Source organism: Aeromonas sp. FDAARGOS 1402 (assembly GCF_019046925.1).
Taxonomy (GTDB): Bacteria; Pseudomonadota; Gammaproteobacteria; order Enterobacterales; family Aeromonadaceae; genus Aeromonas; species Aeromonas caviae.
In genome coordinates this window covers 3,175,738-3,233,408 of the sequence record NZ_CP077201.1, presented here as the reverse complement: position 1 = coordinate 3,233,408, position 57,671 = coordinate 3,175,738, and the positions used below count along the sequence as shown (strand labels likewise).

General features: G+C 63.2%; 48 protein-coding genes, 3 tRNA genes and 1 other RNA gene (2 of these 52 only partly in view). 28 read left to right on the top strand and 24 right to left on the bottom strand.

From position 1 onward, the window contains the following. The 5 genes from hypF to hypA form a co-directional block, all read left to right on the top strand. On the top strand, window positions 1-2,022 hold the 3' portion of the coding sequence (gene hypF, locus I6L32_RS15465; protein ID WP_216944129.1) for a carbamoyltransferase HypF. It extends 393 nt beyond the left edge of the window; the window shows 2,022 of its 2,415 coding nt (coding positions 394-2,415); its start codon lies off the left edge, out of view; it ends in the stop codon at window positions 2,020-2,022. Window positions 2,023-2,027: 5 nt separating this feature from the next. Further along, on the top strand, window positions 2,028-2,279 hold the full coding sequence (locus I6L32_RS15460) for a HypC/HybG/HupF family hydrogenase formation chaperone (protein WP_042648489.1): 252 nt from the start codon (window positions 2,028-2,030) through the stop codon (window positions 2,277-2,279). Further along, window positions 2,273-3,385, top strand: a complete 1,113-nt coding sequence (gene hypD, locus I6L32_RS15455; RefSeq protein WP_069784826.1) for a hydrogenase formation protein HypD — start codon at window positions 2,273-2,275, stop codon at window positions 3,383-3,385. Before I6L32_RS15460 ends, hypD begins: the two co-directional genes overlap by 7 nt. Next, window positions 3,382-4,386 (top strand): hydrogenase expression/formation protein HypE, encoded by a 1,005-nt coding sequence (hypE, locus tag I6L32_RS15450; protein WP_069784825.1) that lies wholly within the window; start codon window positions 3,382-3,384, stop codon window positions 4,384-4,386. The genes hypD and hypE overlap by 4 nt, the downstream gene beginning before the upstream one ends. 69 nt (window positions 4,387-4,455) lie before the next feature. Beyond that, on the top strand, window positions 4,456-4,797 hold the full coding sequence (hypA, locus tag I6L32_RS15445) for a hydrogenase maturation nickel metallochaperone HypA (protein WP_045526958.1): 342 nt from the start codon (window positions 4,456-4,458) through the stop codon (window positions 4,795-4,797). Here hypA and I6L32_RS23170 read toward each other — a convergent pair. After that, window positions 4,775-5,143, bottom strand: a complete 369-nt coding sequence (locus tag I6L32_RS23170; protein WP_254203841.1) for a hypothetical protein — start codon at window positions 5,141-5,143, stop codon at window positions 4,775-4,777. The two genes, hypA and I6L32_RS23170, sit on opposite strands and share 23 nt — an antisense overlap. Between I6L32_RS23170 and hypB the strand changes: the two genes are divergently transcribed. Further along, a complete protein-coding gene (gene hypB / locus I6L32_RS15440) occupies window positions 5,030-5,872 on the top strand; it encodes a hydrogenase nickel incorporation protein HypB (RefSeq protein ID WP_216945181.1) in 843 nt (280 codons plus the stop codon). The two genes, I6L32_RS23170 and hypB, sit on opposite strands and share 114 nt — an antisense overlap. Before the next feature lie 292 nt (window positions 5,873-6,164). Here the strand turns inward: hypB and I6L32_RS15435 are convergent, their stop codons facing one another. From I6L32_RS15435 to hybO, 11 genes are all read right to left on the bottom strand, one after another. Next, the gene (locus I6L32_RS15435) at window positions 6,165-6,806 is read right to left on the bottom strand and encodes an ATP-binding cassette domain-containing protein (RefSeq protein WP_069784823.1); all 642 of its coding nucleotides are present in this window, start codon (window positions 6,804-6,806) and stop codon (window positions 6,165-6,167) included. After that, window positions 6,806-7,594 (bottom strand): ATP-binding cassette domain-containing protein, encoded by a 789-nt coding sequence (locus I6L32_RS15430; protein ID WP_069784822.1) that lies wholly within the window; start codon window positions 7,592-7,594, stop codon window positions 6,806-6,808. Before I6L32_RS15430 ends, I6L32_RS15435 begins: the two co-directional genes overlap by 1 nt. Next, window positions 7,588-8,403, bottom strand: coding sequence for an ABC transporter permease (locus I6L32_RS15425; RefSeq protein WP_069784821.1), 816 nt, complete (start codon window positions 8,401-8,403; stop codon window positions 7,588-7,590). Before I6L32_RS15425 ends, I6L32_RS15430 begins: the two co-directional genes overlap by 7 nt. Then, window positions 8,393-9,397 (bottom strand): ABC transporter permease, encoded by a 1,005-nt coding sequence (locus tag I6L32_RS15420; protein WP_069784820.1) that lies wholly within the window; start codon window positions 9,395-9,397, stop codon window positions 8,393-8,395. Before I6L32_RS15420 ends, I6L32_RS15425 begins: the two co-directional genes overlap by 11 nt. Continuing rightward, window positions 9,382-11,001 carry an ABC transporter substrate-binding protein gene (locus I6L32_RS15415; RefSeq protein ID WP_216945179.1) on the bottom strand — a complete coding sequence of 540 codons (1,620 nt, stop codon included), beginning with the start codon at window positions 10,999-11,001 and terminating at the stop codon, window positions 9,382-9,384. Before I6L32_RS15415 ends, I6L32_RS15420 begins: the two co-directional genes overlap by 16 nt. 121 nt (window positions 11,002-11,122) lie before the next feature. Further along, window positions 11,123-11,647, bottom strand: coding sequence for a hydrogenase-2 assembly chaperone (hybE, locus tag I6L32_RS15410; RefSeq protein ID WP_069784818.1), 525 nt, complete (start codon window positions 11,645-11,647; stop codon window positions 11,123-11,125). Beyond that, on the bottom strand, window positions 11,629-12,159 hold the full coding sequence (locus I6L32_RS15405; protein WP_069784817.1) for a HyaD/HybD family hydrogenase maturation endopeptidase: 531 nt from the start codon (window positions 12,157-12,159) through the stop codon (window positions 11,629-11,631). The genes hybE and I6L32_RS15405 overlap by 19 nt, the downstream gene beginning before the upstream one ends. Then, window positions 12,159-13,862: a hydrogenase 2 large subunit gene (gene hybC / locus I6L32_RS15400; RefSeq protein WP_069784816.1), complete on the bottom strand. Its 1,704-nt coding sequence runs from the start codon at window positions 13,860-13,862 to the stop codon at window positions 12,159-12,161. Before hybC ends, I6L32_RS15405 begins: the two co-directional genes overlap by 1 nt. Next, window positions 13,859-15,046: a Ni/Fe-hydrogenase cytochrome b subunit gene (gene hybB / locus I6L32_RS15395; protein ID WP_069784815.1), complete on the bottom strand. Its 1,188-nt coding sequence runs from the start codon at window positions 15,044-15,046 to the stop codon at window positions 13,859-13,861. Before hybB ends, hybC begins: the two co-directional genes overlap by 4 nt. Then, window positions 15,039-16,076, bottom strand: a complete 1,038-nt coding sequence (hybA, locus tag I6L32_RS15390; protein ID WP_216944128.1) for a hydrogenase 2 operon protein HybA — start codon at window positions 16,074-16,076, stop codon at window positions 15,039-15,041. The genes hybB and hybA overlap by 8 nt, the downstream gene beginning before the upstream one ends. A 2-nt stretch (window positions 16,077-16,078) precedes the next feature. Continuing rightward, window positions 16,079-17,212, bottom strand: coding sequence for a hydrogenase 2 small subunit (gene hybO, locus I6L32_RS15385; protein WP_216944127.1), 1,134 nt, complete (start codon window positions 17,210-17,212; stop codon window positions 16,079-16,081). A gap of 1,063 nt (window positions 17,213-18,275) precedes the next feature. Here hybO and alr point away from each other — a divergent pair. Then, the gene (gene alr / locus I6L32_RS15380) at window positions 18,276-19,388 is read left to right on the top strand and encodes an alanine racemase (protein ID WP_216944125.1); all 1,113 of its coding nucleotides are present in this window, start codon (window positions 18,276-18,278) and stop codon (window positions 19,386-19,388) included. Between the two features lie 91 nt (window positions 19,389-19,479). Here alr and I6L32_RS15375 read toward each other — a convergent pair. From I6L32_RS15375 to dauA, 3 genes are all read right to left on the bottom strand, one after another. Then, window positions 19,480-19,609, bottom strand: a non-coding RNA gene (locus I6L32_RS15375) — RtT sRNA. A gap of 52 nt (window positions 19,610-19,661) precedes the next feature. Then, a tRNA-Ser gene (locus I6L32_RS15370) sits at window positions 19,662-19,749 on the bottom strand. 270 nt (window positions 19,750-20,019) lie between these two features. Beyond that, window positions 20,020-21,756: a C4-dicarboxylic acid transporter DauA gene (dauA, locus tag I6L32_RS15365; RefSeq protein WP_216944124.1), complete on the bottom strand. Its 1,737-nt coding sequence runs from the start codon at window positions 21,754-21,756 to the stop codon at window positions 20,020-20,022. Window positions 21,757-22,223: 467 nt separating this feature from the next. On the opposite strand from dauA, the gene I6L32_RS15360 reads away from it, so the two are divergent. The 16 genes from I6L32_RS15360 (at window position 22,224) to I6L32_RS15285 (ending at window position 40,289) form a co-directional block, all read left to right on the top strand. Then, window positions 22,224-22,299, top strand: a tRNA-Asn gene (locus I6L32_RS15360). Window positions 22,300-22,301: 2 nt separating this feature from the next. Further along, a tRNA-Asn gene (locus I6L32_RS15355) sits at window positions 22,302-22,377 on the top strand. Window positions 22,378-22,614: 237 nt separating this feature from the next. After that, the gene (locus I6L32_RS15350; RefSeq protein ID WP_216944123.1) at window positions 22,615-24,417 is read left to right on the top strand and encodes a hypothetical protein; all 1,803 of its coding nucleotides are present in this window, start codon (window positions 22,615-22,617) and stop codon (window positions 24,415-24,417) included. A gap of 461 nt (window positions 24,418-24,878) precedes the next feature. Beyond that, the gene (locus tag I6L32_RS15345; RefSeq protein ID WP_216944122.1) at window positions 24,879-26,315 is read left to right on the top strand and encodes a circularly permuted type 2 ATP-grasp protein; all 1,437 of its coding nucleotides are present in this window, start codon (window positions 24,879-24,881) and stop codon (window positions 26,313-26,315) included. Continuing rightward, the gene (locus tag I6L32_RS15340) at window positions 26,309-27,235 is read left to right on the top strand and encodes an alpha-E domain-containing protein (protein ID WP_010674396.1); all 927 of its coding nucleotides are present in this window, start codon (window positions 26,309-26,311) and stop codon (window positions 27,233-27,235) included. Before I6L32_RS15345 ends, I6L32_RS15340 begins: the two co-directional genes overlap by 7 nt. After that, window positions 27,232-28,032 carry a transglutaminase family protein gene (locus I6L32_RS15335; protein ID WP_010674395.1) on the top strand — a complete coding sequence of 267 codons (801 nt, stop codon included), beginning with the start codon at window positions 27,232-27,234 and terminating at the stop codon, window positions 28,030-28,032. The genes I6L32_RS15340 and I6L32_RS15335 overlap by 4 nt, the downstream gene beginning before the upstream one ends. Beyond that, window positions 28,016-28,765, top strand: coding sequence for a peptidase (locus I6L32_RS15330; protein WP_234935924.1), 750 nt, complete (start codon window positions 28,016-28,018; stop codon window positions 28,763-28,765). Before I6L32_RS15335 ends, I6L32_RS15330 begins: the two co-directional genes overlap by 17 nt. A gap of 82 nt (window positions 28,766-28,847) precedes the next feature. Beyond that, complete coding sequence (locus I6L32_RS15325; RefSeq protein WP_010674393.1) at window positions 28,848-29,333, top strand: YqhA family protein; 486 nt, start codon at window positions 28,848-28,850, stop codon at window positions 29,331-29,333. Window positions 29,334-29,451: 118 nt separating this feature from the next. Next, complete coding sequence (locus tag I6L32_RS15320) at window positions 29,452-29,901, top strand: hypothetical protein (RefSeq protein ID WP_216944121.1); 450 nt, start codon at window positions 29,452-29,454, stop codon at window positions 29,899-29,901. 4 nt (window positions 29,902-29,905) lie between these two features. Further along, a complete protein-coding gene (locus I6L32_RS15315; protein WP_216944120.1) occupies window positions 29,906-32,875 on the top strand; it encodes a YncE family protein in 2,970 nt (989 codons plus the stop codon). Beyond that, window positions 32,875-33,714, top strand: a complete 840-nt coding sequence (locus I6L32_RS15310; protein ID WP_216944118.1) for an FTR1 family protein — start codon at window positions 32,875-32,877, stop codon at window positions 33,712-33,714. Before I6L32_RS15315 ends, I6L32_RS15310 begins: the two co-directional genes overlap by 1 nt. Window positions 33,715-33,789: 75 nt before the next feature. Next, complete coding sequence (locus tag I6L32_RS15305) at window positions 33,790-35,214, top strand: NAD(P)/FAD-dependent oxidoreductase (protein WP_216944117.1); 1,425 nt, start codon at window positions 33,790-33,792, stop codon at window positions 35,212-35,214. Window positions 35,215-35,261: 47 nt separating this feature from the next. After that, entirely contained in the window at window positions 35,262-35,822 is a 561-nt protein-coding gene (locus I6L32_RS15300; protein ID WP_216944116.1) for a hypothetical protein, read from the top strand. Between the two features lie 200 nt (window positions 35,823-36,022). Next, a complete protein-coding gene (locus I6L32_RS15295) occupies window positions 36,023-37,282 on the top strand; it encodes a hypothetical protein (RefSeq protein ID WP_216945177.1) in 1,260 nt (419 codons plus the stop codon). A gap of 69 nt (window positions 37,283-37,351) precedes the next feature. Beyond that, window positions 37,352-39,040: a 6-pyruvoyl-tetrahydropterin synthase-related protein gene (locus tag I6L32_RS15290; RefSeq protein WP_216944115.1), complete on the top strand. Its 1,689-nt coding sequence runs from the start codon at window positions 37,352-37,354 to the stop codon at window positions 39,038-39,040. 52 nt (window positions 39,041-39,092) lie between these two features. Then, the gene (locus I6L32_RS15285) at window positions 39,093-40,289 is read left to right on the top strand and encodes a Bcr/CflA family multidrug efflux MFS transporter (protein WP_010674385.1); all 1,197 of its coding nucleotides are present in this window, start codon (window positions 39,093-39,095) and stop codon (window positions 40,287-40,289) included. A gap of 59 nt (window positions 40,290-40,348) precedes the next feature. Here I6L32_RS15285 and I6L32_RS15280 read toward each other — a convergent pair whose 3' ends face one another. The 3 genes from I6L32_RS15280 to I6L32_RS15270 form a co-directional block, all read right to left on the bottom strand. Continuing rightward, window positions 40,349-40,915 (bottom strand): pyridoxamine 5'-phosphate oxidase family protein, encoded by a 567-nt coding sequence (locus I6L32_RS15280; protein ID WP_201900895.1) that lies wholly within the window; start codon window positions 40,913-40,915, stop codon window positions 40,349-40,351. Between the two features lie 33 nt (window positions 40,916-40,948). Beyond that, the gene (gene nhaD / locus I6L32_RS15275) at window positions 40,949-42,373 is read right to left on the bottom strand and encodes a sodium:proton antiporter NhaD (protein ID WP_216944113.1); all 1,425 of its coding nucleotides are present in this window, start codon (window positions 42,371-42,373) and stop codon (window positions 40,949-40,951) included. A gap of 135 nt (window positions 42,374-42,508) precedes the next feature. Next, on the bottom strand, window positions 42,509-42,982 hold the full coding sequence (locus I6L32_RS15270; protein ID WP_010674381.1) for a DUF4357 domain-containing protein: 474 nt from the start codon (window positions 42,980-42,982) through the stop codon (window positions 42,509-42,511). 152 nt (window positions 42,983-43,134) lie between these two features. Between I6L32_RS15270 and I6L32_RS15265 the strand changes: the two genes are divergently transcribed. The 4 genes from I6L32_RS15265 (at window position 43,135) to I6L32_RS15250 (ending at window position 48,753) form a co-directional block, all read left to right on the top strand. After that, entirely contained in the window at window positions 43,135-43,815 is a 681-nt protein-coding gene (locus I6L32_RS15265) for an ABC transporter ATP-binding protein (protein WP_216944112.1), read from the top strand. A gap of 21 nt (window positions 43,816-43,836) precedes the next feature. Continuing rightward, the gene (locus I6L32_RS15260) at window positions 43,837-46,263 is read left to right on the top strand and encodes an FtsX-like permease family protein (RefSeq protein ID WP_216944111.1); all 2,427 of its coding nucleotides are present in this window, start codon (window positions 43,837-43,839) and stop codon (window positions 46,261-46,263) included. 185 nt (window positions 46,264-46,448) lie between these two features. Then, window positions 46,449-47,489 (top strand): lipocalin-like domain-containing protein, encoded by a 1,041-nt coding sequence (locus I6L32_RS15255; RefSeq protein WP_182935572.1) that lies wholly within the window; start codon window positions 46,449-46,451, stop codon window positions 47,487-47,489. A 562-nt stretch (window positions 47,490-48,051) separates the two neighbouring features. Further along, on the top strand, window positions 48,052-48,753 hold the full coding sequence (locus I6L32_RS15250) for a cold shock domain-containing protein (RefSeq protein WP_182935571.1): 702 nt from the start codon (window positions 48,052-48,054) through the stop codon (window positions 48,751-48,753). Window positions 48,754-49,010: 257 nt separating this feature from the next. Here the strand turns inward: I6L32_RS15250 and I6L32_RS15245 are convergent, their stop codons facing one another. The 6 genes from I6L32_RS15245 to I6L32_RS15220 form a co-directional block, all read right to left on the bottom strand. Beyond that, complete coding sequence (locus I6L32_RS15245; RefSeq protein ID WP_182935570.1) at window positions 49,011-49,568, bottom strand: hypothetical protein; 558 nt, start codon at window positions 49,566-49,568, stop codon at window positions 49,011-49,013. Between the two features lie 133 nt (window positions 49,569-49,701). Then, window positions 49,702-52,509 (bottom strand): FAD-binding and (Fe-S)-binding domain-containing protein, encoded by a 2,808-nt coding sequence (locus I6L32_RS15240; protein ID WP_216944109.1) that lies wholly within the window; start codon window positions 52,507-52,509, stop codon window positions 49,702-49,704. Then, on the bottom strand, window positions 52,509-53,153 hold the full coding sequence (locus tag I6L32_RS15235) for an LUD domain-containing protein (protein ID WP_216944107.1): 645 nt from the start codon (window positions 53,151-53,153) through the stop codon (window positions 52,509-52,511). Before I6L32_RS15235 ends, I6L32_RS15240 begins: the two co-directional genes overlap by 1 nt. 1 nt (window position 53,154) lies before the next feature. After that, the gene (locus I6L32_RS15230; protein WP_216944105.1) at window positions 53,155-54,591 is read right to left on the bottom strand and encodes a LutB/LldF family L-lactate oxidation iron-sulfur protein; all 1,437 of its coding nucleotides are present in this window, start codon (window positions 54,589-54,591) and stop codon (window positions 53,155-53,157) included. Beyond that, entirely contained in the window at window positions 54,584-55,405 is an 822-nt protein-coding gene (locus I6L32_RS15225; protein ID WP_216945174.1) for a (Fe-S)-binding protein, read from the bottom strand. The genes I6L32_RS15230 and I6L32_RS15225 overlap by 8 nt, the downstream gene beginning before the upstream one ends. A gap of 12 nt (window positions 55,406-55,417) precedes the next feature. Then, window positions 55,418-57,115, bottom strand: coding sequence for an L-lactate permease (locus I6L32_RS15220; protein ID WP_216944104.1), 1,698 nt, complete (start codon window positions 57,113-57,115; stop codon window positions 55,418-55,420). 63 nt (window positions 57,116-57,178) lie between these two features. On the opposite strand from I6L32_RS15220, the gene I6L32_RS15215 reads away from it, so the two are divergent. Continuing rightward, window positions 57,179-57,671, top strand: partial view of a LysR family transcriptional regulator gene (locus I6L32_RS15215; protein WP_216944103.1) — the 5' portion only. The gene runs 485 nt beyond the window's last position; 493 of the gene's 978 nt are visible here — the first part of the coding sequence; its start codon is at window positions 57,179-57,181; its stop codon lies beyond the right edge, outside the window.

Sequence of the window (57,671 nt, the reverse complement as noted above, 5' to 3'; positions counted from 1 at the left end):
CCTGCGGATCGCCACCATCGCTACCCCTTTACCAACTGCACCCACTGCGGCCCGCGCTACACCATCATCCGCCGCCTCCCCTACGACAGACCCCACACCGCCATGGCCGACTTTGCCATGTGCCCGCGCTGCGCGGCGGCCTATGAAAACCCGCTTGACAGACGCTACCACGCCCAGCCGGTGAGCTGCCCCGAGTGCGGGCCCCATCTCACCTGGCGCAGCGGCAAGGGTGATGCCCTGGCCGAGCGTGAGAATGCCCTGCAAATGGCCGCCAGCGCCCTGCAAGCGGGAGCACTGATCGCAGTCAAGGGGATGGGGGGGTATCACCTGATGTGTGATGCCCGCAATGAACAGAGTGTTGCCAGATTACGAATGCTCAAACGGCGCAAACGCAAGCCGCTGGCGGTGATGATGGGCTCCCTTGCCGAGGCCAAACTGCATGTCACCGGCAGCGAAGACGAGTGGAAGCTGCTCACCTCTCAGGCCAGACCCATCACCTTGCTGCGCAAGCGCACCAAGGATGATCGGCCGTCAGATCTCATGCAACAACAAGCGGCGCCGCTGGCCGAGGGGATCGCCCCCGGCATCCCCTACCTTGGCATCATGCTCCCCTATACCCCGCTGCACCAGTTGCTGCTGGATGCCTGCGCCATGCCGCTGGTAGCCACCAGCGCCAATGGTCGCGGCAGCCCGATCCTTATCGAGTGCGAGGCGGTGGTCAGGGAACTCGGGGGCGAGATTGACGGCATCCTGGATCACAACCGCCCCATCCTGCACCCGTGCGACGACAGTCTGGAGCAGTGGGCGGGCGGGCGGCGCCAGACGTTGCGCCTCGCCCGGGGCTATGCCCCCTGCACTCCCAGCTTGCAAGAGGCGGTCAGGGTGCCGCTTCTTGCAGTCGGGGCGCAGCAGAAGAACCAGCTGGCGCTCGCCTTCGGCCGCCAGCGCATCTACAGCCCCTATATCGGCGATCTGCACAGCCTGCCGATGCAGGAGCACTTCGAGCAGACCCTGGCGACCTTTCGCGAACTCTACGATCTCAACCCCGAACTGCTGGTGTCGGATCGCCACCCCGGCTATCTCAGCCATCAGTGGGCCAAAAGCTATTGCCGCCATCAGGGTGCCACCCACCTCGAGGTGCAGCACCATCACGCCCACCTGCTGGGGGTGATGGCTGAGCACAACATCACGGGCCCTGTACTGGGGGTTGCCTTCGATGGCACCGGCCTTGGTGATGACGGCACCCTCTGGGGCGGCGAGCTGCTGCTGGCAGACGTTAAGGGATTTGAGCGGGTTGCCCACCTCAACCCCTTCAAGCTGATCGGCGGCGAAGCGGCCATTCGCGAGCCGGTGCGCCAGTTGCTGGGGCTGCTGTTCGAATCGCACAGTCCTGAGCAGATCAGCGCCCTCGATACTCCGGCGATCAAGCAACTGCCCGCTGGGCAGATCAACAATCTGCACCAGCTCTGGCGCCTTGGCCGCAACGCCCCTTACACCAGCTCCATCGGTCGGCTGTTCGATGCGGTGGCGGCGCTCTTGGGGGTGATCGATACCCCGGATTACGAAGGCGAAGCGGGACTCCTGCTGGAGGCAGCTGCCTTGCAGTTAGCCCCCGATGAACAGCCCTTCCCCCTCGCCTTTGATCTCAGCCAATCAGCAGAGGGGCCACTGCAGATCGAGTGGGCAGAGCTCATCCATACCCTTGTCAGCGAGCGGCGCCAAGGCACCTCCACCGCCAGCCTGGCCGCCGGTTTTATCCGCGCCATCAGCAATCTGGTCATCGCCCTGGCCGAGCGCTTCCCCGGCTATCCGGTGGTACTGGGGGGAGGCGTCTTTCAAAACCGGGTGCTGATGGACCAGCTGGTGCCCGCACTCGAAGCCGCCGGCCAGCAGGTATTGACCAGCGAAACCCTGCCGCTCAATGACGGTGGCATCGCCGCCGGTCAGCTCTGGTTTGCCATCCACCATCTTGCCACGCACCAGCTTGTCACCACCGGTTGTGCCACCTTGTCGGAGTCCTGAAATTCATGTGTCTATCCATCCCCTCTCAGGTGGTGCAGCTGCACCCCGAAGATAACTGCGTCACCGTCGACACCCTGGGAGTGCAGCGGCGCGTCAGCTGCATGCTGCTCGAAGAGCCTCTCCAGGTGGGCGACTATGTGCTGCTCCATATCGGCTTTGTGATGAGCAAGATTGACGAAGAGGAGGCGCAGGCCAGCCTCGAGAGCTTCCGCCAGATGGTGGCCCTTATCCCTGCGCAGGATATCTTGCCATGCTGACCTTGAATGATCTCTTTCAGGGCTTTCGTGAGCCCCGGGTGATCCGCGCCCTCGCCGCCCAGATCACTGTACTCGCCAAATTACTCCCCGAACCGCTGCGGGTGATGGAGGTATGCGGCGGCCATACCCACACCATCATGAAGTACGGCCTGCACCAGTTGCTGCCGGCCAGCATCGAGTTTGTCCACGGCCCCGGCTGCCCGGTCTGCATCATGCCCAAAGAGCGCATCGATCAGGCCATCGAGCTGGCGAGCCAGCCCAGCGTTATTCTGGTGACGCTGGGGGACATGATCCGGGTGCCGGGCTCCAAAGGCACGCTGGCCCAGCAGCGCGCCAAGGGGAGCGATATCCGCCCGGTCTATGACCCCCTCGACGCCCTGCGCATCGCCCGTGAGAACCCGGAAAAAACCGTGGTCTTCTTCGCCATCGGTTTCGAGACCTCCACCCCGATGACAGCGGCACTCTTGGCTGCTGCGGAAGAGCAAGGGATCGAGAACCTCTTGTTTCATATCAACCATGTGCTGGTGCCCCCCGCCATTCATGCGGTGATGGCCGACGGAGTTGCCAAGGTGAACGCCTTTATCGGCCCCTCCCACGTCAGCGTCATCACCGGCGCCGATATCTACCTGCCCATCGTCGAGCGCTATCAGGTGCCGGTGGTGGTGAGCGGCTTCGAGCCGGTGGATGTGATGGAGGCCCTGCTGATGATGGTGCGCCAGAAGGTGGAGGGTCGCTACGCGCTGGAGGTTCAATACAGCCGCGCCGTCACCGCCAGCGGCAACCGGGCCGCCCAGCGGTTGGTCGACCAATATTTTGAGACCCGCGAGCACTTTCGCTGGCGAGGCCTTGGGGACATCAACGCCTCCGCCCTGCGCCTGCGGGATGCCTTCGCCAGGCGCGATGCGGAGCGCCACTTTCAACTCAGTGAGACCCCCATCGATGACCACAAGGCGTGCCAGTGCGCCGATATCCTGCGCGGCCTGGCCAAACCGAACCAGTGCAACGTCTTTGGCCGGGGCTGCACCCCGACCCAGCCCATGGGCAGCTGCATGGTCAGCTCCGAGGGGGCCTGCAATGCCTACTACCGATATATGGGGATCCAATGAGAGAAATCCAACTTAGCCACGGCGGCGGCGGTGTCGAAATGAATCAGCTGATCAATCAGCTCTTCTTTCGCCACTTTGGCAACGAGATCCTGCTGCGCGGTGAAGATGCCGCCCTGCTGCCGGTAGAGGGCCCCGTTGCCTTCACCACCGACAGCTTTACCGTCTCGCCGCTCTTCTTCGAGGGGGGCGATATCGGCAAGCTGGCTATCGCCGGCACGGTCAACGATCTCGCCATGATGGGGGCCAAACCCGAGTATCTGAGCTGCAGCTTTATCATCGAGGAGGGGTTCCCCTACGCCGATCTGGCCCGCATCGTCGAGTCGATGGCAGCAGAGCTTGCCAAGAGCGGCGCCCGCATCGTCTGCGGCGACACCAAGGTGGTGCCCAAGGGAGCGGCAGACAAGATCTTTATCAACACCAGTGGGGTCGGCACCTTCCCGCTGCCTGAGCAGAGCCGGGGCATCTCGGTACGCAACCTCAAGGCCGGTGACGCCATCCTGGTATCGCGGGATATCGGCAGCCACGGCGCCTGCATCCTGATGGCCCGCGACGCCCTGCAACTGGGATCTGATCTCAAGAGCGACTGCACCACCCTCTGGCCGCAGGTCGAAGCGCTGCTAAAAGCTGGCATTACCCCTCACGCCCTGCGCGATGCCACCCGCGGTGGCCTTGCCGCCGTGCTCAACGAGTGGAGCACGGCCTCCGGCGTTGCCATCGAACTGGAGGAGTCCGCCATTCCGGTGTGCGATCCGGTACGCGGCCTGTGCGAGCTCTACGGTTTCGAGCCCCATGATCTCGCCAACGAGGGGACCATGGTGCTGGCCCTGCCTGCCGAGCAGGCGCAGGACGCACTGGGCATCTTGCGGCAGTTCAACCCCAGCGCCAGCCAGATCGGCGTGGTGCAGGCGAGCGAGCGCCACAAGGTGATCCTCAACAATCCCTGGGGCAGCCGCCGTTATCTGGAGCTGCCACAGGGGGAGCTGCTGCCGCGGATCTGCTGAGCAGCCATGCCGTTCCGTCAATTACAGGGAGGAGTCACTGCTCCTCTCCATATCGGTTAAGGAGCCACCATGCACGAAATGTCTCTGGCCATGGCCGCCATCGATCTGGCGGCCGAGCAGGCCACCCAGCGGGGCTTTACCAGGGTGACCGCCCTCTGGCTCGAGGTTGGCAGCTTCTCCTGCGTTGACCCGGACACCATCGCCTTCTGTTTCGAGGCCGCCGCCAAGGGCACCGCCGTCGAGGGGGCCCAGCTGCACTTTCAGCACCAGGCGGCCGAGGCCTGGTGTTACGACTGCAACCAGACGGTCACCCTCACCGAGCGCGGGCAGGCCTGCCCCGAGTGTGGCGGATACAAATTACGAGTCGCGCAGGGTGATAGCCTGCGCATCACCGACATCGAGGTAAGTTGATATGTGTAGCGTATGCGGATGCGGTCAGGCGCGGATCGCCGGCCATGAGCACGATCATGAGCATCATCACGAACATGAACATCACCATGGTCATGAGCACGACCATCATCATGCTCATGACGCCCATCACCATCATGCCAACGAACAGAGTGCGCCGCGCACCCTGATCATTCACCACCACTATCACCATCAGGGGGATGTCCATCACCACTACCACGGGGTACGGGCTCCCATGAGCCACGAGGGTCATGATCATCCACACGATCACCACCATGATCACCCCCACGACCATCATCATGATCATGCCCACTCTCATGAGCACGGCCATTCCCACGCGCATCCCCATGATCACAGCCATGACCATGACCATCAGCAGGGTGATCTGCACTACGGCAAAGGGGAAGCGGGATTGTCGGTGCCCGGCATGGGGCAGCGCCAGCTGATCGCCATCGAGATGGACGTGCTGGCCAAAAACAACGCGCTGGCCGCCCACAACCGCGAACACTTCGACGAGGCGGCCCAGCTGGTGCTCAACCTGGTATCGAGCCCGGGTTCAGGCAAGACCACCCTGCTGTGCGAAACCCTGCGCCAGCTGGCCGACAAGCGCCCCTGCGCCGTGATCGAAGGGGATCAGCAGACCAGCGCCGATGCGGATCGCATCCGTGCCACCGGTGTGCCTGCCGTGCAGATCAACACCGGCAAGGGCTGCCATCTGGACGCCAAAATGGTCCACGACGCCTGCCACCAGCTGCCCGCCAATGAAGGGGGCATCCTCTTTATCGAGAACGTGGGCAATCTGGTCTGCCCCGCCAGCTTCGATCTCGGCGAGAAGTACAAGGTGGCGATCCTCTCCGTCACCGAGGGGGAAGAGAAGCCGCTGAAATACCCGGACATGTTCGCCGCCGCCCAGCTGATGGTGATCAACAAGATCGATCTGCTGCCCTATGTCAGCTTCGATGTCGCCCGCTGTATCGAGAACGCCAAACGGGTCAACCCCTATATTCAGGTGATCCAGGTCAGCGCCACTACAGGCGAAGGGATGGATGCCTGGCTCAACTGGCTGGCCAGTGCCTGAACCGGTTAAACGCCGCTGATAACGGTAGAAAACAAAAGAGGGAGGCTGATGCCTCCCTCTCTTTTATCTGCGAACCTTGTCGGCCGTGCTATCTGTTCGGAGTCGCCAGCGTCCCCTCACCCAGGCCCTCTCCCCAGGGAGAGGGGACCGGTTCGTGGATACTGGCAATAAGTTCGAAGTACGCGCACTGCGAGCATAACAACCGGCTTGTACCCCCAAGCTTGGGGAGAGTCACCGTCTGCTCCCTTCTCCCCTTGCAGGAGAAGGGCTGGGGATGAGGGGGAACTAACCCTCAGGCCGCATTTTCAGCCAATACACCAGTCACGGGCTGCATCTCACCAAAGCGCAGCACCCGATGGCAGATCTGGCGCAATAATGCCTGCTGGTGACTGAAGATGACCATGCCAAGCCCGCGCTGCTCGCATTCAACCATCAACTCCCGCCAGAGTTGGCGCTGGATTTGCGGATCCAGCTGGGCGGTCACCTCATCGGCAATCAGCAACCGGGTGCGGGGATCGAGGGCGCGCAACAGCGCGATGCGGGCCAGCTCGCCGCCGGAGAGTTGACCGGGTTTACGGCCGAGCCACTCAGGTTTGACCATAAAGCGGGCCAGCATGGCGTCATCGGGGCGCCACACATCCCACAGCGCCTGCCCAGTGGTGCGATAGGGATTAAAGGTGAGTTCGGGGTGCTGGGGCACCAGCTGGATAGGGTTATAGCCTTTTACCCGTTCAGGCACAGGCTGCCCATCCAGCAGGATCTGCCCGCCGGCCCCAACCGGTTGCCAACCGGCCAATACTCGCCCCAGGGTGGTCTTGCCATAACCGCTGGGGGCGGAGATACCGAGCCGCTCCCCCGCTTTCACCGTCAGCGATAAACCCTGCCAAAGGGGACGTTCCCCCTGGGCGATAGTGAGGTTTTGTACTTCCAACATCAGGAAACCTCCGGCACAGAGAAGAGCGCGTTGAACTCCGGCAGCGCCTGCCAGTGGGCTCTGAGCATCTCGCTCCCCTGCCCCTGGCGCAGATGGTGGCAGCTCAAGGTATCGCTCACCTGCCCCTGATGCAGCGCCACGATGCGATCGGCAAAGCGGGCTGCCAGCGCCAGATCGTGGGTCACCCAGAGGATACCGCAGCCCTGATTGGCCAATTCACGCAACTGGCTGAGCAGCTGGCAGGCCAGCCCTTCGTCGAGCCAGGCGGTGATCTCGTCTGCCAGAATGTAGCGGGCACCGCCGAGCGCCGCGGTGCAGGCCAGAATGCGCTTGGCCATGCCGCCGGAGAGCTGGCGCGGGAATCTGTCCAGGGTGGTCGCGGGCAGCTGGTAGCGTAGCAGCTGCTCGCCGAGCCGCTTGCGAGAACCGCTCTGGCCGCAGAGACGTGCCGCACGGCCCAGCTGGCGCTCCACCGTCAGCAGCGGATTGAGGGCGCTTACACCCTGCGGCACATAGCAGAGGGTGTGGCCGCGTAAACGGGCCCGGCTGGCATCGCACAGGGGCACGCCATCGAGGGAGATGCTGCCACGCATCCGCAGATTGTCCGGCAGCAGGGTCAGGGCGCTTTGCAGCAGCAGGCTCTTGCCCTCGCCGCTCCCCCCCACCAGCGCCACGATTTCGCCGGGCGCCAGTTGCAGGCTGATATCGGTCAGCAAAGGCTGCCAGCTGCGCCGCCCCAGCCAGGAGTAGTGGGCCGCCTCTATGGTCACCTGATCAAAACTCAGCATGGTTCACTCCTGTGCCACAGCAGCTGTTGCAGAGCGCGGGTTGCCTGATCAAACAGCAGTACCTGCAGCAACAACATCAGTCCCGGGAAGAGGGCCAGCCACCAGCCACCGCCGGCCAGATAACGCATGGCATCGGCCAGCAGCAGACCCAGCGAGGCCTCGTGGGCCGCCAGCCCAAAGCCGAGAAAGCTCAAGGCCGCGCTGTGCAGCACCGCATGGGGAAACATCAGCAAGGTGCCGATAAACCACTGGGGCAACAGCCCCGGCAGCAGGTGGATGCGCCAGCGACGCAGCGCCCCCATCCCCTGACAGCGGGCCAGCACCACATAGTCGCTGCAGGCGATCCGCCGCGCTTCTGCGCAAAGGATCAGCGCCAGCTTGGGCCAGTGGGTGAGCGCCACCGCCAGGATCACCCCGCGCATGCCGCCCCCCACGGTGAAGCAGATAAGGATCAGCAGCAGCATATGGGGCAGCGCCAGCATGGCGTCGATCACCATTCGCACCGCTGCATCGCATCTGGGATGGATGAGCGACACGCTTGCCGCCACCATGGCCAGCAGGCCACTGCAGAGAGCCGTGCTGATGCCGAGTTCCAGACTGGTGAGGGTGCCCTGAAAGGCCCGCAACCAGAGATCCCGCCCCATCTGATCGGTGCCGAACCAGTGGGTCAACGAGGGAGGCTGCTGGCGCGCCAGCAGATCCATCGGCACATCCTGATGAGAGAGGCTCCAGCCGTAGCTGGCCAGCAGCAGCAGGCAGATCAGCGCAAAGCCAAGACGCAGCAAGGAGGGGAGCGGATTAAACAGCATGCTCGCCCTCCCAGCCCCGATTGATGCGGGCCAGCAGTACCCGCGCCACCGTGTTGCCCAAAAAGACCAGCAGGGTGCAGAAGAGCACGATTCCCATCAGCAAGGGGATATCGCCCCGCAGCCCCGCATCCACGGTGGCCTGACCGAGCCCCGGATAGGAGAAGACCTTCTCGGCCAAGAGCGATCCACCAATCAACTCGCCAAGGGAGGCAAACTGCAGACAGATGGCCGGGGTCAGGGCGTGGCGCAGCACGTGAAAACGCAGCATGGGCCAGCCGCCATCCCCCTGAGCGCGGGCGTAGCGGATAAAGTCGCTCTCCAGCACCTCGGCCACCCGCGCCCGGGTGTGCAGCGCGATATTGCCCAGCCCGAGCAGGGTCAAGGTCGCCACCGGCAGCAACAGATGACGCAACCGCATGGCCCAATCCGCCTCATCGGCAGAGAGGCCAGGCGTCCAGGCGCAGCAGACTGGCAGTAGTGGCCAATGCACCGCAAACAGGGCGAGCAGCAAGAGGCCGACCCAGAAGGTGGGCAAGGAAGCGAGCAGGTAGGCGAAGCGGCAAATAAGGAGATCGGGCCAGCGATTGAGATAGCGACCGGCGCAGAGGCCCAGCAAAATCCCGAAAAAGCCGGAGAGCAGCCAGGCCCCCGCCAGCAGCAGGAAAGAGGCGGCAAAGCGCTGGCCTATTACCTCACCCACCGGCGCGTTGTAGAGCATGGAGTAACCGAGATCCCCCTGCAGCACCTGGCTAAACCAGTGCCAGTAGCGCAGCCAGAGCGGCTGATCCAGCCCCCAGCGGGCGGCGATGCGGGCGTATTGCTCGGGCGGTACGTGCAGCAGATCGTTGCCGATATAGGCCTTGATGGGATCGATGGGGGAGTAGCTCAGCAGCACAAAGGTGGCAACAGAGACCAGACAGAGCAGCCCTGCCAGTCGCAGCAGGGCTTTCAGAGTGGCAGTCATCATGGTGGACGAACTTAGCGGCACGTCCATCGCCAATCCTGCAGGTTGTTGAGCAGTGACCAGCTACCGTGGATTTCCGGCGCCCCCTTGCCAAGGTCGATGCAGCGGTTGGCGAGATAGGTGTGCTGCACATTGAGCAGCCAGGCCCAGGCGGCATCCCCCTGCACCCCGGCGCCGCTCTTGCCATCCCACTCCACCTGCTGCCAGAAGGGCACGGCCGCCTGCCAGTTCGGGGCATCCAGCGCCTGCTTGAGGTGGCCATCCACCACAGGGTTGCTGTAGTAGCCTGGGTTGTAGAACTCCACGCCACCGGAGCCGCTCTGGTAGTGGTGATAGAGCTCCATGGGATCCAGACTCCCCCACCCCATCAGCACCGGATTGGCGTGCATCTCCCGCTCCACCTGCTCCCAGCTGCCGGACTTGAGGCTCACCTCAAGGCCAATGGGCCCCAGCATGGCCCGCACCGCTTCCGCCAGATCCCGGCGGGTGCTGTCGCCACTGGTGTACCAGAGGGTAAAGGCGGCGCGCAGGGAGCCATTGTGGCGAATGCCGTCACTGCCCATCTTCCAACCGGCCTCGTCGAGCAGGGCATTGGCGTGGGCAGCATCGCCATCCTTGAAGGCGGTGGCGTTGTTCAGCCAGGGCAAGCCTTCTACCGCGCTGTAGGCGGGGATGGCGTGCCCTTCCAGCAGCTGATCGGCCAGCAGCTTGCGGTCGATGGCGTAGTTGATGGCGCGGCGCACCGCCACGTCCGAGGTCACGTCGTTGCCGATGGGATAACCCTTGGCATCCTTGCCGCCTGCTGGCGGGATGGGGAAGACGATGCCGCGGTTCTCCACACTCGGGCGCACCCAGAGTTTGAGGGAAGCAGGCACGGTAGGCGCCAGCGACGGAGCAATGCGCACCACATCAAGCTGGCTGCTCTGGGCGGCAGCATAGGCGCTCTCTTCATCGATAAAGACAAACACCAGCCGCTTGAAGTCATTGTTGCCACCGGCGTAATAGGGGTTCGCCTCTACCACCAGCTGTTGACCGGGCAGGAAGCTCACCAACCGGTAAGGGCCGGCACCGACCGGCTTTTGGGCATATGCTTTTGCGTCGTAATCCTGCTTCGACACTATCCCCAAGGATCCCAGCACGTTGACGAAGGTGCTCTGAGGGGCGCTAAGAGTGATGGCCACCTCGGTGGGCGAGAGCACCTTGGCCGAGACAAAGTTGCCCATGTCGATCTTGCCGCCGCCCTGGGCTGCGCTGTTGTAGGTGAAGGCCACATCCTCTGCGGTGAGCGGTGCGCCGTTGGAGAATGTCAGGTTCGGCTTGAGGCGGATAAGCCACCCCTTGCCATCCTTGCTCGGGGTCACCGATTGGGTGAGCACATTCTGCCAACTGAGATCGGCGTTCTGCTTGAGCAGCGGACTGTGTAGCAGCAGGTAGCTGCCGTGGCTCCAGCCGAGCAAGGGGTCAAACCCTTCGGTGGGCTCACTGCCAATGGCGAGCTTGAGTTCGGCGGGGACAGGCTGGGCCGCCAGCGCCATGGTAGATAAACCGCCCGAGAGCAGGGCCAGCAGGGGCAGTGCCCGCACCAGGACTGGCGCACCCAGCAGGCCATCGACGCGGCCATGTTCAATCTTCATCATGATCCTTGTTCCCAGGATTCACTCGCAGAGATGCAACGCCACCTCAATGAGGCGAGTGAGGGGCCCATGCCGGCCCCTGTGTCAAACTGACGCGCCCGGTTGTCGGCACGCCTTGGTCTCAGGACTTTCGTCCCCCGAACAGTCGTCGGCGCCCCAGATCCACGCCGCCCTCCCCCTGCTGCACCGGAAGCGAAAGCAACATTTTGAGGGTGCTGCTCACCAGCGTGCGCCCCTCGTCGGCCCCCAGATGCGGGTCGATGGGGGACATGAGCGAGCAGGCCAGCAGTTGCCCCGTCTCGGGCAATGCCCCCACCATAAAGGTCAGGTTGCCGCAGGGGAGCAGCAGGGCGAGGCGTTCGCTACTGCTGCGCTCCGGCCAGAGCTGATCCGGCCCCGGCAGCACCACCACGCTCAGCATCCAGGGGGTGAGCACGCAGCCAAGCCACTGACCTTCAAACAACGTGCACTCGGCCACGATGGGCATGGTGGCGTGATAGAAGGGCAACGCCTGCATCTCTTCGCGAGCGATCCGCTCGTACTGGGCTACCAGCAGAGGCGCGGGATCGCTTGCAAAACCGGCAAACTCCTGCGCCGGCTCTTTCGCGGCTTCGTTCACTGCCTCATTCACAATGGATTGCGCCATAGGCCCTCCCGCGCTCGCTCAGCCTTCTCCTGCTCAGAGAGCGGGATGGCTGGGGCACCGACACTGGCCAGCAGGGTCAGGATCCGATCCGTCGCCTCCCCCAACGCCGTCGCCACTACGGGAGTGAGGCCGATGCGGGGCTCGAGGGATTCGGGTTCGACCCCGATCAGGGTGAGCCGCCTGGGGGATTCCCCCGTCATGTACAGCGCCGAGAGCACGTCCGCCAGCCCCAGCTGATGGGGGGAGATCTTGCGGCCAAACAGGGTCGGGATCTCTTCATCCTTCAGGGTCACCACGGTACCCGGCGGATTGCCGCTGCGCACCGCGTCCGCCAGTATGATGTGGTCGCGACTGGCCATCGCTTCGAGCAGCTCCATGCCGGCGGTGCCGCCATCGAGCAGCTCGATGCCGGGGGCGAAGCGGTAGTCGCGCTCCAGCCCCTCGACGATGCGCACGCCCACCGCCTCGTCACTCAACAGCAGGTTGCCCACGCCCAGGATCAGGGTGTTCATCACAGCACCTTCACCTGAGTCGTTTCACCGCTCTGGGTATCCACTACGTGCACCGCGCAGGACATGCAGGGATCGAACGAGTGGATGGTGCGCACTACTTCCAGCGGCTTAGCGGGATCGGCTACCGGGGTGCCCACCAGGGACTGCTCGTAGGGGCCGGGCTCGTCGTTGAAGTTGCGCGGGCCCGAGTTCCAGGTCGATGGCACCACCGCCTGATAGTTCTCTATCTTGCCGCCCTTGATGACTACCCAGTGGGAGAGCATGCCCCGCGGCGCCTCTTCAAAGCCCACCCCGCGAAACTCCTTGTCCGCCGGGATCTCGGTCTTGATGTAGGCGCTGAAATCCCCCTTGCCGATGTTGTCGACCAGCGCCTGCCACTGGTGAGACAGGGTGTCTTTGAGCACGCAGCAGCGCACCGCGCGACCGATGATGCGGCCCAGGGTGGAGTGCAGCTGTTCAGTCTTGATGGCAGAGCCGGTCAGCGCTTTATAGATGCCGTTCAGCTGGTCGAAGTGTGCCACCGTCTCCGGGTGCTTGGCGGCCAGTTTCACCAGAAGGTCTGCGAGGGGCCCCACCTCCACCACCTTGCCGTAGAAGGTGGGGGATTTGACCCAGGAGTACTTGCCGTCATCCTGCCAGCCGGTGTAGTCGGGCTCAGTCTTGCCCTCCCATGGCTTGAGGGGGGCGTCATCCTTGTACCAGGCGTGCTTGTTGCTCTCGGCAATGCCATCCATCAGCCACGCATCCTGATGGCTCTCGATGGGGCGATAGCCGGCTAGATCGCCATTCTCGATGTAGCCGCCCGGCATCAGGAAGCTGCCGCCGTTACCGTCGGTGGGCAGCTCCGGCACGCTCAGGTAGTGCCTGGCCCCCTGCCCCAGGTTCAGCCACTCGGGGTAGTGGGCGGCGATGATGGCGGCATCCACCTTGTAGACCTGCTCGATGAACTCGCCGAGCCGGTCGATAAAGCTCTTCACGTAGAGCAGCCGCTCGAGGTTCAGCACGCTCGGTGCATCCAGGTTGATGGGGTTGGCCACGCCGCCCACCGCCAGGTTCTGGATGTGGGGGGTCTTGCCGCCGAGGATGGCGACGATGCGGTTGGCATCGCGCTGGCACTCCAGTGCCTGCAGATAGTGGGCCACGGCGATGAGGTTCACCTCCGGGCTCAGTTTCATCGCCTTGTGGCCCCAGTAGCCGTTGGCAAAGATGCCGAGCTGGCCGCTCGCCACCAGGGCGCGGATCTTCTCCTGCACCTTGGCGAGCTCCTCGGCGCTGTTGAGGGACCAGGTCGATACCCCCTTGAGCATGTCCGCCGCTTTTTGCGGTTCGGCCTGCAGTGCGGCGGTGATGTCCACCCAGTCCAGCGCGGAGAGCTGATAGAAGTGGACGATGTGATCGTGGATGTTATGGGCCGCGATGATGAGGTTGCGGATGTACTGGGCATTGACCGGCACCTTGGCGCCGATCGCATTCTCCACCGCCCGCACCGAGGCGATGGCGTGAATGGAGGTGCACACCCCGCAGATGCGCTGCACTATCATCCAGGCATCGCGCGGGTCGTTGCCCTTGACGATCTCCTCCATCCCGCGCCACATGGTGCCGGACGACCAGGCCTTGGTGACGACGCCGCCTTCGATTTCACAGTCGATACGCAGGTGACCCTCGATGCGGGTGATGGGGTCTATGGTGATACGTTGGCTCATACGTTGGCTTTCCCTCGGGCCTGATAATCTTGGTGAACACGTTCAAGTGATGGCAGTACCGGCAAGAGCCGGATCAGCAGCAAATAGGCACACACCTCGATGGCGACGAAGCCCAGGGAGATCAGCACTTCCGCCGCAGAGGGGAAGTAGTGGTAGCCATTGCCGGGGTTGAAGGCGAGCAGGGAGTAGTCCAGTCGCCAGAGGGCGGCGCCCAGCAGCATGCTGAGGGCCCCCAGGAACAACATGCGCGAATCCCGGCGGCTCTTGTCCCAGTGGAACACCAGCAGCGGGAAGATCATCAGCGCGATCTCGCTCCAGAACATCAAGGCGTAGCGATTCCACTGGGAGAGGTACTCCGACTTGTCGTTGATGACGATCTCGGCAAAGCGCAGCGCCACGAACAGGATCAGGAAGATGTCGATTACCTGGGTCAGCTTGTAGAAGAGCGACTTCTCGTTGGGCCCCCGCCCCGCCAGTCCGGCCTGCACCAAAGATCCTTCAAACACCACGATGGAGAAGCCCATGATGAAGGCGGTCAGAAGCGAAAAGACCGGCAGCAGCTCGTAGCTTTGCCAGAGCGGATGGATCTTCTCCCCCGCCACTATCATCAGTGACCCCATGGAGGATTGGTGCATGGTGGGCAACAGGGCCCCCAGCGCCAGGATGAAGAACATGATCTTGTTGAGCCGTGCCATGGAGGTCTTCCAGCCGAACTTCTCCAGGAGCACGGGGGCAAACTCCAGCGCCATCACCCCGATGTAGATGGTCATGCAGACCGCCGTCTCGAACAGCACCGAAGAGGTGTTGAAGTGACCGGGCAGGTAGAAATAGGGCAGGTTCCAGTAACGGCCAACATCGATGGTGATGGAGAGACCGCCCAGCGAGTAGCCGAACAGGCTCGCCAGCAGGGCCGGCCTTACCAGGGGGTGATACTCGCCCCGGTTGAAGACGTAGACCGCCCAGGCCAGCGCCCAGCCACCACAGGCGAAACCGGTGCCGATCAAGAGGTCAAAGGAGATCCAGAGACCCCAGGGATAACCCCCGTTCAGATCGGTGACAGAACCCAGCCCGAAGAAGAGGCGCTTGAGAATAAGCATGCCGCACAGGATGACAAACGGCGCCAGCACCATGACCGGCCAACTGACCAGCCTGCCCCCCAGCGGATGTGCCTTGTGATTACTCATGGTCCTTGCCTCCCGTATTCTGGTCATGACCCTTGCTCTGACCATGGCTGGCATCATCCCCCTCTCCCCCGCCATGCTGCTTGGCATTGCGGCGAATGAGTACCGAGAGCCCGGTCAGCACCACCAGCGGCAGCACCATCCCCTTGTAGAGGGTGTGCTGGATGTGCTCGGAGCGGGCACCGGAGGAGAGCTCCGGCAGATCGGGCATGTCGAGCTTGGTATAGGGCACCCCGGCCAGCACCAGCACCTGGGTGCCGCCCCCCTCCTTCTCGCCATAGACGTAAGGCTGGTAGTTGGGCACTTCATGCAGGTAGGGATCGTTGGCGCTGAAGGTCTGGCGCGGGTAGGCATATTCGCTGCCCGGGGTGGCCAGCAGGCGACGCCTGGCTTCTGCCATCAGCGCCTCGCGGGTGCCGAAGATGACGGCGCCGGTGGGGCACACCTCGACACAACCGGGCAACTTGCCCTGATCGATGCGCTCAAGCCCCTTCTGGTTGCAGAGCTCGCACTTGTGGATCGCCCCGAACGGGTTGTCGTAGTCATATTTGGGCACGTCGAACGGGCAGCCCACCATGCAGTAGCGGCAGCCGGTGCAGACGTCCGGGTCGTAATGGACGATGCCTGTCTTGGGATCCTTGGTCAGCGCCTGCACCGGGCAGACGGAAACACAGTTGGGATCGACGCAGTGCATGCACTGCTTCTTGATGTAGGCGTAGCCATCCACCAGCTGATCCTTGTGCTCACCCGTGCCGTTCTTCCACACCTGAATGATGTTGTTGGTGTAGGGGCTCAGCTTGTCGTTGTTGGACCAGGTTGCTTCCCCGGCCGGATTGGCCGGGTTGCCGTTGAGGCGCTGGCACTCCGCCACACAGGCCTGACAGCCGATGCAGAGGGTGGAGTCATATAACATACCGAGCGACCCGGGGATCGGCGGCTTGTTCTCGGCCGCCGCCAGGGCAGTGCCGGAGACGGTGGTGCCCGCCGCCAGCGCACCGACGGAGGCGAATTTGAGAAAATTTCGTCTGTTCACGGTCACTCCTCCCGTGAGGTGTGCTGCCCGGCCTCATGGCGCTTCTGCTGGCGACCGAGCTCGCGCACCGTCATCAGACTCACCCCGACCAGCACCCCGAGCGCCCCACCGATAAGGCCGGTGGCGGTGGGCGACATGTGTCCTCCCTCCTGGATGGCCACGTCGGGCTTGTTCACCCGCGGGGTGGGATTCTCCACCTTGGCGAGCTGGAAGATCCCCTTGCTGAACCCCACTCCCTGCTCGTTGCAGCCATAGCAGGGGTGGCCAATGCCCACCGGCCAGATGCCGCCGCCCACGTCGCAGAACTCCAGGGTCGAGCAGTTGCCGTAGGTCTCCGGCCCCTTGCAGCCCAGGTGATAGAGACACCAGCCCTGACGGTGGCCCTCGTCGCCGAACTCCTTGGCGAAGCGACCGGCGTCGAAGTGCGGACGGCGCTCGCAGTTTTCGTGGATGAGCCGTTCATAGGCAAACCGCGGCCGCTTCTTAGCATCGAGCGCCGGCAGCTTGCCGTAGGTGATGTAGTAGGCGACCGTGGTGAGGAAGTTGTGGGGGTTGGGCGGACAGCCCGGGATATTGATAATCGGCGTGCCGAGGTTGCCGAGGGCCTCCTCCAGGCTGACGGCACCGGTCGGGTTGCCGCCGCTGGCGGGCACCCCGCCCCAGGCGGCGCAGGAGCCGATGGCGATGACGGCGGCGGCATCACTGGCAGCGCGGCGAATATGGTCGACGATGGGTTCTCCAGCCACCATGCAGTAGATGCCCCCATCTTTAAGCGGGATGGAGCCATCCACCACCAGCACATACTTGCCCTTGTAACGTTCCATGGCGTTGTGCTTGTTCTCTTCTGCCTGATGACCGAAGGCCGCCGAGAGCACCTCGTGGTACTCCAGCGAAATGGTGTTGAGGATCAGGTTCTCGATGGTGGGGTGGGTGGCGCGCAGCAGCGATTCGGTGCAACCGGTACACTCCTGCGCCCCTATCCAGATCACCGGTGGCCGCTCGGGGCTGGTGAGCGCGGTGGCCATCTTGGCGACGGCGTGTTGGCTTAATCCAAGGGTTGCGGCCATCCCGGCGCACAATTTCATAAAGTCACGGCGATTAATTCCATGAGCCGATAAAAAAGTATCCTCGACCATTCTTCTTATTCCCGTCAGTGAGCATTGTTTGACAAATGCTTAATTGCGGGAATGCTATGCCTCCCCTTCCCCCTTTATGTTGATCTCCATCAAGTGACGGAACATTATTCAAATAGAAAACTCATCATCATGAATTTAAAAACTCCATATATAGCATAGACTTAGAAAGCATAGTGTGGGCTACCAAAATACCCACTAGGGGGTATTTTTGCGTGTTATTGAATTTAATTCATTTAAATTACCCGTTAGTTCGTGATGTTAAATAATCAGAATGAAAGCGTTGTCACACTATTTGATCCAATATTTATGCTACCAGTTACAGGCTTTTTTTCGCGTCAAAAGTAGCTAAAAATATATACCTTTAAATTTTATTAAACTATATGTCACCAACCAAAATGAACGCGCAAACGATATTTATTATCAGCTTTTAAGAAATAACCCGCCCTGCTGTTCAAGGCTGATCTTCGCCGCTTGATTAATTAACCGGCCCACATCCATGCTTCATCATCCCTGGCCACTGATGACCTGTCTCTCCGGCCGCGTGCGCCACCAAGCCGGCCACAAGCTTTCTTGGTGGCGTACACCACTCGCCGGTTCGACGAGATGCCCTCTTTAATCCGGCAGTTCCACCTTCACCCCCCATGGAGCTGGTAGCCTGCTTTTCTCCTCTGCCATGCACCTGCCCCTCCCCGCACCTTGGCCAGGGGTCGGCAACCCCACCTGCACGCAGCCGGTGCGAAAAACCGCCAACAATGTGCGAAAACGGCTCGATCCCCCTCCCGTTTTAAGGGGAAAAACCAGTGATAAATATTGCCCGATAGGGAGCCAGAGAAAGCGTTGGCAGGGAAATTTATACCGAGGAATATTCCGTATTTTGCGCATTTACGCATTCCTATTCGCCACATAATTTACCAACGAAAAAACAACTGATAACATCTTTTTACATTTTAAAGCATATAAAAAACATGATTCAGTGACCCCCGTTTGCTCGTCCCGGCAGCCAGGATCACCGGATCGGGATTGAAACCATCAGCCAACTACTCATCGAGCAGACACCCGACCCATGATGAACACAGTTACGGCCAGCATCGATATCGATGCACTCCAGCACAATTTCACCGTGGTGCGCCGCCATGCCCCCCACAGCAAGATCATCGCGGTACTCAAGGCCAATGCCTATGGCCATGGGCTGCTGCAGGTGGCCCACGCCCTCGCCCAGGCCGATGCCTATGCGGTGGCAAGGGTCGAGGAGGCGCTGGTGCTGCGTGCCAACGCCATCACCAAGCCCATTCTGGTGCTGGGAGGCTTCTTCAGTGCCGAGGCGCTGCCGCTGCTGGCGAAACACGAACTGCAAACCACCTTGCATACCTGGGAACAGCTGGCACTGCTCGAGCAGGCCAGTCTGCCCGCCCCCATCAAGGTGTGGCTCAAGCTCGATACCGGAATGAACCGGCTCGGGCTGCGCACCCTGGAGCTGCCCGCCTTCATCGAGCGGCTGAGCCATTGTCGCAACGTGGTGCAGCCGTTCCATCTGATGACGCACTTCAGCCAGTCCGATGAGCAGGATACCCAGGCCACCCGGCTGCAGATCGAGGAATTCAACCGCCTCTCTGCTCATCTGCCGGGCGAGCGGGCCATGGCCAACTCCGCCGGCATCCTCGCCTGGCCGGCATCGCGCAGCGACTGGATCCGACCCGGCCTCATGCTCTACGGCGCCTCCCCGTTTACCGGTCAGCTTGCCGCCGACCATGACCTGCGCCCGGTCATGAATCTCAAGAGCCAGCTCATCGCCACCCGCGCCTGCCAGCAGGGCGAGGCGGTCGGCTATGGAGGACACTGGGTGGCGGATCGAAATACTACCCTCGGCGTGGTGGGCGCGGGATATGGCGATGGTTACCCCCGCATGGCGCCCGAAGGTACCCCCATGCTGATCAATGGCCGCCGGGTGCCCATCGTGGGTCGGGTTTCCATGGACATGATCACCGTCGATCTGGGGCCGGCGGCCAGCGACAAGGTGGGAGACGAGGTGACGCTGTGGGGGGAAGGGTTGCCGGTGGAACAGGTGGCCGAAAAGATAGGCACCATCCCCTACGAGCTGCTGACCCGCCTGACCAGCCGGGTCCATCTGACGCACTGTGACAAACGCGAACAGATGCCGATGTTGAAGCTGGCCTGAGCAAGCGGTCTGAGACCGGCCACAGAGAAGTGTCAAACCAGCCCTTGATAAACAAAAGGCCCCGTCTTTCGACGGGGCCTTTTGTTTTATTTGGCGGTGAGGGAGGGATGATTCGCCACTGCGTGGCTCACCCCTTCGGGGCGGCCTGTGGCCGTTCATCGCAGCAAGCTGCTCTGCTCGAACCCGGCGAGGGTTCTCACCCCCCTCTTCGAGATGAGCTGATGACACTTCCCCAAAGCAAAAAACCGACCATGAGGTCGGTTTTTTGCAATTTGGCGGTGAGGGAGGGATTCGAACCCTCGATACGTTGCCGTATACACACTTTCCAGGCGTGCTCCTTCAGCCACTCGGACACCTCACCAAATTTTTACTTCTTTGAAGTGGCTTTCGGAGCACGTAAACGTGCATCTTGCCGACTTCGTCGGTGGGCAGCCACTCGGACACCGCACCCAATTTTGGTCTGTGCTTTAACGTGTTCAGCCAACACGAATTCGCTGCGCCGTTGCGCTGGAACGGGGCGTAATGTAAGGGATAGGCGCGAGGCGGTCAATGCAATTTTTTATCTTTTGCCACTGTTTGCTCAATAAGCGAACCAAGTGACTAAAAATATGCCATTTCCTATCCCTTTCCATCAATTTTCAACCTCTTCGTGCAAATGTTCTCCTCGAATCGCCTCTTCCAGCGAACCGTAGAACTCCAGCTCTCCCGGCACCGGACGCACCTTGGCCCGCGCCAGGGTCTTGAGGGGCTGGAATTGCAATTCAGCCACCTTGAGACGGACCCCCGCCTTGGCCATGCGTTTTGCGAACTGCTGGAAGGCGGTGAGACCGCCAGCATCCAGGATGGATACCGCCTCCATTTGCAGGATCAACTCCTTGTGGTCCTTCACCTGGGCAAGCAACTCGTCAAAGACCCGCTCGGCGGCGGCAAAGAACAGTGGCCCGTTGATCTTGTAGATAAGGGTCGAGGGGGACACCTCGCTGGCATAGCGTTTGTGATCCGCCAGGTTGTGCAGCCTGGTCATCTTGGCTATCTCGCGCATGAACAGCAAAGAGGCCAGGATCACCCCGAAGGTGATGGCGATGACCATGTCGAAGATGACGGTCAGCGACAGGCAGACCAGCAGCACCAGTACATCGGATTTGGGCGCCCGGCGCACCAGATCCACCACCTTGTGGGCCTCGCTCATGTTCCAGGCCACCAGCAGCAACAGGGCGGCCATGGCAGAGAGCGGCAACCAGGAGAGCCAGGGAGCCAGCACCAGGATGGCAGCCAGCACCACCAGCGCATGGACAATACCGGAAATGGGCGAGGTGGCACCGGCCCGCACGTTGGCGGCGGAGCGCGCGATGGCGGCCGTCGCCGTGATGCCACCGAAGAAGGGAGCCAGGATGTTGCCAAGGCCCTGCCCCACCAGCTCGCCGTTGGAGCTGTGCTTGCGACCCGTCATACCATCGAGCACCACGGCACAGAGCAGGGATTCGATGGCCCCCAGCATGGCCATGGAGAAGGCGGCGGGCAGCAGCCGCTCGATGGCGGCGAGGTTCCACTCCACCGGCGCCCCGTCCGGCCCCGGCAGCGCCCAGGGCATCACCAGGGTCGGGGCGATGGGGGGAATGCCCATGCCCTGACTGCCGTCGGCCAAGGTATAGCTGAACTTGCTGCCAATGGTGGCGACGTCCACCCCGAACTGGTGCAGACCAAACCCGAGCCCCACCCCCACCAGCACGGCGGGCAGATGGCCGGGTACCGGCAGGCGCAATCTCGGCCAGAGCAGCAACACCGCCAGGGTTGCCACACCCACCAGGGTGTCTCCCCATTGCCAGCTTGGCAAGGCATGGGCCAGCGCCTGTACCTTGCCCAGATAGGTTTCCGGCATCTCCAGGACCTGCAGGCCGAAGAAATCCTTGATCTGCAGGGTGGCGATGACGATGGCGATACCACCGGTGAACCCCAGGGTCACCGAGGGGGGAATGTACTCGATGAGGCGCCCGAGACGCGCCATGCCCATGGCCACCAGGAAACAGCCCGAGATCAGGGTGGCCATCAACAGGCCGCCCACGCCAAATTGCTGGGCCACCGGGTAGAGGATCACCACGAAGGCGGCAGTGGGGCCCGAAATGGAGAAGCGGGATCCCCCGGTCACGGCGATGACGATGCCGGCGATGATGGCGGTATAAAGCCCGTGCTGGGGCGGCACCCCACTGGCGATGGCCAGCGCCATGGCAAGGGGAATGGCGATGATGCCGACCGTGATGCCGGCGATGAGGTCGCGGCCAAAGCGCGCCACGCTGTAGGGTTCGTCAATGCAGGATTGGCGCAATGCGATGGCCAGCTTCACGCCTTGTAAGGAAGCTTGATTGTGCATGTCTAGGGTAATACCAGAAGAGGGAGACAAAGGCCGGGGTGAACCGGCACCCGATCATCATCAAGGGCCGGCAGAGCTGTCGACGCGGCGATGGTATCGAAGGCAACCATACCCGACCCGGCCAGATAATTCGATGGGCAGGATCAAGAAATGGCCATGAGCGCGCAATATTGTCGGTGACACCCCAAATATCAACGCCGTTTCCCGCCACGACAGGTTTCCCCGGGCACTGTACTCTGCGGGTAAACGACATCACGCCTCCTCCTGGCAGCATGCGGGAATCAGGGGACAAGGCAGGCACAACCCGGCCAAAGGCGCGATCTCAAGCTCCTGATTGTGCTGAAAATAGTCCGCACTGCCCAAGTTTTGGGCAAACGGGCCAAAAAACCATTTTTTACGCCGACAGGCGGGTTGACACCCGGGAGATGGGCCATTAATATCCGCCCCGTCTCGACGAGACAGGCCATTCCTCCTTAGTTCAGTCGGTAGAACGGCGGACTGTTAATCCGTATGTCACTGGTTCAAGTCCAGTAGGAGGAGCCAATTCCCTCGTAGTTCAGTCGGTAGAACGGCGGACTGTTAATCCGTATGTCACAGGTTCAAGTCCTGTCGAGGGAGCCACATTTTAAAGCCCAGCCTTTTGGCTGGGCTTTTTCATATCTGCTCTTCCGCGCCTGTCCACGGCCCCCCTGCCCGATGGCGCGCCAAACCGTCACCTGCTTGCTTTCCTGATTCCCCATGGCCTTCGATGACGCCCCTTACTCGTCCCTAGGCGCGTCTCCAGGGTGTCACAGAGATCCCAAAGACTATGATTGATTCGAAAAGGACCATTTGGATCTATCTAGTCAAGGAGCCATCATGTCACACTCTGCTTCACTGGCCAGTCGCCTGCATGCTCTGGCACTCAACGACACCCTGTTCCCCGATCTCCATCAACTCGAGAAGGCACAACGGACCCGGGCCATCTACCGGATTTTCCACACTGTCGCCAGCACGGCTGCACTCGGGCAAGAGGATATCGTTGACGACCTGGCCCCCCTCCTCACCCTGATGGAGTCTCCCTGCCTGACCCGGCAAGGGGGGCTCTGCCCCTTGCTGGCCAGTCATTACAATCTCTATCTCGGCACGCTGCTGGAGCTGGGGGATCGGCACCATCCGGAGATCATCGGCCAGATTGAGGAGGCTCTGGCCTTGCGCACTCATGGGCTCTATCTGGTCACCGAGCTCGGTTGTGGCAACAATGCCATGAGCATGGCAACCGATGTCCGCTACGACTGTGCCACTGACGGTTTTATCCTCCATACGCCCCATCGGCATGCCGCCAAGTTCATGCCCTACATCGCCCTGGAAGGGCAACCCAAGAGCAGCGTGGTAATGGCCAGATTGTGGGTCGGCGAGCAAGACTGTGGCATTCATCCCTTTCTGGTGCCCTGCCGGGACGCCCGTGGAGCACTGTATCAGGGGGTCAGCGTCTCCAGCCCGGACGTGCTCGACCTCCCCTACTTCGACGTGGTGGATCACGCCATCATCACCTTCGAGCAGGTAACACTCCCCCGCTGGGCATGGCTCAGGGGTCATGAGCACGACATCAGTGCAGGGGGCATCTTTCACTCTCGTCTTGCCAGCCAACGCGACATTTTCTTCAGCTCCCTGCGCCGTGTTGAGTGGGGAAAACTGGTACTGACCGCCTCCCTGATCCCCGGCTTGAAACTGAGCCTCGCGCTGGCCATTCATTACGCGCAGCAACGAACGCTGCACGCCCACAACGGGCGGGTCATACCGCTGGCGCACCATGCCCTGCACCGCCGGATACTGACTCGTGCCTATGTGACGGGGCTGGCCGCCATGGCGCTGTACGAAGGGATAAAGCAACGACATTTGCCGGATGGACGGCACTCCTCCCGCTTTCAGACCGACGCAGGCCTGGTCAAGGCCGTCGCCGTCGAACTGATGCGAACCTCTCTGCAACATTGCATGCAGCGGTGTGGTGCCCAGGGAAAATTCCTGCGAAATCGCATCGCTCCTACCCTGCAACTGTGCGATCTGGTCGGCACCGCCGAGGGAGACAGCATGCCCGTCCTGATGAAGGTGGCGAAGGATATTCTGGCCTGGCCTGATGAATCCCTGGATGACGACACACCCCTGGGCCAACTGCTGCTGCGGATGCGCCGACAGATGAATCAGCAACTGGCCGACGCGACGGACAAACTGGCCGCCTGGCACGACCTCGGCTGGCTTGCTGGCAACCTGGAAGCCTTGCGTCACCTGGGGAGCAGGGACGACATCCGCACGGCCTGCCGGGAGCAGCTCATGCTCGATTATGCTCCCCAGCTCCTGCACCACGGACTGTGCAGCCCCGCCGAGATTGCCGCCCTGCCCGCACGGCAGGAAGCCACGCTGGATCATGTCTGGGAACATCACGCCGCCAGCGTGCCGGACGAGTTTGACGTTCGTGACCTCATGGCCGCGACGCCGCTGGGCAGCCCGGACCTGGCTTCAGCCTGGTTTGCCCTGGCCCCGTCCCTGCATGATCCCCTGCCAGAAACGAGTTTGACGTTCGTGACCTCATGGCCGCGACGCCGCTGGGCAGCCCGGACCTGGCTTCAGCCTGGTTTGCCCTGGCCCCGTCCCTGCATGATCCCCTGCCAGAAACGAGTTTGACGTTCGTGACCTCATGGCCGCGACGCCGCTGGGCAGCCCGGACCTGGCTTCAGCCTGGTTTGCCCTGGCCCCGTCCCTGCATGATCCCCTGCCAGAAGGTTGAACGTTGGGGCCAGCAGGCCGCCCCTCCACTCCCGGTGCCTGAATCCCCCCAAGCCCGGCCATCGGTCGGGTTCTTTCTTATCCCCCTGCCCCACCTCGGGGCAAGGGCGTTCGCCTTCCGCCCCCGCATCCCGATGCGCCCGTCCCTTGCCCTCATGGCCTGTTGCCACAAGATGGCGCAGGCTTACCCTCTATGGGGTACCACTCTGGTGCGCCCTGCCTTGCCCCGTGATGACATAAAAGTCATCCATATGATTTTTCAATGAAAAATTACTGACACTGGCCTTCATAGCGACTCAATTGGCTGGCACAGCCCTTGCACTTTGTGATGTACGCAGGGACGTCACAAGGAGTTGCCTATGCTACCCATCAAGCCCCCCGGACCCGGTTGTTACGACGAGATGCTGCTCACCGACAACCAGTTTCGCGATCATTACCACGCCTACCTCTCGTGGCTGCACCAGACCGACGAGAAGAGCATAGAACTCAAGCGTGAAGAGGCCGACCTGCTGTTTCGCCGGGTCGGCATCACCTTCAACGTCTACGGGGATGGGGACGGCGCCGAGCGCCTCATCCCGTTCGACAGCATTCCCCGCATCATTCCCGCCCGGGAGTGGCAACATCTGGACAAGGGGATCCGCCAGCGCGTCACCGCCCTCAATGCCTTTCTGCACGACATCTATCACGATCAGCGCATCCTGAAGGCGGGGGTGATCCCGGCCGCCCAGATCCTCACCAATGCCCAGTACCAGCCCTGCATGCAGGGGGTCGACCTGCACCGGGACACCTATGTCCACATCACCGGGGTCGACATCATCCGCAACCACGACGGTGAGTACTATGTGCTGGAGGACAACCTGCGCACCCCCTCCGGGGTCTCCTACATGCTGGAGAACCGCAAGATGATGATGCGCCTCTTCCCGGAGCTGTTTCACAACCAGCCCATCGCCCCGGTGGAGCGCTACCCGGCCCTGTTGCTGCAGACCCTGCGCGAGAGCAGCCCGGTCGACAACCCCTGCGTGGTGGTGATGACCCCGGGACGCTTCAACAGCGCCTACTTCGAGCACAGCTTCCTCGCCCAGCAGATGGGGGTGGAGCTGGTGGAGAGCGCGGATCTGGTGGTCAAGGATGGTCAGGTGCTGATGCGCACCACCACGGGGCTGAAAAGGGTGGATGTCATCTATCGCCGCATCGACGACGACTTCCTCGATCCCCTCGCCTTCAACCCGGACTCCCTCATCGGCGTGCCCGGGCTGCTCTCGGTCTACCGCGCCGGCGGCGTGGTGCTGGCCAATGCCATCGGCACCGGGGTGGCGGATGACAAGTCCATCTACCCCTATGTGCCGGAGATGATCCGCTTCTATCTGGGGGAAGATCCCATTCTCAACAACGTGCCCACCTGGCAGTGCCGCGAGCCGGCTGCCCTCTCCCACGTGCTGGCCAATCTGGAGGAGCTGGTGGTCAAGGAGGTCCATGGCGCCGGCGGCTACGGCATGCTTATCGGCCCCTGCGCCAGTCGCGAGGAGCTGGCCCGTTTTCGCGAGCTGCTCAAGGCGCGGCCGGACAACTACATCGCCCAGCCGACCCTCTCCCTCTCCACCTGCCCGACCTTCGTCGATGCCGGTATCGCCCCCCGCCACATCGATCTGCGCCCCTTCGTTCTCACGGGGCAGGAGCTGCGCCTGGTACCGGGCGGCCTGACCCGGGTCGCCCTCACCGAAGGCTCCCTGGTGGTCAACTCCTCCCAGGGCGGTGGCACCAAGGACACCTGGGTCATGGAGGGCAGCCCATGCTGAGCCGCACCGCAAGCGAACTTTACTGGATGTCCCGCCACCTGGAGCGGGCGGAGAACACGGCACGCATGCTGGACGTCACCCAGACCATGTCGCTGATGCCCTCCATCGACGCCGATCACAGCGAGCTGGTGGCGCCTCTCACCATCAGCGGCACCCATGAGCCCTTCCTGGCCCGCTACGGCCAGGTGAACATGGAGAACCTGCTGCAATTTTTCTGCTTCGACGAGGAGAACCCGAGCAGCATCTTCAGTTGTCTGCGCATGGCCAGGGACAACGCCCACGCCGTGCGGGGCAAGATCCCCGGTGAGGTGTGGGAGAGCATCAACGCCGCCTGGATAGAGATCCGCCGGCGCCGCCAGGCGGGGCTCTCCAGCGGCCAGGCCCAGGAGTTCTTCGACTGGATCAAGGAGCGCTCCCACCAGTTTCGCGGCGCCACCTATGGCACCATCATGCGCGGTGACGTGCTCTGGTTCCTGCGCCTTGGTACCTTCATCGAGCGGGCCGACAACACGGCGCGCATCCTGACCGTGAAGTATCAGGTGATCCGGGAGGACGAGGACAGCGTGCGCGAGTTCTACCGCTGGAACGCCCTGTTGCGGTCAGTGGGCGCTTACGAGGCCCACCAGACCCTCTACAAGACGCTCTCCCATGCCTCCATCGCCGAGCTGCTGATCCTGCGCAATGAAGTGCCGCGCTCCCTGCGGGCCTGCCTCGACGAGATGGAGCTGATCCTTGCCCAGATCGAGGGCAACGCCGGCCAGACGCCCCGGCGCCTGACCACCATACTCAACGCCCATCTGACCTATGGCGCCATCGACGATGTCTTTGCCCTCGGCATGCAGGAGTACCTGAGTGATTTCCTCAGCGACATCGGCGCCATCGGCCAGAGCATCCACGCCGCCTACCTGGAGGTATTATGAGACTCATCATCGATCACCAGACCCGCTACCACTATGCCGACGTGGTGCGCCGCAGCACCCAGTACCTGCGTCTGACCCCCCACAGCACGGCCCGCCAGCAGATCCTCTCCTGGGAGCTGGAGCTGCCGGGGGAGGCCACCTGCACCACGGACGGTTACGGCAACATACTGCACGTGCTGAGCCTGGAGTCCCCCCACGAGGGGATCCTGATCCGCGCCCACGGGGAGGTGGAGATCTGCGACGACGCCCCGGAAGATGAGGAGTCCTCCCTCATCTCTCCCCTGAGCTACCTGAGGCCCACCCCCCTCACCCGCCCGACCCCCGCCCTGCAGGATCTCGCGAAGGCCTGCCTGCCAGAGGAGCCGACCCTGGCCGACTTGCAGAGCCTGATGGCACGCATCCTGGTGCTGATGCCCTATCAGCCCGGCAGCACGGATGCCACCTTCAGCGCCGACGAGGCACTTGCTTCGGGCAGTGGCGTCTGTCAGGACCACACCCATGTCTTCCTGACCTGCTGCCGCCACGCCGGCCTGCCGGCCCGGTACGTGAGCGGTTACCTTTACAGCCAGGACAACAGCCACGTGGCGATGCACGCCTGGGCCGAGGTGTGGATCGAGGAGCGCTGGCACACGTTCGACGTCACCAACCTCACCAGCTCCACCAGCGAGCACCTCAAGCTCGCGGTCGGCATGGATTATCTGGATGCCTGTCCGGTGCGCGGCGTGCGCTATGGCGGCGGGTGCGAACAGTTGCAGAGCCAGGCACAGGTGACCCGCCTGGATGGACAACAGCAATGAAGACCGGGAGAGTCCTGGCGGGAGTGCGGTCATGACCTATTGCGTCGCCATGTGCCTGCAAGACGGCATGGTGTTTGCGTCCGATTCGCGCACCAATGCGGGGGTGGATCACATCGCCACCTTCCGCAAATTGCACCTCTTCACCCGGGAGGACAGGGTGATAGTGCTGCAAAGCGCGGGCAATCTGGCCACCACCCAGAGCGTCATCAGCCTGCTGACGGAGGGGCAGGAGCTCCTTGCCCTCCCCAGCCTCTACGAGGCTGCCGCCCTCATCGGCCAGACCATACGCACCGTCATCAGCCGGGATGGGGGTCAGCAGCAGGGCCATATCAACTTCGGCTGCAACATCCTGCTGGGGGGGCAGATCCGGGGGGAGCGCCACCGCCTGTTCCACATCTATCCGGAGGGCAACTTCATCGAGGCGAGCGCCGACACCCCCTACTTCCAGATTGGTGAGAGCAAGTACGGCAAACCCATCATCGATCGCATCATTCACCATGAGACGCCGCTTCAGACCGCCCTGCAGTGCGCCCTCATCTCCATCGACTCGACCCTGCGCAGCAATCTGTCGGTGGGCTTGCCTCTGGATGCCCTGGTCTATCACGAGGGCAGCTTCTCGGCGACGAACCAGCACCGCATCACCGAACAGAACCCCCATTTCGTGGCGCTGCGAAAGGCCTGGGGCGAGGGGTTGCAGCAGTTGTTCCAGGGCCTTCCCACCTTCCCCCTCTAGGCCGGGCGGGAGGCGCCAAGGCGCTTTCCCGCTCCTTTCTTTCCGGATATTCTGGCTGCCTTCCTTTTCGATGGAGTTTCCCATGCGCCGCTTCAACGTCATGCTCAACGGCAGCCGGTTGATGATGTTCCCCTTCTATGTCTGCATCCTTATCTGTGTCGCCCTCCTGATGGTGAAGTTCGCCATGCAGCTCTATGTGCTGTGCCGCGACATCATCGACATCCACTATCTGGATCTCATCACGGGGGTACTCACCCTGGTGGACTTCGTGCTGGTCGCCCAGATGCTGATCCTGGTGGCCATCTGCGGCTACGTGCAGTTCATCAAGACCCCGGAGCAGCGAGCGGCCCTCGGCGACAACTGGCTCAGCAAGATCAACTTCGCGTCCCTCAAGCTCATCGTCATCAACTCTCTGGTGACCATCGCCGGCATCGAGGTGCTCAAAGCCTTCCTCGACGACGGCACCGGCAACGAGATCGAGATGAAGTGGTCGGTCATCGTCTTCCTCGCCTTCTCCACCGCGGCACTTATCTATGCGGTGACCGAGCGGCTGGCGGAGCACAAATAGGGCCCGGCGCCATTCAGGGTCTATTCATCAAGAGCCGAATTGATAACTCTTTTCATTACCCTTACTGCATTGTAAACTTGCTCGCCCCGGGCTGAACCGCCCGGGAGCTGGAGCACCCATGACGAGTCTTTCCCTCTCACCACGACAATGCTGGCAATGGCTGGCCTATCACCATCAGGCGGCCGAGGGTGCCCTTTATCTGATGTTTTTCTCCGGTCTGCTGCTGTGGGAACCCCTGACGCCGACCTGGTCCCTGGCGCGCTGGAACCTGTTTTTGCACGTCGCCCTCTCGCTCACCCTGTTCCCCTTGCTGTTTGGCGCCTTCTGGCTCTCCCATCGCAGCCTGCTGCGCAAGAGCCGCAAGCCTTTTCTGCGCACCACGGGGCGCATCATCGAAGCCTTGCTGCTGGTCTGTCTGGCAAGCGGAGTGGTGCTGGTGCTGCACGGCACCCCGGGGGACAACCTCGGCAACCTTGCCAGCTGGGCCCACTGGCTGAGCGCCCTCGCGTTGACGCCCCTGGTGCTGCGCCACGCCTGGCGCTGGACCATTCTGACATGGCGCACCTGATCTTATGTTGAAGTTGTTGTTATCCCTGATGTTGGCCGCCCTGTTGCTGGGGACCGCCTCGGCCCGGGAGATGGGCGCCGCCATGATTGCCTATGACGAGGGGAGCGCCCCGCGCCTCGTCACCGCCAACCAGAGTGCCGGCTCGATCACCCTGCTTGAGCGCGATAGCGGCAAGCGACTCAAAGAGGCACAACTAGGTGGCGATCTGCGCCAGCTGGCCCGCGCCGATGACGGCACCCTGCTAGTCACCGATTACAGCGGCGATCGCCTGCTGCTCTTGGATGATGATCTCGAGCAGGAAAAAGCGATCCCCACCGGCCATAGACCCTACGGCGTCATCTTCGATCCCAAGCGGCGCTGGTTCTGGGTCACGCTGTTCGAATCAGCTCGCCTGCAGGCTTATGACAGGGCGGGCAACCTCCAACTGGATGCAAAAACCGCCGAGACTCCCCGCGGGCTGGCATTGACCAACGACGATCGCCTGCTGCTCACCCACGCCATGACAGGCCAGCTCGCCATCTATGATCTCGCCAAGCTTGGCCACGGCGCCAAGGGATCTTCGCTTCCCAAGCCCAAGCTCATTACCCTGGCCGAGACCCACAGCGATACCCCGAGCGACTCCCAGGGATTGCCGCGCCTGCTGGACGGCATCGCCCTCTCCCCCGATGGCAGCGAGGCCTGGCTGCCCCACGTGCTCTGGAGTTTCGATCACCCCTTCCAGTTTCAGAGCACCGTCTTCCCGGCCGTCTCCATCATCGATCTCGATGAAGAGAAGGAGCGGGTCGATGAAAGAAAACAGCTCTTCTTGCAGATCAACCTGCCCAGTGTCGGCAACCGCAGCCAGATCGTCTCCAACCCGTTCGCGGCACGCTTCGCCGCCGATGGCAAGCGGGTCTACCTGACCCTGGCGGGTTCCGAAGACTTGCTGGTGTTCGACCTGTCGCGCAGCGGCAAGCAGAACAGCAACCGCCACCGCCGCAAGAAGTTTCAGGGGGGCGCCAAGGCGACCCAGCTCGTGCGTCACCTGCCGGGCCAGAATCCGCGCGATCTGCTGATCGATGGCGACCACATCCTGATCCACAACGTCATGGGGCAGGATCTCACCCGCCTCAATAGCGGCGGCAGCGGCCCGTTTGCCCGGGTCACCGTCGATGTGCCCCACTTCGCCAAACTGGTAGAGACCGATCCCCGCCCCAAAGCCCTCAAGCGCGGTGAACGATTGTTCAACCTGGGTAATACTGCCGCCAATAGCCGCTTCCCCATGGCGGGGGACAACTGGATGAGCTGCAACTCCTGCCATCTGGACGGGTTCAACTTCACCAACCGCTATCTGATGGCGGCCCATCGCCAGCAGAGCGGTGACAACGCCATCAACGGCCACGCCAACCTCGCCAACATGGTGGCGGGGGACTTTATCGGCGAATACCTGCGCATGACCCAGCAGACCCAGGGCGGCATGGGTCATGACACCCGCGATGGGGCCGAAGCGGTTGACCCCGCGAGGCCCCAGCCCGAGGTGCAGGCGATGATGGAGGATCTGCACGCCTTCGTGACCAGTGACGGCAACCTCCCCTATCTGGCCAACTGGCTGCGGCTCGATGCCCCGCGCAGGGATCCTGCCAAGGCGCCGACCACTCATCCCAAGGAGTGGCTCAACTCCGCCTCCTGCCAGAACTGCCACCAACAGGCGTTCCAGGACTGGAGCGAGAGCAACCACCGGCTGATGGGCAACTCCCACCCCTACTACAAGGTGGTGCAGGCACTGGCCCGCGAAACCGAGGGCGAAGCCTTCGGCCAGTGGTGCCAGGGCTGTCACATGCCCCAGCAGGTGATGAACGGCCAGACTGATCTGCCCAAGGGCTCCCACATGTTCGAGCAGGGCGGAGCCTCGCTCATTGCCGCCCACAAGGCGGGCGAACCTGTGGTTGAGGAAGGGACTGGCTGTGTGCTCTGTCATCGCATCACCAAGCTCGAGGATGCCGGCGGCAACAGCGCCTTTACGGTCAATTTGAAAGACCGCGAGAGCTATGTGTTCGAGGATGCCCCGGGGGGCAGCCTCCAGCACTGGCTGGCAGAGCGGCAGATCAACGCCCGCCCCGCCATGCACAAGGCCTCCTACCAGAAGGATTTCTACCGGGACGCGGCCCTGTGCAAGTCGTGCCACAACGAGTTCGCCCCCGGCACCGGCGCCAATATCGTCAACACCTGGGATGAGTGGGAAAAATCCAGCTTCGCCAAAGCCGAAGATCCTGCCAAACGGCGCACCTGCATCGACTGCCACATGAATCCGGAGCCGGGCAACGGCGGCGCGCCGGTGGCGGGCCAGTCCACCGAAAACGGCACCGTGAAAGAGCGGCTCTATCGCCACAACTTTACCGGCGCCCAGCATCAGCTAGTGGGGCTGAGAAGTGCAACCCTCGAGCAGGAGAGCCTGGCGCTCTTGCGCTCCAGCGCCACCCTCTCGGCCCGCATTGAAAACCAGAGTGGCCAACCCGCGCTGGTGGTTAGAGTCGCCAATACCGGCGCGGGCCATGCCCTGCCCACCGGGGTGGCCGATTTTCGTGAACTCTGGCTGGAGCTGACCGTCACCGACGCCAACGGCAAGGTGGTGCTTGCCAGCGGCCAGCCGGTGGATGGTGCTGTCCCTGAGAATGCGAGACTGTTCAGAAAAGTGTTCGGTGATGCCGAGGGCAAGCCGGTGGGGCTCAAGTTCTGGCGCTACGCCAAGCTCTTGGAAGATACCCGCATTCCGGCCGATGGCTGGCGCGACGAAGCCTGGCCGCTGCCGGCGGATGCCCGGGGGCCCTTCAAGGCCGATATCAGACTCAATTTCCGCACCTACCCCAAGTGGGTCAATGATGCGGTGCGCGCCGCCGAGCCGAGCTTGCCGGAGCCACCCATAGTGCAACTCAATCGGCTGCAACTGACCCTGCAGCCCCTCCCCCTCACGCCCGATACGGAGCCTCAATCCTGATGTTCGCAAGTTTTCTCATTACCCTGCGCGAGGGGCTGGAAGCCTTCCTGCTGGTCGGCATCTGCCTCTCCTACCTCGCCAAGCTGGGGGCGAGCCGCTACAACAAGTTCATCTATCTGGGGGTGGGCCTCGGTCTTGTCGCCTCCCTTGTCATCGCCTTCCTGTTCCAGGTGGTGGTGAGCCAGTTCGAGAGCGAGCGCTACAACCATTTGCTGATGGCGGGGATCCTGATTTTTGCCACCCTGGTGCTCACCTATATGGCTATCTGGATGCAAAAACAGGCCAAATCCCAGGTGGGGGCCATGACGGCGCGCATCGATGCCGCCATCGACGGTGGCAACCTGTTTGGTCTGGTGCTGCTCGCCTTTCTGGCGGTGATGCGCGAAGGCTTTGAAACCGTGCTCTTCTTCTCGGCCCTGGTCTACTCCGGGCAAGGGGTGGATCTGCACCAGGGGCTGATGGGGGCGCTGGCGGGGCTGCTGGTCTCTGTGGTGCTGGTGTGGGGGCTGCTGCGCTCCACCCGCAAGGTGGCGCTGGCCCCCTTCTTCCGCTGGACCGGCCTGCTCATCATCATCATCGCCGCAGGCTTGCTCTCGTCCGCCGTCAACATGTTGCAGGCAGCGGACGTCATCACCTTCTGGACCACGCCGGTCTTCAACATCAGCCACATCCTCGACGATCAGGGGGTATTCGGCACCTTCCTGCGCGCCCTGTTTGGCTACAACGCCTCACCGGCCGGCCTGCAGTTGCTGACCTGGGCCTGCTACCTCATGATCTTTGTCACCCTCTGGCATCGCAGCTATCGCCCCCAGAGGAGCGCCGCCCCGACCAGGGGCTGAGCCCGGGGATCACACTCTGTTCGGGAGCCGCGCACAGGCGGGCTCCCCCAGCTATCACGCCGTTTCGGAACACTCATGAACGACAACAACAAGAAGCACATTGCGGTGCTGGGCGCCGGCCCTGCCGGTCTGATGGCCGCCTGGCGCCTGCGCCAGGCCGGTTTTGCGGTCACCCTGTTCGAGCAGGAGCCGGTCGTCGGCGGCATGTGCGCCACCCAGACCTTCAAGGGGCGCGACGGCGAGTATCGCTTCGACTACGGCGGCCACCGCTTCATCACCAAGAACCCCGAGCTGCTCGCCTTTATCGACGAGCTGATGGGGGACGACCTGCTCCACGCCGAGCGAAAGAGCGTGATCCGCTTTGGCGGGCGTACCTATGACTACCCCTTAAACCTGCCCAACCTGCTCAAGACGGCGCCGCTGGCCCTGATGGCCGGGGCGGTGAAGGATCTGCTGCTGTTGCCCTTTGCCAAGAAACCCACCGATTTTGCCAAGGCGAGTTTTGCCGAGTGGATCCAGAGCCACTTCGGCCGTACCCTCTACCGCCAGTTCTTCGAGGGCTACACCGGCAAGTTGTGGGGCATCAACCCAGACCAGCTCTCCGCCGACTGGGCTGGCCAGCGCATCAGCCTGATCGATCTCAAAGACGTGGCGCGCCGCCTGTTGCCAAGGCGCAACGGCAGCATGTCGGTGCGCACCTATGCCCGCAAATACCGCTATCCCAAGTACGGCTTTGGCCAGATCTTCACCACCCTGGGGGAGCGGCTGGTGACAGAGGGCGTCACACTCAAGACCGGCGCCACCATCACCCGTCTCGAGCAGGCTGATGGCCGCATTGAACGGGTGTATTGGTCACAAGATAATGTGGAGCAGAGCGAGCGCTTTGATCAGGTGATCTCCACCCTGCCGCTCCCGCTCACCTGCCAGCACCTGGGCTTGCCGTGCGATCTCCACTACCGGTCGCTTCGCTTCGTCAATATGCCCCTCAAACAGGAGAACCTGTCGGACAACACCTGGCAGTACCTCTCCGACCCCCATATTCTGGCCACCCGTCTGCAGGAGCCCCGCCGGCGCAGCCCCTTTATGGCGCCACAGGGCCAAACCTCGGTGATGCTGGAGATCCCCTGCAACCCGGGGGATGCCACCTGGCAGGCACCGCTCTCTGATCTGCGCGGCCGGGTCACCGCCGATCTGGCGAGCCTCGGCGTCGATACCCAGAAGCTCGGCGATGAGACATTCGAAGCGCGCAGTGAATACGCCTATCCGCTGATGGATCTGGGTTATCAGGCCCGCCGCAACGACGCCATCAAGGCGCTGATGCCGATAAGCAACCTCATCATGACCGGCCGTCAGGGGACATTCCGCTACATCTTCACCGACACCGCCATGGAGATGGGGATGATGGCCGCAGACATGGTGATCGACGGGGTGGACAGACGTCACGCCATCTTCAATCATCGCAACGAAAATACCGTGATCGAGACCCAGAGCGTGGCCTGAGTGCCGCGCCATGGGCATAACCTCTTGGCATTAGTAAGGAGAACAGGATGACCATCCGCCCGGGTTTACTCGCCCTCACCCTGCTGCTGACCCTGAGCGGGCAGGCGCAGGCTTACTCCTACGCCGCCGCCGGCAAGGAGCCGCTGATCGATGCCCGCGAGGCACTGCTGGGCGCAGCCACTGACGGCAAGGATGCCAGCGCCACCTTGAGCGAGATTGCCGAGGAGCTGACCTATCTGGAACAGCACCACAAGGTCGAGCTGCAAGCACCGCTGGCAGCCGCCATCAAGGCCAAAGACGCCGCAGCCACCGCCGCCCTGCTCAACCGGGCCTACAAGGCGGAGATCGAGCGCCGCCTCGAGGGGGCCAGCCAGAACCTTGGCGACTACCAGACCGCCAAGGTGCTGGTGGTCAAGAGCAAGCGCTTCTTGGATTTGATCCTCCCCTCCCTCGACGAAGGGGATCGCAAGGCCGCCGAACAGGCGCTGGCCAAGGTGCTCGATACCATCGGCAACCCGGGAGTGTTCGGGGTGGGTGCCAAACCTGCCGATGCCGCCGCTTTCACCGAGGCCGAAAAAGCGCTGATGGCCGTGCTGGCACCGCTTTGATGGCCACCAGCCCATCATTGCGCCAATTCGTTGTGACAAACGGTGGGTTTCGCTGCACTCTCCCCACCCTACGCACGGCCTGCCGATAGATGCACCCGGACGCCGGTTTGCCCCCTTCTCCCCTTGCGGGAGAAGGGCTGGGGATGAGGGGGAAGGCAACGTATCGGCGTTGGGCTTCCACCAGCTCAATCACCATGTGGCTGCTTGCCCTGCTGCAACTGGCCTGGCTTGGCTGGCTGCTGACCTTCCCGGTAGCACTCGATTCCGACGATGCCCTCAACTTTGCCCACGGGGTGGTGCGCTTCAGCGTGCTGGAGTTCTCCCCCCACTTTCCGGGCTACCCCGCCTTTATCGGGCTGGCACGGCTGATCAATCTGGCGGTGGACGATCCCGCCCGTGCCGTGCAGTGGGCAAGCCTCTTGGGTAGCAGTTTGCTGGCGCCGCTTGCCGCCTCCCTCGCGGTCAGATTGTGGCAGCGGCCCAGCCTGCTGGCGCCTGTCTGGCTGCTGGTATTGGCCCTGCCGCTCACCCCGACCCTGGCGCTCTCCGGCCTGTCCGACGGGCCTGCGCTCGCCGCCTGGCTGGGCGCGCTGCTGGCCTTGCTGCATCGCAAAGCGGCCCTGGCAGGTCTCTTGCTCGGCCTTATGCTAGCGCTGCGTCCCTCCTACTTCGTGTTGGCCCTGCTGCCCCTTTGGCTTGGGATGGCACAGAAGGGCGCGCGCGTCAGATTTGTGCTCCCCATCGCGCTGGTGGGGCTAGCCTGCCTGCTGTTTGTCTGGCAGGCCGATGGCTGGGCCTATTTTGCCGAGGGGCGCCGCTTTACCGACGGTCACTTTACCCTGTGGGGCAATACAGCGGCGGCCCACGGCGATCGGCTGTTGAGCTGGGCGAATACCTTCAACGAGCAGCTAACCCCGCTCTGGCCTCTGGCTATCGGGGTGCTGCTGGTGCAGCCTCTTTGGCAAAGAGTAAAGGACCATGCCGCCCTCTTCCCCAGCTGGACCCTCTACTGGCTCGTCCTGCTGCTGTGGACCCTGGTTGGCCAGAACCCGGACAATCCCCGCCATCTGGCCCCCATCACCCTGCTCGGCCTCGTGCTGCTGGCAGGCTGGCTACCGCGCCGGGGCGAGCTGCCAGCCGTGTTGGGGGCCCTGTTGCTGCTGCTCTGCACCCTCACCCCACCGGCGGCACCAGCCATGACCCGGGCCGCCAGACTGGCCGAACAAACGTGCCCGGCGCTGGTGACCCAGTGGGGAGTGAGGCTGCTTAGGGAAACCACAACCCTGCCCGTCACCGACGGCTGGTACCGGGGGGATGCCGCCCTTGCGCTCACTCAGGGGGCCTGCCGCCTCAGCCGCCGCCCCCTGGGGGCAGAGGCGCTACCAGGGCCTTATGACACCCTCTGGTTTGCCCCCCGCTTTCACGCTGAACCCGGCCTCTGGCTCGCCCTGCCCCGCTGAACCGGGCGCTTGCGAGGGCATCGCACGACTCGTCTACACTCACAGCCGGGTCTGTCAGGAACCAGTGCAATGGAGAGAAACACGAGCGGAACCGGGGAGGGGATCCGGGTCGCGCTGGCCCTGTTGCTGGCCTGCGCCCTGCTGATGCTGCCGCTCTGGTGGCAGGGGGGCAGCCAGGGACACGATCTGTTTCATCACCTGCTCTCCGGCCACTACTTTGCCCGCCAGCTCTGGCAGGGGGAACTCTATCCCCGCTGGCTGATGGCCATGAACGGCGGCTTCGGTAGCCCCACCTTCTTCTTCTATCCCCCGCTCCCCTACTACGTCAGCGCCCTCTTTGCCGGGCCCGGTGCCCACCCCCAGCAAGCCATCTACCCTTTGCTTGGCAGCGCCACCCTGGCCCTGCTGCTCTCCGGGATGTTTGCCTATCTGTGGCTGCGTGCCACCACGCCCCCTGGCCGGGCCCTGGCCGCCAGCCTGCTCTATCTGGCGCTGCCCTATCATGTCGCCATGGATCTCTATGCCCGCTTCGCCCTGGCGGAGTTCTGGGCCTTCGCCTGGGCTCCCCTTATCCTGCTGGGGCAGGATCTCGCCCACCGCGGACGACCTCAAGGGTTGCCCCTGCTGATCCTGGGGCTGGCGCTGCTGGCCTTCTCCCACCTCCCCAGCCTCTTGCTCATGATGGGGCTGATCACCTTGCGCGCCTTCTGGTTCGCCAGACGCACCCGCACTCTGACGCCCTGCTGGCAAGCCCTCGGCGCCCAGGGTGTGGGGCTTTGCATGGCAGCCGCCCTGCTGCTGCCCGCCCTGGCGGATCAGGGGGCCATCTCCATGGAGCTGATGCGCGGCGGCATGTTCGACTACAGGCGCAACTTTCTCGACCGCCTGCCCAGCGCCTGGGAGGACTGGCGTTTTCGCGGTCACCTGGCGTGGCAAAGCATGCTGACCCTGGCCCTGCTGCTCATCGCCTGGGCCGCCGCCCGGGAGCCGCGCCACCCCGAGCTGCTGTGCTGGGGGGCGATCGGCGTCGTCGCCTTCCTGATGATGCTGCCCCCGAGCCAGCCTCTCTGGAGCCTGCTTCCCCCCTTGCAGCGGGTGCAGTTTCCCTGGCGGCTCAACCTGGTGCTCGCCCTTGCCACGGTCGCCGTGGTGGCGCTCGGCACCCAGCCCCATCGTCTCTGGCAGGGGCTCTGGTGGGGAGTATTTCTGCTGACCCTCCTCTCCACCCTGGCCTATGTGCGTCACGCCCCCCTCACCCAGGCCCCCGAACGGGAGGCCATGGCATTCGAGTTCGACAGCAAGCGCAGTGCCCGGGAATACAGGCCAAGGCAGGTGCCGGGGGGCATGTTCGCCCCGACCCTGCTCGCCTGGAAGGAGGAGTTCCAGCCGCCCGTCAGCGCCGAACCGCCAGGCGCAAGCTGGACCCTGACCCGCTGGCAACCCCGCGCCCTGGCGCTGGAGGTCAAGGCCCGGGTGCCGACCCGGCTGGTCCTGCACCAATACCATTACCCCGGCTGGGAGGCCCGCCTCGACGGGCACCTGACGCTGACGGTGAGCGCCAATCGCCAGGGGTTGATGCAACTCTGGGTTCCGGCGGGCCACCACAGCCTCACCCTGACCCTGGCGGCACGCTGGCCGGAGCACACCGGCAATGCCCTCTCCCTGCTCGGATGGCTTGCCTGGCTCTGGCTGCTCTGGCACCACACCAGACAAAAGGGCATCGGGCAGGATGCACCTGATCGCGCCCGCCAAAACTGATAGACTCAACACCTGCCTCTTAACCCGGCCCAGCCCACGACTCGGATACCCTATGCCCCAAGCCAGCTCCCTCTCCCCCCGTTTCCTCTTCATCCTGCTCGGAGCCCTGGCGGGCCTGACTCCGCTCGCGGTGGACATGTATCTGCCCGCCATTCCCGCTATCGCCCGGGATCTGGCTACCAGCATCGACGGCGCCCAGCTCACCATCAGCGCCTTCCTGGGGGGCTTTGCCATCGGTCAGCTCTTTTACGGGCCGCTCGCCGACAGCTTCGGCAGAAAGCCGGTGATCCTGGCGGGCCTGACGATGTTTGCCGTGGCCTCCGTGGGCTGCGCCATGGCGGACTCCCTGCCTGAGCTCCTCGCCTGGCGCATGTTGCAGGCCGCAGGGGGCGCCGCGGGTTCCGTGGTGGTCAACGCCCTGCTGCGCGACCTGTTCGAGAAGGATGCGTTTTCCCGCGCCATGTCCTTCGTCATCCTGGTGATGACCCTCGCCCCCCTGGTGGCCCCCGTGGTGGGGGGGTACATCAGCGCTCACAGCGACTGGCGGGTCATCTTCTGGCTGCTGGTGGCCATCAGCCTGCTCATCTGCCTGGTGATGCAGTGGAAGATTGAGGAGACCCTCAAACCCGAGCACAAGCAGCCCCTGCGACTCGGGCAGGTGCTTCGCAACTACTGGGGTGTGCTCTCCCACCGTGGTGCCATGGGCTATGTGCTGTGCGGCGCCCTGTCGAGTTCCGGCATGTTCGCCTTCCTGAGCGCATCCCCCTATGTCTACATCGAGTATTTCAAGGTGCCGACCGAGCACTACGGCTGGCTCTTTGGCCTCAACATCCTGCTGATGATGGTGGTCACCTTCGCCAACAGCCGGCTGGTGAAAGGGGTGGGTGCCGAGCGCATGCTGCGATACGGCCTCACCGTGCTGCCGCTCGCCGGGGCCCTACTGATCTACAACGCCTGGAGCCAGACCGGGGGCCTGTGGGGCATCGTCATCCCGGTGGTGCTCTTCGTCGGCCACATCAGCCTGGTGGGGGCCAACGCCATGACCGGCCTGATGGGCCACTTCCCTCAGTCCGCAGGCACCGCCTCGGCGCTGGCGGGTACCCTGCGCTTTGGCCTTGGGGCCCTGGTGGGGGTGCTGGTCAACCTCAATCCCCCCGAATCGCCGCTCCCCATGGCCATCGCCATCGCCGGTTGCGGCCTGGGGTCGGCCCTCAGTTACTGGCTGCTGAGCGGCAAGCGCGTCCCCTGATGCCCTGCAATGAAAAAGCCCTGTCCATGGACAGGGCTTTTTGCATCGGGGCGCAGGCCTCAGTCATCGGCCTGCAACCCGCTGCGCGCCAGGATCTCGCTCTCCAGCCCATCCAGGCTTAGCTGGTTCTTCTTGCGCCAGTAGGCCTCTATCCCCTCCCGGCCCTGCCGCTCGGACCAGTTGGCAAGATCCTCCCTGTCCCCCTGGTACTCATACAGAGGCACCGACATGCCGCACGACGTCTGGACCCGTTCAATGTTCAGCAGGAAGATCTGGCGAGCCGCGACACTTGGGGGGAACAGCGCCAGCAACGACGGCCACTGCGGATCAGTGCGGTGCAGCACCCGTGCCTGACCATAGGCCCGCAGAATAAGCGGCGCCCCCTCGAAGGCGCAGAACATCACCGTCATGCGCGGCTGTTGCAGCACCTGGGCCGCGGACTCGTTGCCGCTGCCGGTCAGGTTGAGCCAGGCCAGGGTGTGGGCATCGAGGACGCGCAGCGAATCCCCGCCCTTGGGGGAGAGATTGACCGATCCCTTCGCGGCCGCCGTGCCGACGAAGAAGATCTTCTGCCCCTCGATAAAGGTGACATGGCGCGGCAAAAGCGCCTCGAACAGTTGTCCCATCCTGCCTCTCCCTGGTGCCTGGAACCGGATTGCCTAAAACAGGGCGCTGTTGAGCCACAGGTGCGCCCCTATGCCGACCATATAGCCAAGCAAAATGGCAGGCAACCACTTGAGGTGCCCGACGAAGGTATACATGCCCCTGGCCTGCCCCATCAGGGCCACCCCGGCGGCGGAGCCGACCGAGAGCAGACTGCCCCCCACCCCGGTGGTCAATGTCACCAGCAGCCACTGCCCCGTGCTCATCTGCGGCTCCATGGAGAGCACGGCGAACATCACCGGTATGTTGTCGATCAGGGCGGAGAGCAGGCCGATGGCGACGTTGGCCAGGGTCGGATCGCCACCGTCATAGAGTAAATGGGAGGCAAGCGCCAGATACCCCATAAACCCGAGGCCGCCGACGCACATCACCACCCCGTAGAAGAAGAGCAGGGTGTCCCACTCCGCCTTGGCAATCTTGTTGAACACATCGAACGGCACCACCGAGCCCAGACGCAGCAGCCTGGCCTCGTCCCCGGTGCGCTCATACAGCGCCCGTGCCCGGGCCAGAGTAACGGGCTGGGTCTTTCGCAGATAGAAACTGAAAAATTGCAGGTAGCCCAGCCCCATCATCATGCCGAGCACGGGGGGCAACCCCAGGAAGTGATGGCAGGCGACGGCGGTCACTATGGTGAGCACAAAGAGCAGCACGATGACAACGGCGCCGCGCCTTGGCACCACCATCTCGCCCGGCATGGCGGGCACCAGACGGGGCACCATCAGGCTCATCAGGGTGGCCGGCACCAGGAAGTTGAGCAGGGCGGGGATGAAGAGCAGCAAGAACTGCTGGAAAGGCACCTTGCCCGCCTGCCACACCATCAGGGTGGTGATGTCGCCAAAGGGGCTGAAGGCGCCGCCCGCATTGGCCGCCACGACGATGTTGATGCAGGCCAGGTTGATGAAGCGGCGCTCCCCGTTGGCCACGTTGAGCACCACTGAACACATCAGCAGCGCCGTGGTGAGGTTGTCCACCACGGGGGAGATGAAAAAGGCGAGAAAACCGGTGAGCCAGAAGAGCGTACGCAGGCTGAAGCCCGCCTGCACCAGGCGTACCCGCAGCACGGCGAACAGCAGCCTGTCCTCCATGGCGTTTACATAGGTCATGGCCACCAGCAAGAAGAGCATCAGCTCGGCATACTCCAGTAGGTTGTGCCGAAAACCGGCCTGAACCAGCTCGCTGTGCCCCTGCCCCGTATAGACCAGGCCGATGGCTATCCAGATGATGCCGGCGGCCACCAGCACCGGCTTGGACTTGCGCAGCTTCAGGTACTCCTCGGCCATCACCAGGGCATAAGCCAGGGCGAAGATGGCGAGGGCGAAGAGCCCGACTCCGCTGTGGGTCAGATCGAGGGGGCCGTTGCCCGCAGCGGCGGGGGCACTGAGCAGGGCCGCCCCGGGCACGAGGCGAAGGAGTCCAGACATGGCGGCATCTCCTGGCAGGCGTCTGGCATTGAGGCTAGCAGCGCAAAGGGAAGCCGCCCTCCTTGTCATCCTGATGAGCGGCCCGCCGCGGGCTCTCAGGCAAACATGAGCGAGGCCCATTGCCGGGCCCCGTCATCAGGAGGTCTTCTTGCCAAAACCCGATTGCTTGAGGGTGTAGCCTGCGCTGTTTTGCCAGGCATCCAGCCCGCTTCGGTTGTTGCCCGCCACCAGGCTCGCGGCCAGGCTCGGGCTGTTGAAGAGCTGATCGGCGGTAAAGATGAAGCCCCCTTCGGGGTGGGGAACGAGCACCCCCTTGCCCAGCAGCTCCTGGCGCAGCTCGATCACCGCCTCGCGCAGGGAGGCCGCATCCTCGCCGTTGGCGGTGGAGCCCGCCTGGACCATGAAACCGGGGTTTTGCCGCTTGCCCACCGGATAACCATGGGCTTCTGCCCCCTTGCCGTTGAAGTGGTAGAGCTCGCGCTCCCCCGGCTTGTTGTCGGAGAGGGCCTTTTGCAGGGTCATCAGCTCGTTGTAGATATCGATGGGGACCACGGCAGCCTGCTTGACGCCCTTGCTGTCGACGATAAAACTGACTTGCTTGTGTAACATCCTTGCTCATCCTGTGACCCATGGAAGGCCCTATTCTAACCACCTCAGGCGAGCGGGATCCAGCGAGGATCCCCATCCCTTTTGCAGGCGCGATCACTAACTGGCATAGTGACGGACATTGTGAAAGCCATTGACCATCAAACGGTTATCCCATGCTTAGCCTGCGCAACCTCAGTAAACGCTTCGCCAACGGCGGCGAGACGCTCCCCCTGTTTGAGGGGCTGGATCTCGCCCTCATCCCGGGGGAAACCTGCCTGCTGCTGGGGCAAAGCGGCTGTGGCAAGTCCACCCTGCTCAACCTCATCGCCGGTCTCATCGCCCCGGACGAGGGGGAGATCTGGCTGGAAGAGACCCGTCTCGACACCCTGCCGACAGACGAGCGGGCCCGCCTGCGTGGCCGCCATTTCGGCATCGTCTATCAGGATTTCAACCTGCTGCCGACCCTGACCGTGGCCGAGAACCTCGCCCTGCCCCTTCAGATAAACAACCTGCCCCAGGACGATGGGCGCCTCGATGCCCTGCTCGCGCGCCTTGGCATGGGCCACAAGCGCCACGCCTGGCCGGAGCAGCTCTCCGGCGGCCAGCGCCAGCGGGTGGCGCTGGCCCGCGCCCTCATTCATCAGCCCCGTTGGCTGCTCGCCGACGAACCCACCGGGAGTCTCGACGAGCACAACGCCGAGCAGGTGATGGCCCTGATGATGGGCGCGGTGCGCGATACCGGCGCCGGTCTCTTGCTGGTGAGCCACAACCCGGGCTATGGCGACCTGGCGGATCGGGTGCTGCGCCTTGAAGGGGGGCAGCTGGTCGAGCTCAAGGGGCGCCGCCATGGCTGACGTCTGCCGGGGGGCCTGCTGATGTTGCCCCTCAAGGCGCTGCTGCGCCTCTATCGCGCTCACCCCTGGTTGCTTTTGATGAGCCTGGCCGGGCTCACCCTCGGGGTCACCCTGGTGGTGGCCATCGAGCTCTTGAACCACAGCGCCCGCACCAACTTCGTCGCCGCCCGCAGCCAGCTCGCCGGGGAGGCCAACTACCGCCTGGCCCCCCAGGGTGGCCTGGATGAGCAAGTCTACGTGAGGCTGGTGCGAAGCCAGCCGAACCTTGACGCCATGCCAGAGCTTCACGCCTGGCTCAAGGACGAGCAGGGGCGCAGCTTCCAGTTGCTGGGGATGGATCTCTTCAACCCCGGCCCCCTGCACCGCCTCTTTGGCGATGCGCCAGACAGCCAACCCGATGTCTCGTTGAATCGCGCCGACAGCGTCTGGCTGGCCGCCCCCGAGGCGAGGCGCCTTGACTGGCAACCGGGCCAGTCGCGAACCTTTGTGCTGGGGGATGAGGGGCAACGCCCCCTGACCCTGACCCTGGCGGGCACCTTCGAGCCCGGCGCCGTCCCCATGGAGCGGCTGCTGGTGACCGACATCGGCCTCGCCCAGCCCCTGCTTGGCAAGGCTGGCAGACTGGATCGCATCGTCTTCAAACTCAGCGAGCAAGAGGCCAATACCTTGCAAAGAGCCTTGCAGGCGGCCCTGCAATCCTATGCCCCCCATCAGCCCCTCTGGCTTGAGCCCATCAGCCCGGCGCTCGATGCCAGCCAGCTCGGGGATGCGCTGGCGCTGAACCTCACCGCCCTCTCCCTGCTCGCCATGGCGGTGGGATTGTTTTTGGTGTTCAACGCCCAGCGCTTCGTGCAGAGCGTGCGCCGCCCCCTGCTCGCCCAGCTCATCATCCTCGGGATGCCGCCGCGCCGGGTGCTGCGCTGGCTGACTCTGGAGATCCTGATCCTCGCCACCCTCGGCACCCTGCTCGGGCTGCTGCTGGGGAGCCTGCTGGCCCTCGCCCTGATGGGGCAGCTCACCCAGGCGCTGGCCGACCTTTATGGCCCCAACCCCATCGACCTGCTGCGCCTCTCCCCGACGAGCCTTGGCAAGGCGCTGGTGATTGGCCTTCTGGGGATGCTTGCCGCCAACCTGCCCGGCTGGTGGCAACTGCTGCGCCAATCCCCCCTTGCGCTGCGAGAGGGCAACAGTCGCCCACCGGCTCACCCCTGGCAACGCCGGGGGCTTGCCATCGCCATTCTGCTGCTGTGCGCCCTGTGTCTGTGGCAGCCCGCCACCGGCCTTGGCGGCGCCCTCTTCGTGGCCGGGGGCTGGCTGCTCGCCATGGCCCTCCTGCTGCCCGATGCCCTTCGCTCCTTGCTGGGGCGGCTGCGTGCACGCGGCCCCCTCACCGCCCGGCTCGGGGTGGCAGAAACCCTCTATCACCTTGATCGCACCGCCATCGCGGTGATGGCGCTGCAACTGGCCATCGCCGCAGCCATCGGCATCGGGGTCATGGTGTCGAGCTTTCGCTCGAGCGTGGAGATCTGGCTCGGCCAGCGCCTGGCCGCCGATCTCTACGTCACCGCTCCCAAGGGGGTGGCGGGTAGCAGGGGCGCCCTCGGCGAGCAGACCCTCGACACCATCCTCGCCGCGCCGGACGTGCGCGCCGCCTCCCGCCGCGCCGTGCTCCCCGCCCGCTGGCAGGGGCAGCCCATCGAGTGGGCGCAGATGGACTTTATCCCCGAGCTCAAAGCCGCCTACCCCTTGCTGGCCGGGCGCTGGCCCGCTGCTCCCGACGAGGTGCTGGCGAGCGAACCGCTGACAGTACGCCTCGGGGTCAGGGTGGGCCAGCGCCTCGAGGTAACCAGCGAAGGGGGGCCGAGGGCTTTCACCGTCACCGGCGTCTATCAGGATTACGGCAGCGACAAGGGACAGATACTGCACGCCTTCGAAGGGGGCAAGGTGCAATCCCTTGCCCTCTTCAGCCCGGATCCCGAGCACCTTGGTGACAGGCTCAGGAGCCAGTTTGGTGAGCAGGTGAACCTGTTGCCCGCCCCCGCCATCCACGCCGCCGCCCTCAGGGTGTTCGATCAGACCTTCGTGGTGACCGAGCTATTGAAATTGCTGATCCTGGGGATCGCCTTCGTCGGCATCGGCTCGGCCTTTATGGTGCTGGGGCTGGCCCGGCGCGGCGAGTTGCAGACCCTGCAAAGCCTTGGCCTGAGCCCGCGGCACTGCCGCCGGCTGCTGGTGTGGCAGGGGGCGGGCCTCGGGCTGCTCACCGCGCTGCTGGCACTGCCGGTGGGCTATGGCCTCGCCTGGGTGCTGATTGAGGTGGTCAACCCCCGCGCCTTTGGCTGGCGGCTGGCCTTCGAGGCCGCCCCCCTGCACGCCGTCACGGCGCTTCTGCTGGCGCCGGTGTGCGGGGCGCTGGCCTCCTGGTACGCCGCAAGGAGAGTGGTATGACATATCGGTTGGCGCTCTGGCTCAGCCATGGCTTGACGTCCCCATTGACCAGATCTCTGTCACCGCACTTGATTCAGCGCAGAGAAGCGCACAGAGCTGCCGCGAACCATCCCCTCTCCCTTCGGGAGAGGGCCAGGGTGAGGGGAATCTTGTCCTCTTTACGGTCTCTGTGGCTTGCAGCCCGCTTGATCCCGCTTGTTGCCATAAGCGGCCACGCGCAGGCCAGCGATCTGGGGACCATCCTTGGCGGCGGCAACGATCACTTCAAAAAGGCCCTGCCGGGTCAGTCCATCCGCCTACCCGCGGATCACGCTGCCCACCCCGACTACCGCTCCGAGTGGTGGTATCTCACCGGCAACCTGAAAGACGAGAAAGGGCGCAGCTACGGCATACAGTGGACCCTGTTTCGCCAAGGCATTGAGCAGGAGATCACCTCGGACAACCCCTGGCTCACCCCTCAACTCTGGTTGGCCCAGTTCGCCATCACGGATGTGAGCAAAGGCAGCCACCAGCAGGACGAGCGCACCAGCCGCCAGGGGCCAGGGCTCGCCGGTGCCAGCGGCGGTGAGTATTGGCTGAAAGAGTGGCGGCTTACCTCTCAAGGGGAATCGCTCTTTCCCGCCACCCTCAAGGTGCAGAGCAAGGCGGGGGATCTTGATGTGAAGGTGAGTGCCGCCAAGCCCGCGGTGCTGCAAGGCAAACAGGGTTACAGCGAGAAGAGCCCGGGCAACGCCTCCTTCTACTACTCCTACCCGCGCCTGACCATCAGCGGCACCCTGACCCTGGATGGCGAGACCCGCCACGTCAGCGGTGAGGGCTGGTTTGATCACGAGTGGAGCAGCTCGGTATTGGCCGAGTGGCAATCGGGCTGGGACTGGTTTTCGCTGCAGTTTGATGACGGGCGCGAGCTGATGCTGTTTCGCCTGCGCACCAAGGCAGGCCACACTGAGCCTGAGAACCGCTACGGCATCCTGATTGAACGAGACGGCAGCAGTCGGGTATTAAGCCCAGATCGCATCCGCCTCACCCCCGGCAAGACCTGGCGCGGCCCCAAGGGGCAAGCCTACCCCATCGAGTGGCAGCTTAAGGCCGCTGATTTGAATCTCGTTATTAAGGCGCGTCAACCCAATCAGGCCATGACGGGGCGCTTTGACTACTGGGAAGGGGCGGTATCCGTCTCGGGGGATGCAAAAGGCGTCGGTTATCTGGAGATGACGGGGTATTGAACCCAAGGCCTGCCTCATTTCTCGCTGCGTCTCTTTGTGTGTTGCGGGGCGAAGTCTACGCCCCATTACCATCTCTACGGTTTGGTTCTGAGGCAACTTCCCAATAACAGCCAGCACCCAATATCCTGCCCTATCCAATTTCTGATCCCCATCAAAAATACTCACCAACCCACACCCAAAATAAAACATTTTGCTCAACATATGCTGCTGTATTTGGTACCCTGTTTATGCGCCCCTCATAGCCCTAAAGGCAGCCAGGGAGCGACTACGGTTCGTACATCCTCAATCAGTTAACCACAGCACAATGGAGGCTATATTCCGTGCGGTAGTCGTGTGATTTAGTGAGTAATGAAATATAACTGGATACCAGTAAACACCATTGTTTTATAGTTAGGCAGGGTTTATAAAATCGAGATTGAGTGTGTTATACGACATGACAATCTCAGTGAGATCCTCCTCTATGTAGAAAGCACCTAGGGATACAAGAATAAAAAATCATTTTCTTTGTCAATCCCTTGTTCATTAACACCGTCAATTTAACATTTGATACCCAGGGAAGAAAATGAAAGGGAAAGTTACTCAATGGAATGATGGCAAGGGCTTTGGATTTATTACGCCAGAGGATGGTTCAGAAAAAATATTCTTCCATATCTCTGCTGTGAACCCTAATGACAGAAGGCCACAGATTAATGACGAGGTGTTGTTTGAGACTGACACCGATAGTCAGCGACGGGTGAGAGCGACAGAAGTTTACTATGAAGGTTGGACTCTTCGTCCTATCAAACAACCTTCCAAACAAAGCTCTCTTTCTAAGGGAGGGCCAAGTGATAAAAAAATCATACTTGAACCTGTCAGAAAAACACCTCTGGATTATGTTTTTTTAATCTTGGCTATAGTTTTGATAACTTTTACTGGCTTTAAATATTATAAAGAAAAAGACCTTGCGATATCACTTCCTATTGCATTGTTTGCAATGATATTACTTGCTCTCTTCAGTCGTCCCAAAAAACCTTCAAAAAAATTCTTTACCTGTTCTCGTTGTCGCTGCAATGCCCCGTTTGACAATCGCACCATTCGCGCTTGGAATACGGGAACAATGAAACTCTATTGCTCAAATTGCCATGCTGAATGGTTGAGTAACCGAGAAACAACAAATAATGATTTCCACTCATCATCAAACCGGGGTAGCGGCTGCCTTGGTGTTCTAGTAATGATGATCGTTATTCCAGTAGGGTTAGTGTCTATCGCATCTTGGCTGAGTTGAACATTACTTAATGGGAACTTGTCGTGAAGCAGTTAATGGCCAGATAAACTCCCGACTCTTGCACCTACTTCTTTATCTCACCACTTGATCAACCAGATGAGGATACTGTGATAGGGAATACTGTTACCACCTCATTTCTCAGGTGCAGCTGTATTCCATGGCTGCAGGCACGGCAATGGGGAACTCAGAAGTCATTAATCCCTCATCTTCTGTTTGTACCAAAAAGTGAAAGTACAGGTGAACACTCCGGCATGGCCTTACAACCCTCTTTCGCTTTCTGCCTTGATGGCGCCCAGTATCCGGCGCCGGATCAGGCCGCTGACGGGGCGGATCAGATACCAGTAAGGTGCGAACTTGAGGCGGCAGGCCAGATCCGGGCAGAACACCCTTGTCTGGGTGGTCAACCGGGTGGTGCCGTTTGGCTGGCGGCTGGCCGAAAACCCCAGAGCCAGCTTGGCGACGCCTGGCGCCGCAAAGTCCAGATACGCCTGACTGTCCACCATGGTCACCAGACCAAAGTCCGGCCGCCAGAACCGGCCGACAAGGCCGTAGAGCAGCGTGTTGTCGTCCTGGCTGTCGAGCGGCACGAATCTATGCAGGCCAAAGGGAGGCGGGCTGGCGCTCTGTTGGCGGCCAAGAAGATGCCCAAGGCGCATCGGCACTTCCCGCAAGCCGATCAGGTGGCGAAAGGCCGGATCCGCTTCCGGTCGATAGTTGGACGCCGCCTGGATGACGGTGCGCGGGTCGGCGGCAATGTCGCGAGCGTGCTCTTCACAGAAGTGATAGGCAGGCAGATAGTGGTTCAGCGGCGTCATCAATCCTTCCTTGCCATCGCTCGTATCAGCATCGGCCCCTTTCATAGCACGTAGCACCAGACAAGTCCCGCTTTAAAGCCACCTTGTTCACCCCATTGAAAACGGCAGGATAGTTATCCTGCCGTTTTTTTCCCTATCTCGCCGCCTGATCCACCAGATAGAGGATGCTGTGATAGGGAATGCCGGCGTGCTGGCTAAGCCCCATTTCACAGGTGCGGCTGTTGCTGAATCCCTGACGGCAACCCCTGGGCACCTGGGCGGGCAGGCTGGCAAGCGCCGCGGCGTTGAGCTCCGGGGTCATCAACCCCTTGTCGCCGGCAAAGCCACAGCACTGGATATGCTCAGGCACGATCACCTCGCGGGCACAGGCGCGGGCCACCGCCAGCATCTTATCGCCGAGCCCCATGCGCCGGCTGCTGCAGGTGATATGGAGCATCACTGTCTCATCGAGGGGGGTCAGCTCAAGGTGGGGCAGCAGGTGTTCCAGCACAAAGGCAGCGGGCTCGAACACCCGAAGGCCCTTGCCGAGCGCCCCCGAGAGCAACCGCTGCACGCAGGGGCTGGTGTCGAGCAGCACGGGCCAGCGCCCCTGCTCGCTTGCCTGCCACAGCGCCTCGGCCAGCTCAGTACGCTTGGCTTCCGCTACCTCGCTCATCCCCTTGCTGTCATAGGGCATGCCGCAACAGAGCCCCTCAACTCTCGCCGGCACGATGACCCGGCAGCCCGCTTTATTGAGGAGGGATTGCACCACCTGTGGCAGTGACGGGGCCTCCTCCTGCTGGCCGAACACCCGGCTGGCGCAGGACGACAGATAGACCACGGCGCGATCCTCTCCAATGCCCTCATTGGATCCGCCATGGCTCCCCTCCCCTTGCGGCCACAGGTAGCGGCTCGGCCCCGGCAGGGTGGGCAGCCAGGCGGGCGTGCGCTGGCCGCTCAGATGGCGAACCCCGTTCACCAGCCCAGCCAGCGCCTTGTCTCCCAACACCTTGCCCGCTATGGCTTTGAGGCCCAGCGCACTGCGGGCGGTGCGGGTAACGCCAGCGAAATGATCGGCGCTCCATCGGGCAATGGGCACGAAGCGCTGGTACTTTTCGCTGCGCAGCTTCTTGATCAGGCTGCCAGTGTTGATGCCCACCGGGCAGCGATCGGCGCACAGCCCCGTCGCGGCGCAGGTCTCAATCCCTTGATAGTCAAACAGCCGGGCCAACTGATTGGAGGGCTCATCGGCACGATTGCGGCGGGCCAGTTCGCGGTAAAGCACGATGCGCTGGCGCGGCGAGAGCGACAGGGTGCGCGAGGGGCAGACCGCCTCGCAAAAGCCGCACTCGATGCACGGATCCACGATGGCATCACTCGCCGGCATGGGCTTGAGGTGGGCCAGGTGGGCCTTGGGGTCGTCGTTGATGATGACGCCGGGATTGAGCAGGCCATCGGGGTCGAGCAGCGCCTTGATGCGGCGCATCAGCGCCATCCCCTCAGGCCCCCATTCCAGCTTCACATAGGGGGCCATGTTGCGACCGGTGCCGTGCTCGGCCTTGAGGGACCCGCCAAAGCGCACCGCGACCAGCTCGGCCACCGCATCCATAAAGGCGCCATAGCGGGCCACCTGGGCCGGATCATCAAAGCCCTGGGTAAAGACGAAGTGCAGGTTCCCCTCCAGCGCGTGGCCAAAGATGATGGCTTCACCGTATTCGAAGCGATCGAACAGGGCTTGCAGCCCCGCCACCCCTTCGGCCAGACGCTCGATGGGAAAGGCGACATCCTCAATGATGACGGTGGTGCCGGTGGTGCGTACCGCCCCCACCGCCGGGAAGAGCCCCTTGCGAATGGCCCAGAGGCCGGCGCTGTCGACAGTAAAAGGCACAGAGGCGACCTGGGCGAACTCGGCGGCCATGGCCGTCACCTGCTCGCAGCGATCCACCAACTCTTCCTTCGATTCCCCATGCACCTCGACAAGCAGGGCGCAGGCCGCCAGGTCCAGGGTCTTGATAAAGTCCGGCAGGCCGGGCTTGCCCGCCACCGAGTGAAGGGATCGCCCATCCATCAGCTCCACCGCCGCCACCGGCGCACTTTTCAGGCTCGAGGTGGCCAGACAGGCCTGCTCGGCGTCCCGGAACACCAGCAGGGCCGAGGCCTTGTGGGGGTATTCGGGCACGGTATCGAGCACCACCTCGGCGATAAAGCCGAGGGTCCCCTCCGAGCCAATCATCAGGTGGGTGAGGATATCGACGGGATCTTCATGGTCGAGCAGGGCGTTGATGGCGTAGCCGGTGGTGTTCTTGAGCCGGTACTTGTGGCGGATCTTGGCGGCAAGTTCAGTATTCGCCAGCACCTCGGCGCGCAGGGCGGCAAGCCCCGTGAGCAGCTCCGGGCGTTTGGCCGCAAAGGCGGCGCGGCTGTGGGGATCGCCGCTCTCCAGCACGGTGCCATCGGCCAGCAGCAGGGTCATGGCGTGCAAGGTGTGGTAGCTGTTGTGGGCGGTGCCGCAGCACATGCCGCTCGCGTTGTTGGCGGCGATGCCACCCAGCTTGCAGGCGTTGATGGAGGCGGGATCCGGTCCAATCTTGCGGCCCAGGGGCGCCAGATAGCGGTTGGCATCGGCGCCGATCACCCCGGGTTGCAGGGCGATGCGGGCCCCCTCGTCCAGAATGCGGTGGCCGCGCCAGCTGTCGGTCAGGGTGATGAGCACCGAATCACTCAGGGCCTGGCCCGAGAGGCTGGTGCCAGCGGCGCGAAAGGTGCACGGCAGGTGCAATTCGCGGCACACCGACAGCACGAAGCGCACTTCATCCAAAGAGTCGAGGCGCACGATGCGCTCGGGCACCAGGCGGTAGAAGCTGGCGTCCGTGCCGTGGGCCAATCGCAAGTCCGGGTCGCTCACCAGCCGCTCCGGCGGGATGCGCGAGAGCACGGCGGCGTCAAACTGGTTCCAAAGCATCAGCAATCCTCCACCAGCACCACCAGCAGGCGACTCGGGCCGTGGGCGCCGTAGGCCAGGGTCTGCTGGATATCGGCGGTCTTGGAGGGGCCGGAGACCAGCAGCAGATTGGTGGGCATGGCCTGCTGCCAGCGCCCGGCCGCCACCAGCCCCGCCAGGTTGTCGGCGATGGTGGAAGCCGCCAGCAGGGCGATATGGCAGGGGGGCACTAGGGACAAGGTACGCGGCTCGCCGCCATCGGGCAGCAACACCAGGGTGCCGGTATCGGCGATGGCGCCCGCGCAGTGGGTGATGCCCGCCTGACAGACGTCGAACAGATCGTCCTTCCAGCTCGCGAACTCGCCTGCGGGGGTCAACACAGATCGCCCGGCGCAAGCGGCCGCGACCTCCTCCTGCCAACGGCCGCCCTGACCACAGGCCAGATGCGTTATTGCTTCCCCATCCAGCCAGGCGCTCAGATCCCGGGCAAGGGTTGCTTCCTTGACGGTCAGGATCTCGGCGTGGCTGGCGCTGATCCCGGCAACAAAGCGCTCGCGCCGTGCGTTGTCATCTACCCCGCGCCAGGGCTGCCAGGCGTGCGGTGCGTGGGCAATGGGGGTGGCGGCGCCGCGCAGGCGGTTCAAGATAGCCTCTTTGCTCGACATCTCAGGACTCCTTCTTCTTCTGGCGCAGCAGGGCGTGCAGGCTCTGGGGGGCGGGTTTGGGGGCTTCGCGGCACTGGGTCCAGGGGCCCAGGTGTTTGGGCATCAAGCCCCGCAGGCGACCGGCCACCCCGGTTGCGGCGTGGTAGAGGCGCGGGTGGGTGGCGGCAAAGGCAAAGCCCTGCATGGCAAGGGTGTCGAGCCGGCTCCTGGCCGCCCCCTGCCCCGCCAGCGGTTCGTGACCGGGCTGTGCGTCGTGCTTGGCCTCCCGGCGCAGGCGCTGCAACAGGTCGGGAATGGGGATGCGCACCGGGCACACCTCGCCGCAGGCACCGCACAGGCTCGAGGCCGTCACCAGATCGCTCGTGCTTTCCAGCCCCAGCAGATGGGGGGAGATGATTTTGCCGATGGGACCCGGGTAGATGGTGCCGTAGGCGTGGCCGCCGATGCGGGTGTAGACCGGGCAGTGGTTCATGCAGGCGCCGCAGCGGATGCACTGCAATGTCTTGCGCAACTCCTCGTCCCGGTAAGCCTGGCTGCGGCCGTTGTCGAGCAGCACCAGGTGCACCTCGTCCGGGCCGTCCAGCTCCCCTGCCCGGCGCGGGCCGCTGATGACGTTGAAGTAGGTGGTGATGGCCTGGCCGGTAGCCGAGCGGGTCAGGGCGCTGTAAAGCGGCGGCACGTCGGATAGGCACTCCACCACCTTCTCGATGCCGGTGATGGCCACGTGCACTTTCGGCACAGTAGTGCACATGCGCCCGTTGCCCTCGTTCTCCACCAGACACAGGCTGCCAGTCTCCGCCACCGCAAAGTTGACGCCGGAGAGCCCCATGCCGGCGCGGCGAAACTCTTCACGCAGGGCCCGCCGCCCGGTTTGGATCAGGGCGTCCACGTCCGTGGTGGGGGTGAAGCCTTCCAGGTTGCTTGCGAAGGTGTCGCTCACCTCCTGCTTGTTCTTGTGGATGGCGGGCATGATGATGTGGGACGGGGTGTCGCCGTCGAGCTGGACGATAAACTCCCCCATGTCGCTCTCAAGGCAGCGGATGCCGTGGCGCGCCATCTCGTGGTTGAAGCCCACCTCCTCGCTCACCATGGACTTGCCCTTGACGATGCTGCTCACCCCGTGTTGTTGGGCGATACCGAGGATGATGGCGTTGGCCTCGGCCGGTGTCTGGGCCCAGTGCACCCGGATGCCGTTGCGCTCACAGTTGGCTTCGAGCTGCTCCAAAAGGTCCGGCAGACGCGAGAGACAGCGCTGGCGGATTTGCTCCGCCGCATCGCGCACCGATTCTTCTTCGGCCGGGTCTGCGAAGGCATCCCGGCGCTTGGCGCGCAGGTAATCCATGGCACCGCGAAAGTTCTGGCGCAGCACCGGGTCGGCCAGGGCCGCCTCGGCCTGGGGATGGAAGCGGCGCGGCGAATACTTGGCGTGATCAGACATGGGGCTGGGCCTCTTTGGTATGAGCCAAATCGCTAATAGCGGCGCCGTTATGAGCTATTTCGTCACTGTCGGGGCGGCTGTGGGCGAGCAGGAAGCTCGCCAGGTGGGTGGCAGGCAAGATCCTGCCCTGATAGGCCAGGGATCCCTTGATGTTCAAGAGGCACCCCCAGTCGGCGCTCACCAGGGTGTCGGCGCCGGTGGCCAGCAGGTGGCGGGTCTTGTCCTCCACCATGGCCTGGCTGATGTGGGGGTGGCGCACCGAGAAGGTGCCGCCAAAGCCGCAGCACTCGCTCTCGTAGGCCTGTTCATGCAAGGTGACGCCATCGAGCTGCCCCAGCAGGCTGCGGGCCGTGGTGTGTACCTGCATCTCGCGCCGGGCCGAGCAGGAGGTGTGCATGACGATGCTCGCCTCCCCCACCCCGTGCCAGCGCACCCGGCAGACCCGGGCCAGAAACTCGGTGAGCTCGAACACCCGATCGCAAAAATCGGCCACATCGGGGCTCTCGGGGAAGAGGCGGCGGTAGTGGTGGTGCATCATGCCGCCGCAGGAGCCCGACAGCACCACCACCGGCCAGGGCTCGGGGAAGAGCGCCATCTGGCTTTGCGCCACCTTGCGCGCCTCCTCCTCGTGACCCGAGGTGTAGGCCGGCTGCCCGCAGCAGGTCTGTTTCTCGACAAAGTGCACCCTTATCCCTTCCCGCTCGATCAGGGCGATGGCATCGAGCCCCGCCACCGGGTCGAACAGGTCCACCAGACAGGTGGCGTAGAGATAGACATCGGCCGGCTTGGCCGGGTAGACCCGCATTACCTTCATCACTTGCTCTCCTTACTTGAGCTGCAGCAGTGCGTCCGAGATGTGGAAGCTGTACATGAGCGCCAGCCCGATAAGGCCGGTGACCAGCAGGTAGTAGAGGGTCGGCAGCGCCGTCTTGCGCAGCGTCGCCCCCTCACGACCGAGCAGCCCCACGGTGGCCGAGGCCGCCACCACGTTGTGAATGGCAATCATGTTGCCGGCCGCCGCACCGACTGCCTGCAGGGCCAGCATGGCGGCGGTGGAGACCCCCAGGGTCTGGGCCACTTCAAACTGGAACTGGCTGAACATCATGTTCGATACCGTGTTGGAGCCGGCGATAAAGGCCCCCAGCGCGCCGATGGTGGCGCTGAGCGCCGGGAAGAACTCCCCCACCAGCCCGGCGGCAAAGTTGGCGGTGGTCACCGGCATGCTGGCGAGATCCGCCCCGTTGACGCCGGAGTTGATGAAGATGCGCACCATGGGCACGGTGAAAATCAGCACGAAGCCGGCGCCGATCAGGGTGCGGCTGGACTCCCCCAGCGCCCGACCGAAGGGGGCGAGGGAGCGCGATTGCAGCCAGGTGGCGAGCAGGGCGCAAAGCACCAGCAGCCCCCCCGGCAGGTAGAGCGGCTCAATCGACGCGCTGACCCCCTTCTCCCCCAGCAGATCCGTGAAGGCGAGGCTCACCGACAGGAGGCTTGCCTTGAACTCCGGGCTCACCCGGCTCGCCACCAGCAGGAGCGCCAGTGCCACATAGGGGAGCCAGGCCAGCATGAGCGACATGGGGCGGCCGGCGGCCTCTTTGAGATCGAGCTTCAAGGAGCCCAGCCACTCGGCGGGCCACTCTTTCTCGGGGGCGAAATCCCAGGTGTTCTTCGGCACCAGAAAACCGTGGCGCGCCGCCGTCACCACCAGAGCCAGCCCCACCAGGCCGCCGATAAGGGACGGGAACTCGGGGCCGAGCAGCATGCCGGTGAGGGCATAGGGCACGGTGAAGGCGAGCCCGGCGAAAATCGCGAAGGGCAGGATGGAGAGCCCCTCGGTCCAGCTGCGGTTGCGGCCGAAGAAGCGGGTCAACATCATCACCATGAGCACCGGCATCAGGGTGCCGACGGTGGCGTGAATGAGGGCCACGTTGGTGGTCACCTGCTGCAGGTAGATGTCCCAGCTGCTGCCGCCGGCGCTCAGGGTGTGGCCGATGGCCTGGTTATCCAGCCCCTTGTTGATGCCCACCAGGATGGGGGTACCCACCGCACCAAACGACACCGGGGTGGACTGGATCATCATGCCGAGCAGCACGGCGGCCAGCGCCGGGAAGCCGATGGCCACCAGCAGGGGGGCGGCGATGGCGGCCGGGGTGCCAAACCCTGAGGCTCCCTCGATAAAGGCACCGAAGCACCAGGCGATGATGATGGCCTGGATGCGCCGGTCCGGCGAGATATTGGTGAAACCGCCGCGGATCGCGGCGATGGCACCGGTGTGTTTCAGGGTGTTGAGCATCAGGATGGCGCCGAACACTATCCAGAGCACGGTCACCGTGATGATGAGCCCCTGCAGGCTGGAGGCGAGCACCCGGGTCGGGCTCATCTGCCAGCCCCAGAGGGCGATGAATACGGTCAGGATAAAGGCGATGGGCATGGCGCGCTTGGCGGGCCAGTTGAGGCCGACCAGCAGCACGGCGGCCACCACGATCGGCGAGAAGGCCACCAGGGCCAACAGGGTGTCTGTCATCATTGCATCCTTGTCCAGAGGTCGTGCGACGGGCGCACCTTGTTGTTGTTTTGTTAAGCGAACGTGACCTTACCCTGTTCCTTTTTCGCGATATATGGAAATAATGAACAACATTCATTCCTAAAATCGACAAATATGGCCAGTACCGACGACCTCATTCTCTTCGCCCAGGTGGTGGAGGCAGGCTCCTTCAGCAAGGTGGCCGAACAAAATTCCCTGACAAATTCAGTGGTTAGCAAACGGATTGGGCGCCTGGAAGAGGAACTCGGGGTGCAGCTGCTCTATCGCACCACCCGCCGGCTGACCCTGAGCGAGGCGGGCAAGGAGCTCTATCAGGGTGCCAAAAATGTGAAGGCCGCCGCACTGGACGCCTTCGATGCGGTGGCGGGATTCGGTGAAAAGGTGAGCGGTCATGTGCGGATGTCGGTGCCCACCATCTCGGGGGAGCTGCTGCTCGCCGACGCCGTGGCCGATTTTTGCCAGCAGCACCCCGGGCTCACGGTGGAGATGTCGCTCGACAACCGCTTCGTCAATCTGGTGGAAGAGGGGTTCGATC

Coding starts and splice junctions, on each gene's coding strand:
- I6L32_RS15405 (WP_069784817.1), bottom strand. CDS start 12,159: ATGAACACCCTGATCCTGGGCGTGGGCAACCTGCTGTTGAGTGACGAG.
- I6L32_RS15340 (WP_010674396.1), top strand. CDS start 26,309: ATGCTGAGCCGCACCGCAAGCGAACTTTACTGGATGTCCCGCCACCTG.
- I6L32_RS15415 (WP_216945179.1), bottom strand. CDS start 11,001: ATGAAGATTGAACATGGCCGCGTCGATGGCCTGCTGGGTGCGCCAGTC.
- I6L32_RS23170 (WP_254203841.1), bottom strand. CDS start 5,143: ATGGGGATGCGCGTGGGAATGGCCGTGCTCATGAGAGTGGGCATGATC.
- I6L32_RS15300 (WP_216944116.1), top strand. CDS start 35,262: ATGACCATCCGCCCGGGTTTACTCGCCCTCACCCTGCTGCTGACCCTG.
- hybC (WP_069784816.1), bottom strand. CDS start 13,862: ATGAGCCAACGTATCACCATAGACCCCATCACCCGCATCGAGGGTCAC.
- alr (WP_216944125.1), top strand. CDS start 18,276: ATGATGAACACAGTTACGGCCAGCATCGATATCGATGCACTCCAGCAC.
- I6L32_RS15315 (WP_216944120.1), top strand. CDS start 29,906: ATGTTGAAGTTGTTGTTATCCCTGATGTTGGCCGCCCTGTTGCTGGGG.
- I6L32_RS15460 (WP_042648489.1), top strand. CDS start 2,028: ATGTGTCTATCCATCCCCTCTCAGGTGGTGCAGCTGCACCCCGAAGAT.
- I6L32_RS15240 (WP_216944109.1), bottom strand. CDS start 52,509: ATGCTTTGGAACCAGTTTGACGCCGCCGTGCTCTCGCGCATCCCGCCG.
- I6L32_RS15230 (WP_216944105.1), bottom strand. CDS start 54,591: ATGTCTGATCACGCCAAGTATTCGCCGCGCCGCTTCCATCCCCAGGCC.
- I6L32_RS15220 (WP_216944104.1), bottom strand. CDS start 57,115: ATGACAGACACCCTGTTGGCCCTGGTGGCCTTCTCGCCGATCGTGGTG.
- I6L32_RS15285 (WP_010674385.1), top strand. CDS start 39,093: ATGCCCCAAGCCAGCTCCCTCTCCCCCCGTTTCCTCTTCATCCTGCTC.
- I6L32_RS15260 (WP_216944111.1), top strand. CDS start 43,837: ATGTTGCCCCTCAAGGCGCTGCTGCGCCTCTATCGCGCTCACCCCTGG.
- I6L32_RS15225 (WP_216945174.1), bottom strand. CDS start 55,405: ATGAAGGTAATGCGGGTCTACCCGGCCAAGCCGGCCGATGTCTATCTC.
- hypE (WP_069784825.1), top strand. CDS start 3,382: ATGAGAGAAATCCAACTTAGCCACGGCGGCGGCGGTGTCGAAATGAAT.
- I6L32_RS15310 (WP_216944118.1), top strand. CDS start 32,875: ATGTTCGCAAGTTTTCTCATTACCCTGCGCGAGGGGCTGGAAGCCTTC.
- I6L32_RS15270 (WP_010674381.1), bottom strand. CDS start 42,982: ATGTTACACAAGCAAGTCAGTTTTATCGTCGACAGCAAGGGCGTCAAG.
- I6L32_RS15235 (WP_216944107.1), bottom strand. CDS start 53,153: ATGTCGAGCAAAGAGGCTATCTTGAACCGCCTGCGCGGCGCCGCCACC.
- hybE (WP_069784818.1), bottom strand. CDS start 11,647: ATGGCGCAATCCATTGTGAATGAGGCAGTGAACGAAGCCGCGAAAGAG.
- I6L32_RS15430 (WP_069784822.1), bottom strand. CDS start 7,594: ATGCTGAGTTTTGATCAGGTGACCATAGAGGCGGCCCACTACTCCTGG.
- nhaD (WP_216944113.1), bottom strand. CDS start 42,373: ATGTCTGGACTCCTTCGCCTCGTGCCCGGGGCGGCCCTGCTCAGTGCC.
- I6L32_RS15245 (WP_182935570.1), bottom strand. CDS start 49,568: ATGACGCCGCTGAACCACTATCTGCCTGCCTATCACTTCTGTGAAGAG.
- I6L32_RS15305 (WP_216944117.1), top strand. CDS start 33,790: ATGAACGACAACAACAAGAAGCACATTGCGGTGCTGGGCGCCGGCCCT.
- I6L32_RS15290 (WP_216944115.1), top strand. CDS start 37,352: ATGGAGAGAAACACGAGCGGAACCGGGGAGGGGATCCGGGTCGCGCTG.
- I6L32_RS15325 (WP_010674393.1), top strand. CDS start 28,848: ATGCGCCGCTTCAACGTCATGCTCAACGGCAGCCGGTTGATGATGTTC.
- I6L32_RS15435 (WP_069784823.1), bottom strand. CDS start 6,806: ATGTTGGAAGTACAAAACCTCACTATCGCCCAGGGGGAACGTCCCCTT.
- I6L32_RS15320 (WP_216944121.1), top strand. CDS start 29,452: ATGACGAGTCTTTCCCTCTCACCACGACAATGCTGGCAATGGCTGGCC.
- hypA (WP_045526958.1), top strand. CDS start 4,456: ATGCACGAAATGTCTCTGGCCATGGCCGCCATCGATCTGGCGGCCGAG.
- hybB (WP_069784815.1), bottom strand. CDS start 15,046: ATGAGTAATCACAAGGCACATCCGCTGGGGGGCAGGCTGGTCAGTTGG.
- I6L32_RS15420 (WP_069784820.1), bottom strand. CDS start 9,397: ATGGACGTGCCGCTAAGTTCGTCCACCATGATGACTGCCACTCTGAAA.
- I6L32_RS15265 (WP_216944112.1), top strand. CDS start 43,135: ATGCTTAGCCTGCGCAACCTCAGTAAACGCTTCGCCAACGGCGGCGAG.
- I6L32_RS15425 (WP_069784821.1), bottom strand. CDS start 8,403: ATGCTGTTTAATCCGCTCCCCTCCTTGCTGCGTCTTGGCTTTGCGCTG.
- dauA (WP_216944124.1), bottom strand. CDS start 21,756: ATGCACAATCAAGCTTCCTTACAAGGCGTGAAGCTGGCCATCGCATTG.
- hybO (WP_216944127.1), bottom strand. CDS start 17,212: ATGGTCGAGGATACTTTTTTATCGGCTCATGGAATTAATCGCCGTGAC.
- I6L32_RS15250 (WP_182935571.1), top strand. CDS start 48,052: ATGAAAGGGAAAGTTACTCAATGGAATGATGGCAAGGGCTTTGGATTT.
- I6L32_RS15330 (WP_234935924.1), top strand. CDS start 28,016: ATGGACAACAGCAATGAAGACCGGGAGAGTCCTGGCGGGAGTGCGGTC.
- I6L32_RS15345 (WP_216944122.1), top strand. CDS start 24,879: ATGCTACCCATCAAGCCCCCCGGACCCGGTTGTTACGACGAGATGCTG.
- I6L32_RS15350 (WP_216944123.1), top strand. CDS start 22,615: ATGTCACACTCTGCTTCACTGGCCAGTCGCCTGCATGCTCTGGCACTC.
- hypD (WP_069784826.1), top strand. CDS start 2,273: ATGCTGACCTTGAATGATCTCTTTCAGGGCTTTCGTGAGCCCCGGGTG.
- I6L32_RS15335 (WP_010674395.1), top strand. CDS start 27,232: ATGAGACTCATCATCGATCACCAGACCCGCTACCACTATGCCGACGTG.
- hypB (WP_216945181.1), top strand. CDS start 5,030: ATGAGCCACGAGGGTCATGATCATCCACACGATCACCACCATGATCAC.
- I6L32_RS15280 (WP_201900895.1), bottom strand. CDS start 40,915: ATGGGACAACTGTTCGAGGCGCTTTTGCCGCGCCATGTCACCTTTATC.